Consider the following 40,929-nt stretch of genomic DNA (forward strand, 5'->3'; position numbering starts at 1 on the left):
GCATTGGCATTCCACCTGGCATCATTGGAAATCGCCTCCATCAGGTGCTAGAATAAAAGAATGTTGAGTGTAAAAAGCCCAATTCGAATAATAGTCAAAGCTCATTGTATCATTCTCCCTTTTTCTTTATTATGGAATAAAATCAAATTGTTTTTATTCTGCAATCAGTTTCATTATATTAGTCATACTATATAAAGCATGGGCTTTAATCTCGTATAAGTAAAACCCCCACAATTTATTCAGCTAAGATATATGACTATACCGTTATGCAAATCAATTTTTCTACTTAACAATCGTAGCTTCTCCATAATTATTACGATCGTGACCTGCACATTTTAATTCTAGATTTTTTAATAAAATTTCCATCTTCAATTTCTTCTAATCTCATAGTGATTATAAAATGAACACCTTTATCAGTTTAATCACATTATTCTTTACTGAAATTTTATTAATATTTTTTAACTCTATTGGTTTTAAGAAAGCTTCTCTAATTATTTGCTTTATCATTGAACGCTCATTGTCATAGTATTTGTCATAATGAACTTATCTACGAAACTATTGATTTCAATAATAAATGAATATAATAAATCAACTTACATTACTCAATGGAGTGTTGAAATAAAAAGGAGTATAAAAATCATGAAAAAATTTTTAAAAATATTCAAGTGGATGGTAATTATAATGACAGCAAGCATAGCATTGTTTATTACCGTTAACCATTTTAATCCGGCCCCACTTTTAAAAGTGACAGGAAGTTTTCTAGGAGCTGAATACAGTTACGATAAGCGTGTTGAACAAACAGAAGAGGTATTAAGTGACAATACAAAAATATATAGAAATGTTGCCTATGCAAGTAATTACCCTAATAATTATTTGGATATTTTTGTACCAGAAGGAGATACAACAACTACAAGACCAGTGCTTTTTAATATACATGGTGGCGGATATGCATGGGGGGATAAAGTAGATAATGAAGAATTTGTTCAACACTTTGTTGATGAGGGTTACATTGTAGTCTCAATGAATTATGCTTTATCTCCTGATTATTTATATCCTGTTCCAATTATTCAAGCAACAGAAGCTCTAGGGTATGTTGCTGAAAATGCAGAAAAATATGGTATCGATAATAATAACTTTGTGATTTCTGGTGAATCGGCTGGTGGACAATTAGCAGGCCAATTAACAATTATTCAAACTAATAATGAATATGCAGAAAAATATGGGTTTAAGGTAACAAAGGATATAACAATAAAAGGAGTTATTTTAAATTGTGCCTTAATAGATATAAAACGTGTCGATAATACAGGTTTTGCATTTACAAACTGGCTTTTCAACGGTATGATTAGAGCTTATTTTGATTCAAATGAATTTCAAAGTCTATCCGAGGTAGCGGAAGCAAATGTTATTGAAAATGTAAATGTGGATTTTCCAAGTACTTATTTAACTGAGGGAACATTTGCAACCTTCACGGATCAAGCATTAGATTTCGAAGAAAAGTTATCATCCTTAGGAATAGATGTTACATTATATATAACTCCTGAAGAATCGAATTTAGCACATAGTTATAATGGTGATTTTTCAACAGAGGAAGCACAATACAATATTGCTCAAGAGCTAGATTTTATGAAGAAGGTTACTCAGTAATGAAAACTTCCCAACCATACAGATTTAGTGTTATGCAATTATCTACCATTCTGTAGGAAATAATATTCCAATTGCAAGGCAAAATAAAATCTCATCATGAAATACCAATGGAAGTAATTATACATAGACTATTAACCACATTATAAAATTCCCTTTTAGCCATCCCTTTGAAAAGTGATGGCTTTTTAATTAATAACAATTGAATCACCAAGCCACTAATAAAGAAGATTTTTGTTCTCTTCATTTTATTTATTTAACTTTCCAATAAGTGTTTAGTCCATTACTTTTTAAAGTGGCGTTTTTCGGTACTTGGGTAATTAGAAAAAGATTAAGTAGATCGAGTGATGACCCTAATGAGTTGAGTATGATTAAAAATTTTAATGTAGTCGTTAATAGCCCGAATACGCTTAAAATTAGTGGGAAAATCATTGAAATAATAACAAAAGGAGCAATTGAAATGATAATAAATCTTGACTTTGAAATCTCTTCTTCTGTTAGCACAAATGCCCCAAACCAGGTAAACCCTATATATGTTTTATTGGATTTAACAAAATTCGGAATGAAAATTAAATGAATTAATTCATGAATTACTAACAGTAACACTAACAAAAAAATACTACTTAAATTAATAGTAATTGATAATTTATCAGGTTTTATTCCAAAATCGTTCAAAGAAATAGTGTTAAAGATTTTTATTATCCCAATAGAAATGAATGTAGCGACTATCATTAAGGGAGTAGATAACAAAATTGCACTTAATACATTCCTAGGCTCTTTTATTAAATTCCAATTATTTCCCAACAATTCTACATGTACATTTGGATTACTTTTAGGCAATTTGTTTATTATTTTCACCAAATCAACCCCATTCATATTTCTTTTTATTAAAGCTTTCAAAACCCCAAATAATACCATTTTTTCAGTATGAATATCCAATACTCTTGCTATATCCTGCATGATAGTTTAATAATACCACGAATCAAATTAATTTGGATATTTATTTCCATTTTTAATACCAATCAGGTTTCTAACAGTTGCTTACCTTAAACTTTGGAGGCTGTCAAGTTAAGTTAACCAGTTAAAAAGATACTGGCTTCTAAATAAGCTGTTAAGCTAAACTTATATTTAAAATTGACACAAAAAACGCTATATGTAAATGATATACTAAATTTATAAGTACAATTAACTTGAAAGAGGGATTTTATATGTCCGAAAACAAGGGATTTATTAGGGATGGTTCTGAAAAGGATGTAAAATTTTCTGTGATAATACCCGCTCATAACGAAGAAAAGTATATAGGGGAATGCCTAGAATCGATTGCTAAGGCTGCACAACCTTATAAAAATCAAGTTGAAGTGATTGTTGTATTAAATCGTTGTACAGATAGAACAGAGGAAATTGCTAAATCATACAATTGTGTGACTTTGGAAAATAACGATAAAAATTTATCCAAAATTAGAAATGCAGGAGCTGCACTAGCAAAAGGTGAAATCCTGGTTACCATTGATGCTGATACTCGAATGACAGAACACTTGTTAACAGAAGTTGAAAAGAACCTGACTTCAAATCAATATATTGGTGGAGGCGTGAACGGAAATTTTGAAAGAGTTTCCCTAGGGATAATTGTTTCGACCATGCTATTGATTGTTCCCATATTGTTTAAATATGGATTTATTTCTGTAGGAATTTTTTGGTGCTATAAAAAAGACTTTCAGGCAATTAAAGGTTTTAATGAGAACATGCTTATGGCAGAAGATGCTGACTTTGCAAAGCGATTAAAACAATGGGGTAAGACAAATGGGAAAAAATACGGGACAGTTAAGAATGGAATGATTACTTCTTGCAGACGATTTGACCATTATGGGGACTGGGTTTTACTTAAACGACCTGGTATGATTTTAGCTTATCTAAAGGGCAATAATGATAAGGCTGCTAATGAAGCCTATTATGACGATCAAGCAAGATGATAATGTAGTAAACTTCATTGTTTATATTAAAGATATTATAACAGATAACTAATATTAGTTGTCTGTCTTTTTATATTAAGAGTCGATTAGTGGTAAATATAACGAACTACCTAAAAGTTAAAATACTGGATATTGCTAGAACTAAAAAAACAGGTTTCTGTATTAGTTTTTTGATCATTTTGGTTTCTGTTGACTAAATTTTTATATACAACACACGATCATAAAATGTTAAATAACAGGTTAAAAAAGGAGTGTATAGATGAAAGATTGCCCGAAATGTTTAGCACCTAATGCTTATAAAAAAATACATAAGGATAGTTATATTTCATATATTTGTGAATACTGTGGGTCCGCTATGGAAGATACTATGATTTTCGAAGAAGGAGAAGTTACTTCAATCACAGAAGATAATGTTACGGAAAATAGGTCACCTTCAACAACAATAATTAAAATCGATAATGAGTCAAAAAGTAATAAGCCATTTATCCTATTACTAGTTCTACTACTCATTTTTTGTTCCTTACCATTTATAAGTAGTCGTTCTTTCCTTGACGATCTCAAAGAAATATTTAAGATTGAAAATAATGAAGCAGAGGATTTTAATACGGAATATAGCATGAAAACATTTAATCCTAACTAGAAGATAAAATTTATGTGGAAATAAAACGAAACAGGAATTGGTAATTTTATTTCCCAAGAATTATATGAAAAATGACTAAGGTAACCCTTATGAATTGCTCTTTTGTCAAGTAGAAGAGAAATAGTATAAATATGTTAAGCGGCTTGAATCCTGAATTCAAAAGAGTTCAAGCCATTTAACCGTTTATTAAAATGATTATAAAAACGAATAATGTCACCCATTACCGTTTCTATGTTCTGCTGTAATTCTTTCAATCCATTTGTATCCCATGAGGAAATTTCGAAGCTTAGGTGCCACCATAGCTCCATTTGACGCACAATATTAATTCAATTTCCGAGGATTTTTTAAATAAATGAACCACCTTAAAATTGTTTCTACTGGTCCGAGTGAAAAGCGCTTTAAATAGTGTTGACTTGCTTTGAGCTGAATGCCATAAATAATGACCGATAAAAGGATTCCAACAAATATACCCAATTTCCCAAACAACCCAAAACCATACCCATAAAAAATTATTGTACAAATGATTGATTGCATTAAATAGTTTGTGAGCGATAATTTCCCAATGGGAGCAAAATAATAACTTATTGTCTTTTGATAGCGACTAAAAAGCCATGCGAATAAGGCAATATAACCTATCGCTAACACATATGTCCCTGTAGAATATATAAATAAGCTGTATGGTGTGTCAAAAATAATGAACCCCTTCAGCAATAGCCCGACTGGTACGAGCAGCGCCACTTTTTTATAGGTTCTACTATTATTTTCTAGCTGCAAAAATGCGCCCCTTTTCGCCATCCCCATTCCAAACAATACAAATGGGCCGACTGCAAGAAAGCTTACACCAACAAAGAAAAGCCAGCCAATTGGTAGGATGAAAAATAGTGAAAGTCCACCCTCTACAATGAATTCACCTAATCGTTGTGTTAATATTTCTGCATATGTACCGTTTTGATAAATCATGATTTCCGTATCTGTTAAAGGCTTTATAAGCTGTATGAAGCTGTTGCCAAGAAAAGCTCCTACACTAAGGATTGATGTTAAAATGAACCCCCATACAAAATATGTTTTCACATTGCGCTTTAAAAAGAATAATAATAAAATGAAAAGTGTCGAGCCATACATTAATAAAACATCGCCTTCCCACAAAAGTGCAATATGCATCGCCCCTAATACAGATAGGCCTACTGCTCGTCGAAATACAATATTTTTGTACTTTACCCCTGAAGCCTCTCGTGATTCAATCATTTTTATCAAAACATAACCAAATACAAAACCAAAAATCGGATAAAATGAACCTTCTACAAAAATTTTCACAAAATAATAGCTTACTTTATTAAGTCCACTCGCCGATTCAATAATTTCCACTCCTGAAGAACCAAATTGGAAGGAAAGCATATTAGCTATTAAAATTCCGATTAGGGAAAAACCTCTTAATGCATCCATCATTTCCACACGTTCTACTTTCAATCTCTCACCTTCTTTTTTATCATTAATTACTATACGAATGTAGAGAAGAATAGTTTCGTAATTATTGTAAAAAACTATTTTATATACCAAAAAGTAACTCTCTATCTTTTACTTAAGACTAATTTCTCCCTAATAAGTTATTAACTCCAATTTTTTAATTTCTGCAAATAAAAAAACCACATCTTTTTAAATATGTAGCAGTGTAGTGTTACGTAACATTGAAAACCACAAACATTCCTTTTAGGGAAATCACAATTAAACAAGGGTATGTCTCTTAAAAGATTTGTGTAATTAATGGTTTGTCTGGGGAGATTTTAACCTAAGAGTAAGAACAAAAAATTTTCAATGTTACGATGAAGAACAGAATAAGACCGTATACCAATGTTGATTGAAAGTGGACAACCTATAAAAACGGTTAGGTGACACTTTAGGAGTTATGTTGCATTTTAAAGATAAAAAATCTATCTCTTTTGGATAGCTTTTCAGACTATTAAATTCCAATAACTAAACTATTGCGTGCTGCTTCATCAACCCTTTCCTAATTAAAGGTAAGTGTGTTCAGAAAAGGACGAGTTTTGGAACAAACGATAACTTCTTTAAATTAAAATAAGCGATAATAAAATTGAGTAAGTATTTTTGTTCCACAATGGAGCCATTAAGGAATAGGAAAATAAAAAGGTCTAGCCAAAGTATCCAGGAGAAAATAAGTTTAAGGGGTTACTTGAATAGTAACCCCTTAGCACTATTTATTAAACAATTTATAGCTATTAAAAAGAGATAAGAATTGTTCAAAGTTAATGTCGTTTATATCATTGATTTTTGCATGTTTTAAGGCTTTATTAAATTGATTTTTTGTGAATATTTTCATGTACTCTTTGTTAACCCATTTTATCACAAAATATTTATATTTCTGCCTATCTTCATGCGAAATTTTTGATTGTTTTCTTTTTACTTTGATTAATGAGCTATTAACTTTCGGTCTCGGATGAAAATATTCTCTAGGAACCATACTTAATATGGAAATATCAACTTCTGCCATTAAAAGTAACGCCAATGAACGATTTGTATTTAATAGCCTTTTCGCAAATCCATACTCCACTACTAAATAACTAACGGTGGCTTTACTTTCAAAAACAATTTTTCGTATTATATCTGTACTTATGTTGTAAGGTATATTTCCAAATATTTTATATAACTTGTTCTCAGGAAACTTAAACTGCAATATATCCTCGTTTATAACATGAAAGTTATTGAAATTCGCAAGTTTTTTTAGCGTAGTCTTACATAATTTAGGGTCTATTTCAATAGCTGTCACATAATGGCACCTTTGAGCCAATTCAAGCGTGAAATGACCTTTACCTGAGCCAAGTTCAAAGATATTATCATTTATATTTATACTTATATTACTCAATATTTTATTTATATGATGTTTTGAAGTAATAAAATTTTGACTGTCTTTTATATTTATTTTGTTCATTATAACCCTCTCCAAGTGGTTATAATGAATTTTTTATATTAATAATTCATTATAACCATTTATTTTTCGTTTGGTTGATAATGAACTGTGTTAATTACAAAAATGCTAAAAATACCCATATGTTAATTCTCCTTCAATGATGATATTTAAATTTCAAACTCATACACAATTGGGATTGTCAATCACAAATACACAACAATTATTCATTAGAAAAAACCCTTTCTTGTAAAATTATAATAATTATAGCAGAACCATTGATCAATTACGCCCTAGTGTAATTGCGTCCGGATTTTTTTCGAGCTCGCTCGAAAAGCTCCTCTTCATATTCCGGGACATCGCCAGGGGCTTTAGGCCAGCATGATGTTGGTCACTCAGTCGTTGCCACAGACGTAGCGTTCATAGACTGAGTTCTGCTATTTCAGCGGGTATTCTTTAGAGGTGGGAGTATTCTGCTGAATCAATATAAAACGCCCCATTTCAAACACAATCCTTATTCAGCAGCTGTTGCAGATGGTGAATTACGTATATCTTGACATTAACNNGTTAATGTCAAGATATACGTAAGGTGATTTTAAAAAAATGAGGTGATTAGTTTTGTATACAATTTCTGAAGTTAGCAAGAGATTTAATATTTCGAAGCGAACGCTGAGATATTACCATGAAATCAACTTGCTTGTACCCAATGTTAATCCAGAGACAAACTACAGATATTATGGCAATACACATTTAATTGATTTACAAATCATTATAAACTTGAAAAAGCTTGGCATAACACTCAATCAGATTAAAAATATGTTAGTAGAGATTAATGCTAAGGATACAAATAGACATTTGAAAAATGCAATAGATCTGGAAATATCATTCATAGAGGAAGAAATTGATAAATTAATGAATAGAAAAAATAAACTACTAAGACTAAAAAATGGAGTAGAAATAAACCCTAAAATGGAGCATTTTAATATTCAAAGGCTTCTTGAATATATAACGGAGTATGATGCAGGTAAGCGTAATACTTTCTCGTCACAAGACTTTACTGTGAAAGAAATTGAAGTATTAAAAAACCTTCCTAATTTAGATAATCCCACTGCAATTGATTCAGATTTGAGAGAACTCTTACAAATGATTAGCGGTGGTTTGGAAAAATCAGACGATTTGCTAGAACAACAGATATACACAAAATACATTCAGGTTATTCCACCTTTATTTAACTATGATAGTAATCTGGAAAAAAAGTATTTCGATGTATTAGAGGAAAGTTTGTTAACAGAGCCAAAAGTTATCCCTTTTGATCAGGCATTTTTCAACTATATCAATAGGATATTATTGAAGTTTGACGATGGGAGGAAGTAAAATGCCTATACTAACTTTAATTATTATTTGTGAAATCTTATTCTGGGTATTTGCAATTCTTGGCGTCTTTTTTAGATCGATTATTAAAAACAACAAACTAGGTAGATTTTTCCTTATACTTATTCCTATAGACGATGTGCTACTAATTATTTTTAATATCGTCTCACTATTGATTGGTGAACCTTTTTCTTATAGTCATAGTTTGTCTGGTCTTTATTTAGGTATAACAATAGCATTTGGTGAAACCATCATTAAATGGTTGGACAATAAAATTAATAAAGTCAAAACGATCAAGAAAAAAGGTTACGACTATGAAATGTTTCATTTTAAAAAATGGCTACTTGCTGTATTAATTTATCTTATAGTTATGGGCGTATTTTATATTATACTTATTATAATTGGAAAAACATATAACACGTTTGAAGCATTGCCCGGATTCGCCATTGTTACACTTATTTGGTATGTAACAGGACCCCTTTGGGTAAAAGAAAAAAGTTAGAGTTCTAGGTTTTGTTTCGACAAAGATTGTTTTATCACTGTATACCATTAAATAATGTAGTTATAACAAGGACTAGTTGGAATCCATCAATTTTTATTGAAGGATCGGGCGAAGTTGTGGCACAAGCAATTAAAGAGATGGCGGAGGTAGTGATCCTTAAAGTTAGATTTTTAACTCTAACCTTAGGAATGCAGGACCCGATCGCCATCTCTTTTTATTTGGCATGTGCAAATTAACTCAGTGACTGCCGATATTTTTGATTTCATCCAAAAGATTTATCAATTAGTGGTAAGTCGGTGGCAATCTCCATCTAGTTGATATAACCCTATGAACGCTGTTATATCAACATTACTTCGAATCATCCATCTTCAGCACAGCCATAAACGCCTCTTGAGGAACTTCGACTGAGCCTACTTGTTTCATACGTTTTTTACCTTCTTTTTGTTTATCAAGAAGTTTACGTTTTCGAGAAATATCGCCACCGTAACATTTTGCTAAAACGTTTTTACGAATGGCTTTAATCGTTGAACGCGCTACAATTTTTTGTCCAATTGCAGCTTGAATTGGTACTTCAAATTGTTGACGCGGGATTAATTCTTTTAATTTTTCAACGATGACTTTACCACGTTCATATGCAAAGTCACGGTGTACGATAAAGCTTAGTGCATCGACTTGTTCCGCGTTTAATAAAATATCCATCTTCACAAGTTTGGAAGGTTGGTAGCCGATAAGTTCATAGTCGAACGAAGCGTAGCCCTTCGTATTCGATTTTAAATAGTCGAAGAAATCATAAACAATTTCTGATAATGGCATTTCATATATAATACTCACACGTGATGTATCGATATAATCCATTGTCATGAAATTACCACGCTTCAATTGACATAGCTCCATAACAGCTCCTACATAATCGTTTGGTACCATAATTGTTGCTTTTACATATGGCTCTTCCACGCGATCAATTTTTTGAGGATCTGGCATAAATGAAGGATTATCAACGTTTATTGATGTACCGTCCGTCATATGCACATGATAAATAACGGAAGGTGCTGTTGTAATTAAGTCAATATTAAATTCACGCTCAATACGCTCTTGAATAATTTCCATATGGAGAAGCCCTAAGAAGCCACAACGGAAACCGAAGCCAAGTGCTTGAGATGTTTCTGGTTCATATTGTAATGCAGAGTCATTCAGCTCTAGTTTTTCTAATGCTTCACGTAAATCATTATATTTAGCTGTATCAATCGGGTATAAACCACAATAAACCATTGGATTTAAACGACGATAACCGGCTAACGGTTCACCTGCTGGACGATTGGCAAATGTAACAGTATCCCCCACACGAGTATCGCCCACATTTTTAATGGATGCTGTTAAATATCCTACATCACCAACTGTTAATTCAGTCTGTGGTACAACCTTTGGTGTATGTACCCCAACTTCAACTACTTCAAATTCTGCTCCTGTCGCCATCATACGAATCTTATCACCAGCTTTGACAGTGCCGTTGACAACTCGAATAGAAATAATAACACCTTTGTATGCATCATAAACGGAGTCAAATATAAGAGCTTGTAGGGGTGCTTCTGGATCACCTGTTGGTGCAGGTACCTTTTCTACAATCTGCTCTAAAATATCCTCAATACCGATTCCTGCTTTGGCAGAAGCTAATACCGCTTCAGATGCATCTAAACCGATTACATCTTCCACTTCTTGACGTACGCGTTCTGGATCTGCTGCTGGTAAATCGATTTTATTAATTACTGGTAATATTTCCAAATCGTTATCAAGCGCTAAATAAACATTTGCTAATGTTTGTGCTTCAATACCTTGCGCTGCGTCCACAACTAAAATGGCACCCTCGCAAGCAGCTAAACTTCGTGATACCTCATATGTGAAATCGACATGTCCTGGTGTGTCGATTAAATGGAATGTATACACTTCGCCATCTTTTGCTTCGTACTTTAATTGAACTGCATTTAATTTAATGGTAATGCCTCGCTCACGCTCTAAATCCATTGAGTCGAGTAGCTGTGCTTTCATTTCACGAGATGTTAAAGATTTCGTTTGCTCTAAAATACGGTCAGCAAGCGTTGATTTCCCGTGGTCAATATGTGCAATAATAGAGAAATTTCGTATATTCTCTTGTCGTTTTAAACGTGCTTCTCGGTTCATCTTTTCCACTCCTAATTAAACTATAATGAATTATACTATGAAAGATACGCAAAGTACAACAGCAACAAGACTAGAAAGCCTATAATATCAATACTTTTAAGTGTTTTTGCCGTTTTTATATTTTGCAAGATAAGGCGCATAAAAGCATGGATTTGGGGCTAAAGGGGTCTAGATTGGGGCCAATAAAATACGGCGAGCGTGTGTGCAGGAATCAGTGAGTGAGATAGATTGATGCTAATATTTTTCAATCTTTTTTATTTTAGTTAGTTCATTTAATAGATGTTATATGCACACCCTTAATATAGAAATAAAAATTAAATTTATCTATTTTAAACAGAAAAATTCGAAATACATATCCAATGATACCCATATTTATAAAGAAAATAATTTAGGTAGTCAGATAGCAATTATACACTAGTACCTAGGATATATCTCGTAATCCAAAATAAATAAAAAGAAGTAGCGAAAATAAAAAAGACCAGGCTCAAATTAATTGAATACCTGGTAAATAATAAGAAATTCTTCTAAAATATCTTATTAGCATTTTATTGGTATATAAATAATTCACCTTCATTAACTATGTGTCAGTGACATCAATAAAAAATTTAATAATCATTATATATTTTGGAACTTAGTGTGTAAAAAAATTGATCATTCATTAAGATTTTTTCTCTTTGAATATTTACCATCTTCAGAGTTGAATATATACACATGTTCTCTTGTGTATATATAGTACATTCCTAATTGTCCCTTTATTTCATTTTCTTTAGACATATCAATCTCTTCAGATGTTTCCTTAATTATTATTTCTTTAGCTTCTAAATAGGTAAAATTAGGTAGATTATAAAAAATAATAATGCTTATTAAGACTAGCCCTATAGGATAAATCATTAGTAAAAGATTTGATATTTTTTTAATAACTTTATCCTTACTAATTATAAAAACTACTAGAAGTAATAGACTAACAAATAAATTGGGTAACCAAGTGTTTGTATATTCACCAGTAAATTCATATTTATTTCCGATAATAAAAATTGTTATTGATATACAAACATGGATTGCCGCTAGTGCTATCAGTATTATTTTCTTCATTATAGGACCTTACACCATTTAAATGTTACTTGGGAAAAATATTTTACCAAGCTTCTTGTCTTGATGGTTCATGTTCTCTTAGATAGGCAATATATCTATATTGTTTGATAGCCTATTCCAACTACTATGAATTCCATGTTGAAAGATCCTAAGTGTTATTGTAAAATCCCATATTTATTTTTTATTCGATCTAGTTTTTCTCTAATCGGTTTGGCAAGTAAGAGTAGAAAAATCACATTAGAAATTGCATAAATGATCATAAAGGGGACGGCGGAGGTCAGTGCCAGTGCATAAGCCTTCCAGCTGAAAACACCATACATGGATATTGTTCCCCAAATGTCCATACCAAACGAAAAGAAGATCCCTGCAAAAATACCAAAGACAATAAGGGGAATTTTTTTATGCATCATACCCGTTTTTCCTAATAAACCAGCGATAAAACCTATCATTCCCCACATAAACATTTGAAACGGTGTCCAAGGACCTTGTCCAAAAAACATATTTGAAACTAATGCAGACATTGCCCCTGTTAAAAATCCTGCTTCTGCACCAAGTGAAAACCCTGTAATAGCTGTAATAGCTGCCACAGGCTTAAAGCCAGGTGTCACAACAAATAAGGCACGACCTGCTACTGAAATAGCTGACATCACAGCTATTACTAAAATTTCGCGTGGCTGTGGATTCCTACGTTCAAATGAAAGAAGGAATGGGATACACGCTAAAATCATAATTACAATTGAAATAAAATAATATTTTCGATCAGCAAATATTGTCATACCCATATATAAAGTAAGTGGAATTAAGACTAGGATGATAATAAGTGACATAATTAATCGGATGATTCTTTGCATAAAGTTACTACATCCTCACATGTAATGGCATTGCTTAATAGATCTCTTGATATTCGATGTGCAGCAGTTGTATAAAAATTGTTTCCACTATAAAATGCTCGCGGCTCTCCCTCAGATACGATACTACCATCGAAAAACAGGGCACATCTATTACTGTATTGTGCAGAAAATTCAATATCATGTGTCACCATAATGATTGTCATACCTTTAGCTTGTAAATCTTTTAAAATTCCTGCGAGTTCTTCCTTTGCATGTGCATCAAGACCCTTTGTCGGTTCATCTAACAGCAAAATTTTAGGTTCTATTAATAAAAGCTTTGCGAGTGCTAGCTTTTGCTGCTCACCACCACTTAAATCATACGGATGACGATTTAATAAATGAGTTAAATTGAACAATTGAATAGTTTCTTGAATTTTTGCTTCTGACACTTTATGTAAATGAGCCAACTCATTTAGCTCCTGACGCACCGTTTTTTGTACAAATAATGTTTTCGGATTCTGTGGTAATAATGTTAAATATTGTTGATACAATTGTTTATTACTGTAGCTTTTTAATGCCTTTCTGAATAAAAATACTTTGCCATGATAAGGTTTTTGTAGCCCAGATAAGATTGCAAGAACTGTGGATTTTCCAGTGCCATTCCCACCGATTATCGTTACAAATTCCTGTTTCTTCACCTGCAGATTAAAATGATGGACTATATCCAAGCCGTTTTTTTCATAACGAAAAGCAATATCCTTTGCCTCTAATATAATATCTGTATCAATTTTGGATGTTCTAGGTAGTGTGTTTGATGATGTAAAGTTATATTGCTGATTACTAAGCCAGCGTTGTCCCTCACGAATAGTAAGAGGAATAGGCCCATTACCGTTCAGTAGGTGAAAAATCTTTGTAGCTGTTGGTAGTGCTGTAATCATGGCATGATTTGCTGGTAAAGCCTTTAATATTTCCTTAGGCAGACCATCATATAAAATACTGCCCTCATCCATAATTAGTACACGATCTGCGAGGGTAAGCACTTCCTCAAGACGATGTTCAATTAAAATAATTGTAATACCTAATTCTTTATTTAAACGATGCAGTGTTTGAATAAACTCCAATGCTGCTATTGGATCTAATTGCGATGTTGGCTCATCTAGCAACAATAATTTGGGTTGCATCACCATAATAGATGCTAAGTTTAATAATTGCTTTTGTCCGCCAGACAGCTCGGTTGTTTTATGATGAAACCATTTTTGAATGCCGAAGAAATTGGCCATTTCGGCTACTCTACGTCGAATTGTTGGTGCATCTATTCCTAAGCTTTCTAATCCAAAAGCAAGTTCATGCCATACTTTATCTGTAACAATTTGGTTATCTGGATTTTGAAATACATAACCAATATCTGCTGCAGCAACTTCAGCATCTAGTTGCTCCAAGTCACAGTCTTTGTAGAAAATAGTACCTGTCATCGTTCCATGTGGGCGCAATTCTCGTTTGAAATGGCGCAGCAATGTACTTTTCCCACAGCCCGATTGCCCTATTAGAACAATAAATTCGCCTTGATGAATAGTAAGATTCATATTTTTTAATACTGGATTTGTTTCATTAGGATAAGTAAAGCTTACATTGTTGATTTTAACGATCGCCATTTTAATGCCCCCCTAATTTCGATTGCTAATGGAATAGAGAGTAGAATGAAATAACTACTATAAAATAAAATGCTTACGATATCCCATTTAATCGCTCCGAAAGTTGGATAAAAATAAAATGTAGTTGTGCCAATAAAACTTGCAGCTAAATTGCTAAGAAAAAGCAATATAATGATTGCCAAAACGTAGCCGTCCCGACGCTCAAAAATAAAGAGTGAAAAGGCAGTTCGCTTTTTGACACCGTAGCCACGAGCTTTCATAGAATCAGCTGTATCAATGGCATTATCTAATGCCCAAGTAATCAAAATTGATAAAATACGCACTATACATTTGATACGATGCCATAATGAGCCAGCTGTATAATCCATGCCGATTCCCTTTTGTGCTTGAACGATTTGCGCTAGCTGATGCTTAAAGCGCGGAACTAAACGTAATGAAATCGACAATGTTAGCGATAAAGCTGGCGACACTTTTCCAAACAAATAAATAAATTTATCTGATGTCATCACGACATTATAGCAGCTAAACCATAGCATAATAGCTACAATCATTGTGGCTATTGCGATTCCATACATAATTGCCTCTACAGTAAGCGCATTACCATTTATATAAAGCAATACAAGCTGCCCATTATGACTAATCATTGGATTAATAATCGCCATTAAGAAAAACAGAGGTACATATAGCTTCCAGTCTTTAAAAAAAGGCTGTCTTCGTAAAGCTGTATTTAAGCTTATCGCTGAAAAAATGGTAATAGCTAAATAGATTGGATGCATAAAAAACATGGATAAGCCGATAGCAGCGACAAAAAAAGAAAAAAGTACAATAGGATGATACGTTTCAAATGCCTTCATTAGTTACCTTCCCAATCATGTCCTAAGTCGCGACCTAAATCTACAGTATAGTTCCATTCAATGATATCGCCATCTTTTAATACATATTGGCTACATCCATAATTTGGATAAATTCCATTTACTTTATACATCCAACCACTTAATTCACCAGCACTAAATTCATACAAATGATTAATACCCTCTACATAAACACTGTTATAAATATTTTCGTTGGCTCCTTGATATTCCATTTGAATTTTATGCTCCTTCGTTGCACGCTGTAGCACATCCCAAACTGTATCTTTCTCTGACAACAGCTCGTATTTTGTTGGCTTTAGAATAATCCCGTTCTTTGGTACATATTTCTCGCTTTGTAAGGAAGGGTCTAACTTATTCCAATGCTTTAGTAATGTATCAACACGTATCGCTATTGTTACAGTACGTTTTTGCGGTGCTGGCTGTTGCTGCTTTTCTGTTTTAGAAGTAACTGTATTCGTTTTTTGTTTATCATTAGCTGGTTTTGAACTAGGTGATTTTGTGTCTTGCTTCTTCTCATCTTCTTGTTTTGGTTTTTGCTTTACTTCATTTGTTTCTTGCTGTGCTTTTTGCTCTTCTATTGTTTGTTGGAGCTCTTTGTCATTTCCCTTGAATAGTGTGTTGTCATCTACCTCAGGCTCCTGTAATTTCTGCTTTTCCTCGGCAGATTCACTTTCTACTGATGGATTTTGTTCTTGTTCAGAAGTAGGATGGGGGTTAACGCTTCGTTCCTGCTCCTGCATCTGCTCGAATTTTTCAACTGTTTGAATATTACATGCTATTAAAAATATTGCTAGCAGTGATATTAGTAAGAAGTGTAAACCTTTTCTCATATTATTCTTCAATTACCTTTAAGAAGTTGACATACATTTTAGCTGCATGTGCGCGTGTAATAAAATTAGTAGGATTAAACAAACCATTTGAGCCCTGCGCAATATTAAAATCATATAAGAAAGTGATTGCTTGCTGAGAATTCTTTGTTAGCCTTGCAATATCATTCAGGGGTGCAATATTTTTTGGTATATAAGGCTTACCTGTTTTATGTGTAAAGGCATTAGCTAGCATAACAGCTAGTTCCTCACGTGAAATTGATGAGGAGGGTGAAAATTCATTGGACTTTTCTACTAATATATTGGCATCGTAAGCAGCAGCAATTTCTTGTTTTGTTTCCTCTTTATATGAGTCAATGTCCGTAAAAGGTGCATTTCCTGAACTTGTTAAATGAAGAGCGCGCACTAAAATCGATACAGCCTGTACACGAGTTAAATTGTTATTTGGCTTAAAAGTATTGTCCTCATAGCCCTTTAGTAATCCTTTAGCTACTGCGGCTTCGATATCAGCCTTTGCCCAATGAGATTGTGTATCCTTAAAGCTCACTTTAGCAGGAGAAACTGTAGGTTGATTTGGCTGAGCTGGTGTTGATGGATTATTATTTGGCTTTTTATCAGATGTATCATATAGCTTTGTTTTGCCTGCAAGCAGTCTGTTATACGCTACTAATGTATAAGAAGCCTGCTCTGTTGCCATGCCGTTAGCTACAGATTCAGTTAATACATGCTTGAAGCCACCATCTTTTGCATTATAGAAGGTGAAAAAGCTTTCAAATAACTTATTAAAACGCTGATCTTTGTTGGCATCAATATTCAAGCTAGCAAGTGCTGTAATAATTTGAGCAACACTTTCTAAGTTTGTTGTTCCCCAGCTCTGATAGCTACCATTAGCTCCTTGCAAGTTTTCTAATGTATCAAGTGCTTTATTAATAGATGCCTTAACATCCGCTCTATCTTTATAAGTTGAAAGAGCTTGAATAGCCATTGCTGTCATATCTGGATCGGCTTTCGCTCCCGTTAAATTCCATCCACCGTCAGGCAATTGCTTTGCTAGTATGTGCTGAATAAGCTTTTCGCGTGTCGTTGTGGCAGTTTTAGGAAGCTCAAAGCCCCATGTATCTAAAGCAATTAATGCAAAATAAGCACCATTCGGCCCTTGCCATACTACATTGTCAAAGTCACTTAATTTTTCAACTATATTGTAGCCACCTACATTTGTAGGGTCTTTTCCGATAGCAGTAAGTGCAATAATTAAACGGGAATATTCAGTATATTTACGTTTGTGTAATTCACCTTTTACTGATTGTACATGCTTTACGACATTATCATAATATTTATCGTAATAGTCTTTCGAAACATTATATTCACCACGTGCAAGGGCAATAATAAACCACTCATCACCAAAAGAAGGGTTTGGTGCTTTATTTACGATAAACTGCCCTGTTGTCTGATACGCCTCTGCCGTTGATACCTGCTGTGCAGAAACTGGAACCGCAATAAGCAACAGCGCAAGTAGCATGATCAGCAATGATAATCTTTGTTTCATTTGAACAACCTCCATTCTATAAAAAGGGACTAACCCAAAAGCGTAAGCGTTTAGGTTAGTACGGATGATTACATAATGTCTGCGATATTTAACGTACGTTTTAGAATCTTCGCTGTTTGCCCTCGTGTTAACGAAGCACCTGGATCAAATGAGCCATCCGGTTTTCCTGTCATAATATCCAGACTATTTAATAGCTTGATATAAGGTAAGTACTCAGCACTAATTTTGCTAGAATCATTGTAATGAACCTCTCCCTTTGCTTTCACATCGGCATTTAGATATTCTAAGATTCGTGCCATAAATGCTGCGCCTTGCTGACGTGTAATTGGTGCCTCCGGATTAAATGTTGAAGCCGTTGTACCCTTCGTAATACCTGCTTCGTACAGAGCTTGGATATCCGTTGCATACCATTTGCCGTCAGTATCACTAAATGGATTTTCTCCTGTTGCTTGTAATCCAAGTGCACGGCTAATTAATACTGCAAATTGTGCACGAGTAATTGGTTTATTTGGCTCAAATGTTTCTGGAGTTGTGCCTTGAATGACAGAACGACTCGCTAAAAACTCGATTTCTTCTTTGTTTGCTAAATGTGCAATATCATTAAATGTGACTGTTCTTTCAGTTACTATAAATGTGCCACTTCCTTTTAAGAACAGAACTATTTTGCCGTTCACAATTTTATGTGGTACTGGCTTGTATTCACCACCAACAAGCTGTAGAACAACAGTGTTAGATTTTACTTCGAAAGCAGCTAAAGTAACCTTTAAGTAATCTTGCTTTATTGAAAGTGGTTTTAATCTACCGTTAGTAGCTTCTATGGCAAAGCTAACAGTAAATTGGTTGCCTTCTGCATTTGTTGTCATAGAGGCAATAATTTTTTCATTTTTTGCAAGTTCAATGTCTGATAGAGCAGATATTGAAATGTCTATTTGGTTGCCTTTTTCATCTTGAACCACAATTGTTTTACTTTGATTTTTAAGATGTTTTTGAATATCATCAAGTGTCAATGCTATCTCTGCTTTTTCATTTTTAGAATTTACTTTGTTTTCTTCGATCACTTTACTGTCTTTATTTTCTTCCTTGTCCGTTTTTTCTTTTTCTTCTTCCTTATTTTTTTCATCTAAGATGTCTTTGCCCTTTTCAGGTGTTTTCTCTACATCTTCAACATAACCGCCAATATCTTTTCCTAAGTCAAGCGTGTAAATCCATTCAACGGTGTCGTTTGGAGACAATGTGTAATTCGCCGCTGAAAATGAAGGGAATACGCCATTTACACGGTACATCCAACCGCTTAAAGGGCCACGATCAAATTCATAAACACCTGCAATTCCGTCAATATATGTTCCGTATTCTGTTTGACGATAGCTTAATGCTACACCATTTTCAGCAGCTACTCTTTGCAAAACGTCAAAAACGGTTTCACCAGTAAATAATTTTGTTGTTGTTGTTTTTAATGGTACTTCAGAAGATGAAATTTGAATGGAAAATGTTGTATAGCCAATTTCCTCTTTTTCAGCAGGAACGGATGGCTGATTACCATTGTTACCAGGAGAGGAAGGCTCATCATCATCACTACCATCCTCGCCACCAGGCTTAGTCGGCTTGTTTTTCGTGTCTGACATATTATAGAGCGGTGTTTGTCCGCTTAAAAGACGGTTGTAAGCTGCTAGAGTATAGCCAACTTGAACTGTCGCCATACCATCTGCTTTTGTTTGGCTTTGAACATGTTTAAAGCCACCGTCACCAGAGCTAAATGTCATAATATTAGCAATCACTTTATCGAATCGTTTATCTTTATTTGCATCAATGCCTAAGCTAGCAAGTGCTGTTATAACTTGGGCAGCGCTTTCAGCAGCTTCCGGGCTGCCCGCTGTCGAAATATAGCCACCTTTACCGGTTTGGATAGCTACTAATTGAGCGATTGAGCGATCAGTTACAGCCTTTACTTGTGGATTACTTTGATATGGTGCTAATGCTTGAAGTACCATCCCTATCATATCAGGATCAGGATCAGTACCGCTCCATGCAAATCCGCCACCATTTTTTATTTCCTTTGATAAAATATTTTGAATTAGTTTATCACGTGTTGTTGTCGCAGTTTTAGGTAATTCAAATCCCCAAGTATCCAGTGCAATTAATGAAAAGATAGACGAGTTGACACCAGGGCTTGTAGCAAAACTCAAATCTGATAACTTTTCAACTAGATTATAGCCAGCTACATCTCTCGGATCTTTCCCAATTGCTGTGAGAGCAATTATAACTCGAGCCCAGTCTGTTGCTTGAGTGCCTATTTCCCCATTTGTTGCTTTTACATGATTAACGAGATTGCGATAATATTTATCATAATAAGTTGCATATTTTGCAGTATGATCACCACGAGCTAATGTTAAAATAGTCCATTCCGAGCCATAAACGGGCTCATATGAACCTGACGTCAAGTAGTTCGCAACAGCATTGTATATTTCAACTGTTGTCGGTTGTAGTTCAACTAAGCGCTTTTGTAAAGCTTCTAGTTGGGTATAATTTGTTACTCTGCTTTGATGTGCAGGTAATAGCTTATCATAAGCTTGCTGTGCTTCAAGAACTTTTAATTGGTCTGCCCAAGTAAGTGCCTCTACAGTAGGAAGTGCATCGATTTTTTCGATAACTTGTTTAATATCATCCTCTGCATTAATCATTTTCTCCTTTTCAAGGAGGTCGTTATAGTTTGATACTCCTTTGGAGGCACCAGGTATATTGTTTGGATTAGCTAACTTTTTCAAAGCATCTTTTGCAGTTTTTAATTGTTCTTCTGCTAATGGGCTATTTATATCAATAGCATCAATTAACAGTTCAACATATCGAACTTCTTTTGCAAAAAGGTCTTCCTTATTGGCTACTTTTTTTTGTTCTGCTGTTGGTATAGCAGCATATTTTTTTCTTGCATGATCGAGTTGCTCTTTTATTGCTGAATCAATTGTTAAATTTTCTATTTTAGGAAGCGCATCGATAACAAGAAATACATATTTAACTTGTCTTGCTGCAAGTTCTTGATTAAATACTAGTATATCTGCTGGATCTGTTATTTTTTTTAGATCTCGATAACCAGATGTTTTAATCAGGGAATTATATCTTTCACGAACTGCATCTAACTTCTTATCCAATTCATCACTTAAAAAGTTTATATCTTCAGGTGCAGGTAAAGCGTTGCTAGGGTCTTGCATATAATATCTAAAATAGGCAATTTCTTTTTCTAGTAACTGAAAAAAATAAGGTAGTTTATTATCGGAGATTAAAAGAGTACGAGCCGGAGCTTTTACTTTACTATCTAGTACTCGTGCTTGCTGTAATAGCTGATAGGTTGCTTCATCGGCTCTTTCGATTGTAGGTAGGGCGATAATAAAATCTATTGTCTCCCGTGCTTCGGGTGAAATAACATATACAATAACTGTTTTAGATCCACCATCTAATTGGGCGGTAATGACTGTCTCTCCGATTGCCTGAGCAATTACGCTCCCATTTGTGTCAACTGTTGCAATTCCAGAGTTGCTTGAAGACCATGTAACTGTGGCACTATCATCTGTTGTTGCGTTAGTGGCAGTAAGTTGAAATGTTTCTCCTACTAATAATAGTAAAGGTTCCTCAGTGTTTAGCTGAATATCGCTAATTGCAATGGGCGCATTTTCTACTAATGGAGCTAGTTCCGCTGCATCTTCTAATGGTATAAGATCATCTAATTCAGCTTCTTCATCTGTATGCGGTGCTTTTTCCTGTTCTGTTAAATCCTCTACATCTATTTCATTCTTAGACTCTGTAGCATTATCCTGCTCTTCTGAATCATCGGGTTCAATATCATTGATGTTTGGAGTAGGATCGAGTAAATCCCCTTCAAAATGCTGTGCCTTAATTGCAGTGACTGGAGAAAATAGCGATACGATTAAAATAAAAATAACTGCTATATGTAGCTGCTTTTTCCATATAGTCATATAAACACTCACTTCCTTTATAAATAATTAAATACTGACAAGCTGAATTAATTCATCTTGTCAGTATCCATTTATCTAGCTATTGTACTTTTACTTCAAGTGGCTCACTTGCTGAACTACCGAATAAAGCATTAGCAGAGGCTGTAATGGTAATAGTACCTGCTTGTGCTTGACCTGCAAATGTAATAACAGCTTGTTGGTTTGCATTTATAGTAACTGACTGAGCTGTTAATGCTGTTGTCCCTGTGTTAATTGTCCAGTTTGCTAAATTAGAGCCGTTTGGTGTCGTAAATAAATCACCAGTTAAATTTACCGTAACGGATGGATTGTTATCATTTACTGCAATTACACTTGCTGTTTCTAATTTAGCCCATGTAGTGTAATAAATATGAACGACATCATCAGCCTGTAATTCATACTCAGCTAATCCAAAATTGGGGCTATATCCATTTACAGTGTAGACCCAGCCATCCCAACCATTTAAACTGCCTGCCGCAAGTCCATCAATTGATTGAAGATATGGACCATATTGAGTAGAAACTACTACATAAGGAATACCCTCGGCATCTAATACTTGCTCTACAAGCTCTAGCGCAGTTGTCCCTTCTTGAACATTTACTGTTGTTCCTTCTAAAATTTCATGGCATGAACCAGTACCGCATAAACCTTTTACTGATAACTGAACATCAAAATCTGCTGATTGTGCTTCTTGACTTACAGGCTGTAATACTGCTGCACTGGCTGATGGTGTTACGAGCGAAAATGCTAAAAGTAGGACTAACGCTAAATGCCACCATTTTTTGAAACGAACCATTTGTAAAACCTCCTATTTTTATTATTTCGTGAATGTTTTTGCAATTAACTCGAAAATAAAAAGATGCTTCTCCAAAATGGGGAAGCATCTAATGGAAAACAGAAAAAAGGCGCAAAAACGTAGTTTGCCTGTCCGTCTATTTGCCGTAAGTTCTCCTAGCTTCCGAAGAGAGTTAATACGATGGAATAAAGGCAGGTCTCCTGGCTCGTGTATCCTATTCAGAACCTTCCCATCTACTGAAGGCATTTTTCCTTGTTCGACAGTGGTATTTTCTGTAGTCATCTACACTTACAGTTGCGGAAACAGCTTCGGCTTTAAACCGAATTCCCTATTAAGCTCTTAAAAGAGCACCTTTATACTGCAATTCTTATTCACTTAATGTTAAGTCTAGCATATATTTCTATTTTTCAAAATAGTTTAACAAAAAGAATTATGCTTTATAGAAGTAGTAAGCTTTAAAAGAGGAAGTAAACATCTAGTATCAATATTACTATTCCTATTAAAAAGCAAAATGATAACACAATTAGATTATAATAGAGAGTGAGCGGGCAAATCATATCCAAAAAGGGTTTATCCATTTAAATATTAAGCAAAACAAAAAGCTGCACAGTCAAATGCAGCTTTTGTTTCATCTGTTTTCAGCAACGTATACGGTGATTGTGATAAATAATAAACGGTGAGCCCCGCATATAGCTGTGTCTTTCACTTAATCTATCCATCTTAGCTTTATAAATTTTTTCTTTTGTCTTCTTAGTACTCTGCAGCAATTGCTTGATAGGCTGAAGTATAGAAGTCTTCAGGCTTTTTGCTGTTTGTTTCTTTTTATAAGGTTTGCTACCGTACTTGAATGGTTGTCATTGCAGATGCTTTAATCGTCTGATGCTGTGGGGGCGCTTTTGGTTCAATCAGTAATGTTGAGTAGTATGCATCAGCAATCGTAATTAAGTACATGACAAAAAGTAATTGTTTTGTTCAATAGTTCAAAAATGTTTTTCTCCTTTTTAAGTGCAATTCATTAAAAATGTATTCTAGTAATACGGGCAACCATTAAAAAGGTTTCAACCATACTTAAATATTTGTAAAAAATGTTTGCGGGCTATTTATGATTTTTATACGAATCAATGAATCGCATCTATAGCTTGTTGAATTAGATTTGTTAAAGAAGCAATCCCCTTTTGCTCTAAATGTACGCCGTCTGGAGCGAAAAACTCAGGATGGTTAATTGCAGTTGCATGCCAATCAATTAAAGTAATATTTTCATATTCCTGTGCTTTCTGTTGCAATGCTTGATTTACTTTCCCCTCCCAAGAACGAGGTACACGCGTATTTACTAAATAAATATCAGCATTGGAAAAAGCCTTTAAAAGAGTATCAATTTGTGTATTGGTAAAATACCCGTTTGTTCCAAGCTGAATGATGACTGCTTTATCTGGTTGATTAAAGCTTGCATAATAAGGAGCTAATTTAACCGCTTGTGAAACTTGGCGACCAATCTTTGCATCTATCGTAATGCTGGGGTAGATATTATGTAAGCTCGGAGCAATATCTATCATTACAGAATCGCCAATAGCTAATATTCCACTATACGATTCATGAACTTCTGTCTCATTTTCCCCCTGCTCAGGCTCTACTGCATTTTGATCCGTATTTGAATCAACACCCTCTTCTTCATCACTTAACGAACCTGGCTGAGATGTTTCCTGCTCCTTTTCAGCATCATGATGGGTTGAATGCTGCTCTGTTCCACCATCTATTTTAATAGTCGTTGGCCGTGATTCAATCGATTCTATTTTTTCTTCGCCCACAACCCCTGTCATTCCTGTAAAAAATACTAGGAGGAAAAGTGGAATGAGCGTGGTTGAAATTTTCCTGGCAAGCGTGAAGCTTCCCCATTTGTGTTTATTGAATACAAAGTACTGTCTAAAGTAACAGCGGAACCCATCCTTACGAATCGGCATTTCGATAAAACGATAGGATAGTTCTGCAATTGTAAAGATAATCAGCAGTTGTAAAGTAACTCGCCAATAGGCTGGGTTACCTATTTCTCGCACTGGAGTACCTAGCACAATAATCGGATAATGCCATAGATAAATCCCGTACGATCTTGACCCAATCCAACGCAAAGGCTTCCAAGAAAGGATTTTTCCTAAAAAGCTAACTGGGTGACAGACGCAACCAATTAAGATGGCTGCATTTAAGCAAAATACGAACATCCCTCCTCGATATAGGAAAGATTGATATTCATCCACAAACAAAATACTGACAATGAAAATACTAAAAGCTACTAAGCTTACACTATTTAGTTGGTAGACATGATCCGTAGAGATTTTTTGTGATGAAAGTCTTTTCATCGGCCAGATAAGAGCTAACCAGCAACCTATTAGCAATTCAAAGGAACGCGTATCTGTTCCATAATATACACGACTGGGATCAGCACCTGGTTGATATAGTATAGCCATTAGCATTGCAGAACCGAGTGCGCCCAAAAAAACGAAAATGGCGAGCTTATTTTTCTTTTTGACCACAAGAAGCCCTAGCATTAAAAGGATTGGCCATAATAAATAAAATTGTTCCTCAATGGCTAACGACCATAAATTCTTCAATGGTGAAGGGGAACCAAAACTATCAAAATAGGAGAGTTTGTGAAAAATAAACCACCAATTACTTGAATAAAAAATTGAGGAAATTGCATCACCACGTAGTGTATGAAGTAGCTCCTTATGAAATAGAGTCGCCCATGCAAATGTTACAATAATCATGACATAGGCAGCTGGTAGTAAGCGTCGAAATCGCCCTATCCAAAACTTTTTTAATCCAACAGTTAACTTATTTCCTTTTAAAGGTAAAATAGTTGAGGTAATTAAATACCCCGATAAAACAAAAAAGATATCGACTCCTAAAAATCCACCACTGGCCCATTTGAAATTAAAATGGTAAGCAATAACAGCTAGTACTGCTAATGCTCTAATCCCGTCGAGTCCAGGGATATAACGATGATTGAATGACTTGCCTGACATAATATTCCTTCTCCCAATAATTTATAAACCTTTTTCCGTATATTAAATCCAAACATCGTCTCCTTTTGTATGTTCACTTATATAATGACGAATAAGGCACTTTAAAAGTTGATAAGAAGTGCACTATTCGCAAAATTTTTATTCGTCTAAAATACCATATCGTACATCTATATGTATATTCATTCCAAAAAAGCATCCCCATAAATGGTAGATGCTTCAAAAGCGTATTTGCCTAATGCATATGCCTTAATCGTAAGAGCTAACTCGAAAATTATAAGGCATGAAATAAACAATTTAAAGGCTTTTCCCTATAAAAATTTTTGGTAATTTTTTTATAATGAGACACTTTGTCCAAGAAACGATTTCGCCTTCTTGAACATTAGTAAAAAGAAGGCGAATCATTCTGCTAAATCTCTTTTATAATTCCTGCTTTTCTGTAATAAAGGATTTCGCAATGGCTTTCCCAATTATAGCGATTGTACGATTCAATTCTTCTTCTGTATTATCTATTCCACCTAGTTCAATTAAAATCATTTCTTTTGTCAAATCCTGGTTATAGCGTCCATCCACATTATCACCGCTTTTAGAGATTACACCTCTAGAAATTTTCGGCACAATTTCATTCATAGCAGCTGATAAGCTTTCTGCATAAGCAGTATTCCATCTATAATTTTTATGCTCTGCTCCTACAACGATGGCAATACGAGCATAGGACTCATTGTTGTGTGTGATCGTTGTAGCATTTTTCTTGGCAGAATCTCGATGCAAATCAATAACTAAATCATAGGTTTGCTCTTGCAAACGTTTAGATAAATAAGGACGCACCGTATTATAAGCATCTGGAAAAGTTTTTCCCTCAAGCTTCATTACCTTCATAACGTCAACATCTAAAACATCTGTTTGAATACCATTCATACTAAAGTGCTTAGAAATAGTACCTTGTAAATTAAAAATATTTGTTTTCTCATCATAAACTTCTGCTTTCCCGCTGACAGCTTTCACTATAGGTTGATAGGATTCCTGAGAATGCGTAAACAATAATAATACTTTAAAAGGATTCGTTTCTTTTGTCTGCTCTAGTGCACTTTGTTCAGCTAGATTCGTAGCGGCAAACACGACTTGCTTATCCTCGGGTTGTTTAATCGGAGTCGATGCTTGCTTGTTGAACGGAAGTTGCCCAGCAATGACAGGTAATACGAAGAAGAACAATAATAAACCAAATGACCACTGTAGTTTTTTTAGCAAAGTCACACCCTCCTCCCCTTATCGTATGGAGGGTGTGTACCTTTTAGAACGAAAAAAATTAGAGTTTATTTGCCCATTTCATCAGCATAGATGAAACAAGTTTCGCATAGTTATCTATCCAATAATCTGCTTCCTTTGGCGTCACCATCAGCTGTGTATGTGAGCCTGCGAACGTCTCTTCAAACAATTGTTGACGCTCCTCCTTTGACCAAGTAGCCCACTCACCAAAGATTGGTTTGACTACAGACATATCTAATTCTTTATTGATATCTGGCTGCCATGATGACAACGATAATTTGGATGACGGCTTACTCCGTTCTGCAACCCGTGCAGCTATCGATCGCATCATAAGCTCTACAGCATCTGCTATTAATACGGGTGCATCCACAACTGTTGGGATACCAATAGCTGTTACGGGAATCCCTAGCATCTCATAGGAAATCTCCTTACGCTGATTCCCTACGCCAGAACCTGGATGTATACCAGTATTTGTTAATTGAATAGTTTTACATAATCGATTGCTAGCTCTTGTCGCCAGAGCATCGACAACAATAATTAATTTAGGCTTTAGCCGCTCTGCTATTGCAGCAACAAATTCTCCTGTTTCATAGCCTGTTTGTCCTGTTACACCTGGCGCATACATGACAAATTTTTCATCAATTACATCAAGGCTATGCAAATGATCAATAAGATATGGTCCTATTGCATCAGGTGTAATAGTACGGTTACCTAAACCAATAATTAAAATTTTGTCATCTTTATTCCAAGAGATTGCTTCATGCATTTTCTTAAAATTTACAAGCAGCTCATTCTCAAGCTGCTCAAATCCGTCGTGATCATCTAGTGTCAAGGTTGGTACTGAGAGAGTAATATATTGACCTTTCTTTTTACCTATTTGCTTTTCACCTTCTGAGTCCACTAATACATCTGTAATCTTTACTCGTCCAGCAGTCCGATCTTCAATTTGAATCCCGCTCGATTGTTCAAGAGTATCTTTTTGCTCTTTCGTTTGATGTAAAACAACCTCTTCAGATTCATCGATTAAATCCGTACGTTGCCAATTTAAATTTTGCATACAGTTCACCTCAATCTATAGTTTGTTCAAACTGTCAAGTAAATATTCTTTGCATAAATCTATTGCAATTTGGCCAAGCGTTTGTTAAAATGATTTTTGTTGTATTGACACAAGAAATCAATGAGAAGATATCATCTCGTACCTAATTTAGGAGGTGAAAGATATGCCAAACATTAAATCTGCAATTAAACGCGTAAAAGTTAACGCTAAAGCTAACGCTGCTAACTCTCAAGCTAAATCTGCAATGCGTACTACAGTGAAAAAAGCTGAAAACGCTGTTGCTGCTAATGCTGAAAACGCACAAGAACTTTTACAAGCAGCTTACAAATCTTTAGATAAAGCAGCTTCAAAAGGACTTATCCACAAAAACGCGGCGGCTCGTAAAAAGTCTCGCCTTGCTAAAAAAGCGTAATTGTTTAAAGGATCAGTATACTCTATTAAGAGTAGCTGGTCTTTTTATTTATAGGGATAAAGAAGAGCTGTCCATTTTAACACTGGACAGCTCTTCAATTACTGATTAAAGTTGACGCAATAAAAAAAGCTCTAAATAACGCTCACGATTTCCCCCAGTGGACTTTAACTGTAAATCGACTTTTGCTAATTGATACAATGCTTTCAGCAGACTCTCCTCTGATGGACGATTACGCTGCTCCACCATTAACTTCACACGATATGGATGTATCTTTAAATTTTTTGCAATTTGCTGTGGATGATAGCCTTTTTTCAATAAATAAAATACATTGGACATCGTTCGTACATTGGATGCAAGCAATCCAACAAGCATGATTGGCTCTTGCTTTTGACGCAATAAATCATGGTAAATTGTCAAAGCCCCGACAGAGTCGTTTGCAAAATAAGCATTTAACATTTTAAAGGCATCCTGCTCTAATGTTTTAGCGACTAAATCCTCGACTAACGAAGTTGTAATTTCTCCTCCATCACCTAAATAAAGACTTAGCTTCTCAATTTCCATTTGTAGCTGTAGCATATTAGGTCCAACCATCGCTACAAGCTGCTCAATAGCATTTTGTGTAATACTATTGCCCTCTGCTTTTACAACACTTTGAACCCATACGGCTAAATCCTGTTCTTTTGGCGTTTCAGCCTGTACTAATAGCGCATGTTCCTTCATCATTTTTGTTACTTTCTTACGTTCATCTAATTTTTCATAGGGTGCGATAAATATAGTTATCGAAAAATCAGAGGGATTCGCCAGCCATGCCTCCAATCGCTTAATGTCATGGTCGATTTTTTCCTTTCCCTTTTCAGTCGCTTTTAAAAAAGAGGCATTTTTGGCTATAATTAGCTTACGCTCAGAGAAAAAAGGAATGGTATCTGCTTCATCCATCACAGCATCGACAGGTACTTCCTCTAAATCAAATGTAGACAATTCTAGCTCTTCTTCTGGCCCCATTGCCTCTTTTATACGTTTCACCGTTTCATCTATAAAATAGTTTTCTTCACCAACGAGTAAATAAACTGGTGAGAGCTGTGCTTTTTTGATATTGTTCCAAACCGTTGAAATCATACTTTTCCCTCCATCTAGCAATACTATTAGTATACATCATTTATTTTCCCTATGTGACTTTGACTGAATTGTGTCGATTCCTTGCCACAGCATGAATTCTCCTTTTCGATATAGCTTTTATGAAAATGATGTCTTATAATAAATAACAGAATTGGAGGGATAACAATGAATCCATTTGAAGGAAAAAACATACAATGTCGCCGTAATGATGCAATCGATTCTGGCGTTGGTTTCGGTGTATCATTTGGAGTGTTTACACTTATGTTTATCATCGCAACTATAGTAGAATTCGTATCTAAATAATCGAACAAAATGTACGAAGGAAAAAGACCCTCCTTATTGGACAAGGTCTTTTTCCTTTTGCACTGACCATATATTTTCGTGAACGCGCACTTCAATCGTACCATCTATACCCGTAATCAATGTAGGAAGATTGCGACTGAAGAAACGCTGCATTACTTCTTCGTGTGGATGTCCATATCGATTCCGAAGCCCTGCGCTAAAAATAGTTAGTTCAGGTCGCAGCAGCTCCACAAACTGTTCTGTACTGGAAGTTTTACTACCATGATGTCCTGCCTTCAGTAACGTTATATTCGCTAATTGACTTTTATATAGCTTGATTAGCTGATGTTCACCAGGCTCCTCCAAATCACCTGTTAATAATGCACGAAAGCTTCCCTGCTGCACAAACAGAACAATTGAATCATTATTTCCCTCATAGTGAGTATCTCGCGGCCACAAATAATGGAAGCTAATATTTCCCATTTGCCAGGCAGTCCCTTGCATCTTTTCTTTCACTGGAATTCTTCGCTTTTTGGCTTCGATTAATAAATTTTGCATCACGGGCTTATCAAGTGAACCAGGAGTAACATGAATTTCCTGCATATTAATTTCCTGCAAAACCTCCTCAGCCCCCTCTACATGATCTGCATCTGCATGGGTAACGATAAAAATATCTATATCACGAATTCCTTTACCCTTTAAAAATGGTACAACTATCTGCCTCCCAACTTCATATGGACTTTCTGCTGTCTTCCATGATTCCTGCTCGAAGCGCAGTATACCTCCTGAATCAATGACATAGACAGCCCTTCTAAACGGTAATTCAATCACCGTACAGTCTCCTTGCCCTACGTTTAAAAATGTAAGCTTAGTTTCTTTAAACAGTATTGGAGACACATGAATAACAAATGCAGGTAACAGAATCACAGCTACAAATTTACCATAATGCTTCTTTTCTAAATAATATAAGCCCACTAATACACTACCCATTGCTATACAAATTAGCCAAAAGGATGGCTTCCCTGGTGTCCATAATTGAAATGGCCACTGTTGAATATAAAGGATAAACTCTGTAAGCCAAACTCGTAGTGGCTCGTAGATAGCAAACCAAATTTTTGCGATAGGTAAGGATATAAACGTTAGTGCTAGCAGTACAATATTAATGGGTAAAATAATAAAGGAAAATAGTGGAACAAAAATAATGTTTGCCATAAAGGAAGAAATAGAAATTTCATAAAAATGATGCAGTAATAATGGATAAACCAGCAGCTGACAAACAAGCGTAATGAAAAAGGAACGACTCAACGTAGTCGTCGTTTGCTTAAAGATAACACCTGAATAAATAAGACTGCTAGTAGCTAAATAGGATAATTGAAAGCCAATTTGAAAAATAACACCCGGCTCAAGGAGGACAAAGCCTATAAAACTAATAGCAAGCGCATCATCGATTGGAAGTTGCCACTTAACATGGCGCATTAGTAGCATTAATTCCACGACAGATACTGCACGCCAAACTGAGGGAGCCCCACCTGCTAATACCCCATATATGGGTAAAATAATAACAAGCACTATAGTCGCTATTTCCCTCCGTATTCCTATCCGTAAGAGACCTTCAAAAAATAACCATGACACAAGAGCCACATGTAGTCCTGAAATCGCAAAAAGATGTGTAATACCAAGCTTTTGATAGGCTCGTTGAAGCTCGTTATCTACTTGATCCTGTAAACCAATTAGAAGTGCTTGTGCCTCTGCAACGAGCGATTGTGGAAACGTTCTCTCAATATGTTTTTTTATTGTGTGTCTCTGCTTTGCAAGAAAAGACTGAATCGATTTGTTCTCTTCTACAAATATCCAGTCTGAAATCTCAACTATTCCAACTGCACCTTTGCTTAGTAAGTATTTCTCCATCGAAAATGCATATGGATGGGCTGGTGGAATAGGTGCACTTAATTCGCCCTTTACAAGGTAGGTGAAGCCTGTTAATGAGTTATTTTCATAATCGTTTTTCTCCTGCTCAGAAGAAAATGTATACACTATATATAGTTTGTCACCTGTCTTAGTTTTTGCAAAGCCTCTAAGGTTTTGACCATTTATTTTATATTCACTTGTCCAAGTAATTTGAAATGTCGACGGCAGCGGGGAAGGTTCCGTCAGTTGAAATGTAACAAGGTAGAGATAGCTAAGCAATCCGGTGCCGATTACTAGACCTGAGATGAAATGGGGTTCATTCTTCAAGTATAGCCAAACGACAATAAGGAGGAGAATAGACAGTAGCCAAGCTGACTTATATGCCGCTATCGAGGCTACAAGTACAGCTAATGCTACGTAAACCCATTTATGCTTTAAAGATTTTTGCCAAATAATGCACTCACCTTCTGTTCATATGGGCGCAATTTTTCAGCAGACATACCACTCTCACGAAGCTCGTTTAGTATGTCTATGTACAAGGCTAATTTTTCATCGCTTAAAAAGTCGATTTTACGTTCATCAAATGGTACGTGAACAACCTCCACACCTGCTTTTTCAAATAATTCCTGTGCATACGGGTTATTCTTATAATCTGTCGCATAGTACACACGCTCAATACCCGCTTGAATTATGGACTTTGTGCATGGGAGACATGGAAAATGAGTCACATATAGATCTGCACCCTTTGTAGGTGTACCATATTTAGCACATTGCAGAAGTGCATTCATCTCAGCATGTACTGTCCGTACACAATGATTGTCTACAACGTAGCATCCCTTTTCAATACAATGTTCATCACCTGTAATTGAGCCATTATAGCCACCAGCAATAATTCGTTTATCCCGTACAACAGTTGCGCCAACAGCTAGTCTTGTACATGTACTACGCAATGCAAGAAGATGGCTTTGTGCCATAAAAAATTGATCCCAAGTAATTCGCTCCATATGACTACCTCCATAATAATTTACTATCAATCACTTAAAAATCTAACATTTTGTCATATCACTTTTCTACTATAGTGTAGCCCTTTTTAAAAAGAGTCGTCAATATGACAAAGTTTGTAGCTATTACTTTACTGTAATAGAATCCTTCAGCTTCTCAAACGTTTTTTCACCAATTCCACTTACTTTTTTTAAATCCTCAATCGTTGTGAAGCGCCCATTCTCCTCACGATAGGAGATAATACTTTGTGCCTTAGACGGGCCAATCCCAGATAAAGTTGACAAGGTTGCTTCATCTGCTTGATTTAAATTGACCTTTTGATCTTTTTGAGACCCTTCATTGGTTGATATCCCACTAGTAGACATCGCTAGAATGGAAGCCATGATCTCGTCTAGCTTTTCACCCTTAACAGGGATATAAATTACCATTTCATCCTGAACTTTTTGGGCATGATTAATGAGTTGGGGATCAGCTTCCTGTGTATAGCCACCTGCTAGCTGCACTACATCCACAATACGTTGGTCGGCTTGAAGCTCATAAACACCTGGATACATAACAGCACCCTTAATATCCACTGATACCTGCTGAATGACCGCCTCTTTTGCAGGTTCATCTTGTTCAATTTGTTCAATTGGTTGGATGGTTTCGATGAGCTCTTCCTGGGGGGATGAAGAGTCGGAACTCGAAAAAAAGAAGTAACAAAGTCCACTGATTACAAGTATGGCGGGGAGCAACATACTCTTTTTATACTTTTGCCATAAAGATTGGAGCATTCTCTACATCCTTTCTTTTGCAAAAGGTAATCATATGGAGTCTATTTCATCTTACAATATTATCCTTGTATTGAAAAGATAGTTCGACAATCAATTTTACCTTGACGTAATTGTAGCTGCTGCTGCCGCTACGCTTTCGCGCAAAAAACATCTGCCGTTTTGTTTTCGATATAAAAAACATTTGCTGAATATAGAGATAAAATAATATAACTACTTTTTGATTCACAAAACATTAGACTCTGACAGTATTAGGCAAAATTGTGTTATGCTTTGAAAGAGACACAGCAAACCTTTGCGTACAGAAATGGAGGATGACAATGCAGCTAACGATACGAGCAAAGGGAGAAAATGTGAAAGCTATCTCCTATTTACTTTCAAAAAATCCTAATAATCTTTATGAACGAAGAGTCAGGGAGCATTTAGTTCGACTTGTCTATCATGAGTTCACTGAAACAAATCTAGCGGTAACCATTTTTGTTACACCAGATTCACTTGCCCTTGTTCAAAATGACCATGCACTTGATATAACACACTATATTAATGATCGTGAATTCGCTGCCAGCAGTATTTTTTTATCTCTTATTCGCTCAGCTTTAGGCACAGCATTAAATGGTAAGCCAAAAGAGGCGTATTCGGAATGGGTCTTACATTCATTTGCATTTGAATTTGAAGTGGGACCCATCGCATCCACAATGACAAATGAAGAGATAAGTGACCTATTTGAGCCTCTAGGGTATACTGTCAGCACTGAGGCTATACATCACCAGCACCGTGCACGTTTTCTAACATTATCAGCGGACATCACTCTTCAACAAGCATTGCAACATCTTTTTGTGCTCATCCCAGTGTTAGATGATTACAAGCACTATTTTATCGATCAATTAGAGGTAGATAAGCTTAATCGCTATGGAGAGGGCTGGTTAGCTACACATCCAATGAAAGAGGTTATTTATAAAAAAGCACTTCGCTTCTCCCATCTATACGCTAAGAGTACAATAGCAAAACCTTCTCCTAATTCTCTAAATACATTACGCTATGAAAAAATAGTGGAAACGATTAAACAGCTACCACGAAAATCGTCTATTGTGGATTTAGGCTCTGGTGAGGGCAAGCTTTCAAGTTTACTTGCCTATATAGAAGATGTTGAAGAGCTGCTTGCTGTTGAGCCAAGTGAAATAGCTATGAAAAAAGCGCTTAAGCGTTTTGAAGCGCTAGAGGGAGTATCTGTATCCCCTACACCTACATGGGGTTCTTTATTCTATTATGATGCACGTTTACAGCATAAGGATGTCATTGTATTATGTGAGGTTATTGAACATATTGATGAGGAGCGTCTTCCCAAGATTATGTCATTATTGCTAACTCAATACAGTCCCCAAACATTAATCCTTACAACACCAAATGCTGAATATAATAAGGTTTATGAATTGAATACTATGCGTCATAATGATCACCGATTTGAATGGACTCGAGAACAATTTCAAGAATGGTGTTCTACGATGAATACTCATGAACAATATGAGCTTTCATTTACAGGCATTGGTGATCGGCACGAGCTATATGGACAACCTACTCAAATGTGTATTTTCAGGAAAAAAAGGAGATGATTTTATGAACATTACCATACCAAGCACTGGGATTGTTCTGCTAATTGGTCCATCCAATAGTGGGAAATCTACACTTTTACAACACTGGGTAAATACAGGCATCCTTTCTCCTTCAGAAATCATTAGTTCAGATACATATCGGACACTTGTTTCAGATTCGAATTATATAAATTTTCAAGGGCATTCACAGGAAGAAGCAGAACTTTTATATGAACAATATTTCGCAATCTCAACGCAAGCATTTGCCGTTATGGAGCGGGTTTTAGAAGCAAGATGTACGTTAAATAAATGCACCTTTGTCGATGCAACTCACCTAAAATCGGAAGAACGTCAACAATACATTTTACTTGGTAAAAAACTACATGTTCCTGTTTGTGCAATTGTATTAGATGTTCCCCTAGAAGAATTACTACGACGTGATACGATGCGTAATGACCCAAGAGGAAATAAACGTATTAAACAACAGGCACGATTATTGAAATCAGAAAAACGATTGATAAAAAAAGAGTCGTTTTTGAAAACATATTTTGTAAAAGAAATAGAGGCACTAACGCTAACTAGACAAGAGTCCCCTTTATATCTAAATGTAGATGCAGGGCTTGATATTATTGGCGATATTCACGGTTGTTATGACGAATTACTTGAATTACTTGAAAAGCTAGAATACGAAGTAAATAAGGAAGGTTACTATATTCACCCACAAGGCCGGCGCTTTGTTTCAGTGGGCGATATTATGAGTAGAGGGCCAAAATCAATCAAAACCATGGACTTTTTTGAACGTCATATTGAACGCGGGCTTGCCTTTATGACCGATAGTAATCATGGCTGGAAAATTGCTCGTTGGTTAGATGGACATAATGTATCATTGCATCATGGGGATGAGCTGGTAGAAGCAGAATTTATGAACTATGAAAATACCTATGGAGGAACGCAAACAGCAGCCTTAAAAGCTCGACTAGCAAAATGTTTATTATCCGCACCCTCCCATTATGTGCTGATGAATAAAGGCCTTGCATCCGCTGTTGTCACGCATGCAGGAATCCGTGACCGTTATATAGGCAAGCAATCAGCTCGAATTTCTGATTTCTGTCGCTATGGAGATGTACAAGAGCTAGATATTTCTGGCAAGCCTATACGTAATGATTGGTATACTGAGCATCAAACATCCCAGTTAATTATTTGGGGGCATGACCCAAAAATCAATCCTCTTAGACAGAATCATACTTTGAATATCGATCAGGGTGTTGTCTTTGGTGGTCAATTAACCGCATTTCGATATCCTGAACAAACAATTATGTCTGTAAATGCCTATAAAAACTATGCTGGTACGCAAAATAATCCCTTACTCGAAGCAAAAGCAAAACGATTCGAGCCACCGAACATTGCGGCATTTTTAACGGGATTTGCTGTTGAAACCTCGTACTTGGGCGCGATTCAAATTGGTGGTGCGCAGGCAAAAGCGGCTATCGACAGCGTTTCTCACTATACAGTACCCTTAGAACAACTTATTTATATACCACCAACTATGAGTCCCACTCCGCAAACTTCTGCTCTTGACAATACTTTAGAGCATCCTGCTGAAGCATTTGCATATTATAAAAAACATGGCGTGCAAACAATGATTGCCGAAAAGAAGCATATGGGGAGTCGTGCAGTAGTCTTATTATTTAAGGATGAACATATTGCGAAAGAATATATAGATATGGAAATACTTGGTATTCTGACTACTAGAACAGGCAGACGCTTTTTTGATAAAGAGATGGAATATAAAATTGTTCAACAGCTCCATTCTGAACTGCATGGGAAAAACTACTTTGAACAATTTAATACAAATTTTGTTTTGCTTGATGCCGAAATTCTACCTTGGAACTTAAAAGCACAGCAGCTAATTGATCAGCAATATGCACATGTCGCTGAACAAGCACTGATGGACCGTTCAAAGCTTGTAGAGAAATTACAAAATACAACACAAATCAATGTATCAGAATGGCTTCAAGACTATCAATATTTACTTAACAATGCACAACAATTTTCAACGATTTATCAAAACTACTGCTGGGAGGTTCAAGACACGTCAGGGATTCTAATAGCTCCCTTCCATGTATTAGCACATAGCGCTGAAACGTATTTCCACAAACCACATACATGGCATATGGAAATGAATCGACTATTTGCCAAAAACTCCGAAATCTTTATTGAAACAGACTATAAAATTATTCATGATGAAGCCTCTGAGCAGGAGGTTATAGCATGGTGGGAGGAAATGACTGCTGCTGGTCATGAAGGGATTGTGATTAAACCTGAACTATTTGTAACAACATATAAAGGCAAATTAATACAACCAGCAATTAAAGTACGTGGGCGCGAGTATTTGCGCATCATCTATGGCATGGATTATTTACAGACTTCAAATTTAATAAAACNNAAACTTAAAGAACGCAACCCAAGTAAAAAAATGAGGAATGCATTACGTGAATTCGCACTTGGATTAGAAGGGATTGAGCGTTTTGTCAGAGGCGAATCAACCGCCCGCATACATGAATGTGTACTAGGCACATTAGCACTTGAAAGCGACCCTGTCGACCCAAGACTTTAAAAGGGACAACTGTTGCTGAACTATATCCATCATTTTGACTATTCTATCCACTGATTTGTGGATTCTATCCGTCACTTTTTTCTTTTAGGCCTTAAAAAACAAAACAGCTTGCTGGATATATACCAACAAGCTGTTTTTCTATTTCACCGCACGAATAAAAATGCGTTCACTTTCGTATTCAGGGGCATCATCTGTAAAATCCGCGGTTACCTCCACATGATTGAAACCAATTGTACGAAGCCATGTCATATATTGCTCAATCGGGAATGTACGTTGAATATGCTCCTCGTCGAAGCGTTCATACAAATCACTTACAGCATCTCTAACAAAAAAAGTCATTTGATGAATAACAGAGTGTTCGAAATCACCGGGCTCCGTATGCCATACATAGCTAATATCACCGTCGTCATACGTAAATGGACTATCTAAAAAAATATCATTCATTTTATAAAGTGAATGCACATCAAAAAATAGTTGACCGCCATCCTTTAGAGCAACATATATTCGCTCTAACGTAGCATAAACTGCTTTTTCCTGTACGACGTAATTTAATGAGTCAATAGCTATTGTTACAACGTCAAGCGCCTCAAAGCCCTCTAATTCATCCATTGACATACAAAATAGGGGGACATGTAATCCTACATCAGCAAATCGCTTTGCGGCAATTGAGAGCATATTTTCAGATAGATCAATTCCACTCACACTATAACCAGCCCTTGCTAATAACAGAATAAGTACACCTGTACCACAGCCGATGTCTAAGAGATTAGGGAATTGATTACACGGTGCATGCTGCAAAATCCATTCTACATATTTATCGTAGGGGATATCGACTTGCAGCTCATCATACACATGGGCAAAACGTTCGTAGCTACTCACTTAAGCCTCGGGGATGTCTAGTTGCGGTGCATCGCCCCATAGACGCTCTAAATTATAATAAGCGCGCTCATCCTTATGGAATACGTGTGCCACTACATCTCCTAAGTCTACTAGAACCCAGCGAGCTGCATCGAAACCTTCAACACGACGAATTTCATAGCCCTCTTTTTCAGCTACGTCCTGTAACTCACGCGCAATAGCTTGCACTTGGCGATCAGAGTTACCATGAGCAATGATAAAATAATCCGCTAAAAGTGAAATACCTTGCATATTTAAAACGACAATGTCCTCCCCATGTTTGTCGTCAATTGCTTTGTAAGCTGCTTGTAATAAAGTTGAAGTCATCCTTCACTGTCCTCTCTTTTCATCATATCGTTATAACATTCTATTGATAATGGATAAATTGGCTGTTTTGTGTCAATTAGAAAAGCCAATGTATGGCGCACACAGGCACTCATCGCTTTATCCAAACCTTTTTCCGCCTTTTTACGCAGACGATCTACACCATCAAATTTACGATTAGGCTCAATCATATCCGCTACAAAAATTATTTTTTCTAAACGGCTCATACCAGCACGCCCTGTTGTATGAAAACGAATCGCATTAAGCATATCCTCATCTGTTAATGCAAATTCACTTTCAGCGATATATGCACCTACTGGACCATGCAACAGTTCACTACCCCAGCCAAGCAGACGAGCATCTAATTTTTCAGCACGAACAATATTCTCCATCCATTCAATTTCAGCATATTTTGCAATATCATGAAGGATTGCTGCTGTTTCTGCTTTTTTCTCTTCTTCGCCATACTTTTTGGCTAGTTCTATAGCTGTTTCCATTACCCCAATGGTATGAATATAGCGCTTTTCAGGCATTCGAGTCTTAATCGCCGCTAAATACTGTTCGCGTTCCATAAAGACCTTCCTCTCGTATATATGCCTCTACCGCTTCAGGCAATAAAAAGGTAACTGTTCCTCCCGTGGCAAGACGTTCTCGAATTAGTGTGGACGATAAATCGATTTGAGGAACTTCCACCATTAAAATAGGGTACTCTGAATTAGCCTCAGTCCTTGGACGCTTTACCCCTACAAATTGTACAAGGTTCACCAGCTCATCAATACAGTACCATGAATGAAGGGAATCAATCATATCGCCTCCAATGATAAAGTAAAATTTTACATTTGGCTCTCTTATGCACAATGCAGAAAGTGTCTTATATGAATAGGATACGCCACCCTTCTCTACCTCATACGACTCCACAGAAAAATGTGGATAAGGACTTATAGCACGCTTAACCATTTCTAGCCTCTCCATATCACTGGCATCATGACGTGCAAACTTATGGGGTGGCAGCGCATTAGGCATAAAGCGTACTTCATCTAAATTCAATGCATGAAGTACCTCATTTGCCATCATTAAATGGCCATTATGCGGTGGATTGAACGTTCCTCCCAATAAACCGATTCGTTTCATCATCTCACCTTATTTCGTTGCTTTCGGTAGTACAATCTTTTTTTGATTGCGAGATTCTTTATATAAAACAACTGTTAATCCAATTAATTGCACAAGCTCTGCATGGGCACCCTTTGCTAGTGCTTCTGCAACTTCATGCTTGTCCTCCTCACAGTTATCTAAAATACGTACTTTAATGAGTTCTCGTACTTCTAATGCCTCACGAATTTGCTTCGTCATTTCGTCATTAACGCCGCCTTTTCCTACTTGAAAAATTGGTGTTAAGTGATGTGCCTCTGCACGTAAAAAACGTTTTTGTTTACCTGTTAACATAAAAATTAGTATCCTCCTAATTGCACCTTTAATTGCGCAATCATTGAATTTGTATTTGGGGATTGCCCTAGCCAATACTCAAAGGCAATGGCCCCTTGATGAACAAACATTCCAAGTCCTGTGACAATGGTTGCTCCCTTTTCTTCAGCCGCTTGTAGAAAAGGTGTCATTAATGGATTATACACAATATCCGCAACAATTGCGCCCTTTGTAAGACGATCAAGTGAAAATGGCATTGAAAAATTGCCCGTAGCAAGTCCAGCCGATGTCATTTGCACCAAAATGCAGAAATCAGCTAAGGTTGCTTCAGCCTCTGTTAAGGATATAGCCTGACCTGTACCCATTTCATCGACAATCGCCTGTGCATTGGCTACTGTACGATTGGCAATGGTTAAATTTTTATAGCCCTGCTGCT

Annotated in this window: 35 protein-coding genes and 1 riboswitch; of the genes, 9 read left to right on the forward strand and 26 right to left on the reverse strand. The window is 35.8% G+C overall.

Annotated elements, in window-relative coordinates; translation table 11 throughout:
- Positions 1 to 639: 639 nt before the first annotated feature.
- Positions 640 to 1,644, forward strand: coding sequence for an alpha/beta hydrolase (locus tag B2R82_RS23690; RefSeq protein WP_286927408.1), 1,005 nt, complete (start codon positions 640 to 642; stop codon positions 1,642 to 1,644).
- A 249-nt stretch (positions 1,645 to 1,893) separates the two neighbouring features.
- Here the strand turns inward: B2R82_RS23690 and B2R82_RS23695 are convergent, their stop codons facing one another.
- Complete coding sequence (locus tag B2R82_RS23695) at positions 1,894 to 2,601, reverse strand: DUF3267 domain-containing protein (protein WP_313372974.1); 708 nt, start codon at positions 2,599 to 2,601, stop codon at positions 1,894 to 1,896.
- 248 nt (positions 2,602 to 2,849) lie between these two features.
- Here B2R82_RS23695 and B2R82_RS23700 point away from each other — a divergent pair, with 248 nt between their 5' ends.
- Together B2R82_RS23700 and B2R82_RS23705 are read left to right on the forward strand one after the other, a co-directional pair.
- Positions 2,850 to 3,611 carry a glycosyltransferase gene (locus tag B2R82_RS23700; RefSeq protein WP_286927409.1) on the forward strand — a complete coding sequence of 254 codons (762 nt, stop codon included), beginning with the start codon at positions 2,850 to 2,852 and terminating at the stop codon, positions 3,609 to 3,611.
- Positions 3,612 to 3,870: 259 nt separating this feature from the next.
- On the forward strand, positions 3,871 to 4,251 hold the full coding sequence (locus B2R82_RS23705; RefSeq protein ID WP_286927410.1) for a hypothetical protein: 381 nt from the start codon (positions 3,871 to 3,873) through the stop codon (positions 4,249 to 4,251).
- Between the two features lie 321 nt (positions 4,252 to 4,572).
- On the opposite strand, the gene B2R82_RS23710 is transcribed toward B2R82_RS23705, so the two are convergent.
- The 3 genes from B2R82_RS23710 to ermCL all read right to left on the reverse strand — a co-directional run bounded on the left by B2R82_RS23710 (position 4,573) and on the right by ermCL (position 7,314).
- Positions 4,573 to 5,718, reverse strand: coding sequence for a DUF418 domain-containing protein (locus tag B2R82_RS23710; protein WP_286927411.1), 1,146 nt, complete (start codon positions 5,716 to 5,718; stop codon positions 4,573 to 4,575).
- 742 nt (positions 5,719 to 6,460) lie between these two features.
- Positions 6,461 to 7,195: a 23S ribosomal RNA methyltransferase Erm gene (gene erm / locus B2R82_RS23715; RefSeq protein WP_286927412.1), complete on the reverse strand. Its 735-nt coding sequence runs from the start codon at positions 7,193 to 7,195 to the stop codon at positions 6,461 to 6,463.
- A gap of 59 nt (positions 7,196 to 7,254) precedes the next feature.
- Positions 7,255 to 7,314 (reverse strand): 23S rRNA methylase leader peptide ErmCL, encoded by a 60-nt coding sequence (gene ermCL / locus B2R82_RS23720; RefSeq protein ID WP_123317386.1) that lies wholly within the window; start codon positions 7,312 to 7,314, stop codon positions 7,255 to 7,257.
- 475 nt (positions 7,315 to 7,789) lie between these two features.
- Between ermCL and B2R82_RS23725 the strand changes: the two genes are divergently transcribed.
- Positions 7,790 to 8,545, forward strand: a complete 756-nt coding sequence (locus B2R82_RS23725) for a MerR family transcriptional regulator (RefSeq protein ID WP_286927413.1) — start codon at positions 7,790 to 7,792, stop codon at positions 8,543 to 8,545.
- 1 nt (position 8,546) lies between these two features.
- Positions 8,547 to 9,044, forward strand: a complete 498-nt coding sequence (locus B2R82_RS23730) for a hypothetical protein (protein WP_286927414.1) — start codon at positions 8,547 to 8,549, stop codon at positions 9,042 to 9,044.
- A gap of 348 nt (positions 9,045 to 9,392) precedes the next feature.
- On the opposite strand, the gene lepA is transcribed toward B2R82_RS23730, so the two are convergent.
- From lepA to gpr, 12 genes are all read right to left on the reverse strand, one after another.
- Entirely contained in the window at positions 9,393 to 11,219 is a 1,827-nt protein-coding gene (gene lepA / locus B2R82_RS23735; RefSeq protein WP_286927415.1) for a translation elongation factor 4, read from the reverse strand.
- A 651-nt stretch (positions 11,220 to 11,870) separates the two neighbouring features.
- Positions 11,871 to 12,311, reverse strand: coding sequence for a hypothetical protein (locus tag B2R82_RS23740; RefSeq protein ID WP_286927416.1), 441 nt, complete (start codon positions 12,309 to 12,311; stop codon positions 11,871 to 11,873).
- A gap of 155 nt (positions 12,312 to 12,466) precedes the next feature.
- Entirely contained in the window at positions 12,467 to 13,162 is a 696-nt protein-coding gene (locus B2R82_RS23745; RefSeq protein ID WP_286927417.1) for an ECF transporter S component, read from the reverse strand.
- Positions 13,141 to 14,793 carry an ABC transporter ATP-binding protein gene (locus tag B2R82_RS23750; protein ID WP_286927418.1) on the reverse strand — a complete coding sequence of 551 codons (1,653 nt, stop codon included), beginning with the start codon at positions 14,791 to 14,793 and terminating at the stop codon, positions 13,141 to 13,143. Before B2R82_RS23750 ends, B2R82_RS23745 begins: the two co-directional genes overlap by 22 nt.
- Entirely contained in the window at positions 14,766 to 15,647 is an 882-nt protein-coding gene (locus B2R82_RS23755) for an energy-coupling factor transporter transmembrane component T (RefSeq protein ID WP_286927419.1), read from the reverse strand. The genes B2R82_RS23750 and B2R82_RS23755 overlap by 28 nt, the downstream gene beginning before the upstream one ends.
- Entirely contained in the window at positions 15,647 to 16,495 is an 849-nt protein-coding gene (locus B2R82_RS23760) for a DUF4430 domain-containing protein (RefSeq protein WP_286927420.1), read from the reverse strand. The genes B2R82_RS23755 and B2R82_RS23760 overlap by 1 nt, the downstream gene beginning before the upstream one ends.
- Before the next feature lies 1 nt (position 16,496).
- Entirely contained in the window at positions 16,497 to 18,038 is a 1,542-nt protein-coding gene (locus tag B2R82_RS23765) for an S-layer homology domain-containing protein (protein ID WP_286927421.1), read from the reverse strand.
- Positions 18,039 to 18,106: 68 nt separating this feature from the next.
- Entirely contained in the window at positions 18,107 to 22,003 is a 3,897-nt protein-coding gene (locus B2R82_RS23770) for an S-layer homology domain-containing protein (RefSeq protein WP_286927422.1), read from the reverse strand.
- A gap of 79 nt (positions 22,004 to 22,082) precedes the next feature.
- A complete protein-coding gene (locus B2R82_RS23775; protein WP_286927423.1) occupies positions 22,083 to 22,817 on the reverse strand; it encodes a DUF4430 domain-containing protein in 735 nt (244 codons plus the stop codon).
- 173 nt (positions 22,818 to 22,990) lie between these two features.
- Positions 22,991 to 23,187, reverse strand: a riboswitch (cobalamin riboswitch).
- A 748-nt stretch (positions 23,188 to 23,935) separates the two neighbouring features.
- Positions 23,936 to 25,834, reverse strand: coding sequence for an acyltransferase family protein (locus tag B2R82_RS23780; RefSeq protein WP_286927424.1), 1,899 nt, complete (start codon positions 25,832 to 25,834; stop codon positions 23,936 to 23,938).
- Positions 25,835 to 26,251: 417 nt separating this feature from the next.
- Positions 26,252 to 27,085, reverse strand: coding sequence for a stage II sporulation protein P (gene spoIIP / locus B2R82_RS23785; protein ID WP_286927425.1), 834 nt, complete (start codon positions 27,083 to 27,085; stop codon positions 26,252 to 26,254).
- A gap of 52 nt (positions 27,086 to 27,137) precedes the next feature.
- Positions 27,138 to 28,154 (reverse strand): GPR endopeptidase, encoded by a 1,017-nt coding sequence (gpr, locus tag B2R82_RS23790; protein WP_286927426.1) that lies wholly within the window; start codon positions 28,152 to 28,154, stop codon positions 27,138 to 27,140.
- A 163-nt stretch (positions 28,155 to 28,317) separates the two neighbouring features.
- Here gpr and rpsT point away from each other — a divergent pair, with 163 nt between their 5' ends.
- Positions 28,318 to 28,566, forward strand: coding sequence for a 30S ribosomal protein S20 (gene rpsT, locus B2R82_RS23795; RefSeq protein ID WP_283868823.1), 249 nt, complete (start codon positions 28,318 to 28,320; stop codon positions 28,564 to 28,566).
- A 105-nt stretch (positions 28,567 to 28,671) separates the two neighbouring features.
- On the opposite strand, the gene holA is transcribed toward rpsT, so the two are convergent.
- Positions 28,672 to 29,682: a DNA polymerase III subunit delta gene (gene holA, locus B2R82_RS23800; protein WP_286927427.1), complete on the reverse strand. Its 1,011-nt coding sequence runs from the start codon at positions 29,680 to 29,682 to the stop codon at positions 28,672 to 28,674.
- Positions 29,683 to 29,847: 165 nt separating this feature from the next.
- Here holA and B2R82_RS23805 point away from each other — a divergent pair, with 165 nt between their 5' ends.
- Positions 29,848 to 29,985, forward strand: a complete 138-nt coding sequence (locus tag B2R82_RS23805; RefSeq protein WP_082389351.1) for a YqzM family protein — start codon at positions 29,848 to 29,850, stop codon at positions 29,983 to 29,985.
- Positions 29,986 to 30,018: 33 nt separating this feature from the next.
- On the opposite strand, the gene B2R82_RS23810 is transcribed toward B2R82_RS23805, so the two are convergent.
- From B2R82_RS23810 to B2R82_RS23820, 3 genes are all read right to left on the reverse strand, one after another.
- On the reverse strand, positions 30,019 to 32,199 hold the full coding sequence (locus tag B2R82_RS23810) for a DNA internalization-related competence protein ComEC/Rec2 (RefSeq protein WP_286927428.1): 2,181 nt from the start codon (positions 32,197 to 32,199) through the stop codon (positions 30,019 to 30,021).
- Positions 32,200 to 32,306: 107 nt separating this feature from the next.
- The gene (locus tag B2R82_RS23815; RefSeq protein ID WP_286927429.1) at positions 32,307 to 32,876 is read right to left on the reverse strand and encodes a ComE operon protein 2; all 570 of its coding nucleotides are present in this window, start codon (positions 32,874 to 32,876) and stop codon (positions 32,307 to 32,309) included.
- 123 nt (positions 32,877 to 32,999) lie between these two features.
- Positions 33,000 to 33,647, reverse strand: coding sequence for a helix-hairpin-helix domain-containing protein (locus tag B2R82_RS23820; RefSeq protein WP_286927430.1), 648 nt, complete (start codon positions 33,645 to 33,647; stop codon positions 33,000 to 33,002).
- A gap of 317 nt (positions 33,648 to 33,964) precedes the next feature.
- Between B2R82_RS23820 and B2R82_RS23825 the strand changes: the two genes are divergently transcribed.
- Both B2R82_RS23825 and B2R82_RS23830 read left to right on the forward strand, forming a co-directional pair.
- Complete coding sequence (locus B2R82_RS23825; protein WP_286927431.1) at positions 33,965 to 35,254, forward strand: methyltransferase domain-containing protein; 1,290 nt, start codon at positions 33,965 to 33,967, stop codon at positions 35,252 to 35,254.
- A gap of 4 nt (positions 35,255 to 35,258) precedes the next feature.
- Complete coding sequence (locus tag B2R82_RS23830) at positions 35,259 to 37,850, forward strand: polynucleotide kinase-phosphatase (RefSeq protein ID WP_286927432.1); 2,592 nt, start codon at positions 35,259 to 35,261, stop codon at positions 37,848 to 37,850.
- A 138-nt stretch (positions 37,851 to 37,988) separates the two neighbouring features.
- On the opposite strand, the gene B2R82_RS23835 is transcribed toward B2R82_RS23830, so the two are convergent.
- From B2R82_RS23835 to B2R82_RS23860, 6 genes are all read right to left on the reverse strand, one after another.
- Entirely contained in the window at positions 37,989 to 38,729 is a 741-nt protein-coding gene (locus tag B2R82_RS23835) for a class I SAM-dependent DNA methyltransferase (RefSeq protein ID WP_286927433.1), read from the reverse strand.
- A complete protein-coding gene (gene rsfS / locus B2R82_RS23840) occupies positions 38,730 to 39,074 on the reverse strand; it encodes a ribosome silencing factor (protein ID WP_054771089.1) in 345 nt (114 codons plus the stop codon).
- Complete coding sequence (gene yqeK / locus B2R82_RS23845) at positions 39,071 to 39,643, reverse strand: bis(5'-nucleosyl)-tetraphosphatase (symmetrical) YqeK (protein ID WP_286927434.1); 573 nt, start codon at positions 39,641 to 39,643, stop codon at positions 39,071 to 39,073. Before yqeK ends, rsfS begins: the two co-directional genes overlap by 4 nt.
- Positions 39,612 to 40,202 carry a nicotinate-nucleotide adenylyltransferase gene (locus B2R82_RS23850; protein ID WP_286927465.1) on the reverse strand — a complete coding sequence of 197 codons (591 nt, stop codon included), beginning with the start codon at positions 40,200 to 40,202 and terminating at the stop codon, positions 39,612 to 39,614. Before B2R82_RS23850 ends, yqeK begins: the two co-directional genes overlap by 32 nt.
- 9 nt (positions 40,203 to 40,211) lie before the next feature.
- The gene (yhbY, locus tag B2R82_RS23855; protein WP_283868833.1) at positions 40,212 to 40,514 is read right to left on the reverse strand and encodes a ribosome assembly RNA-binding protein YhbY; all 303 of its coding nucleotides are present in this window, start codon (positions 40,512 to 40,514) and stop codon (positions 40,212 to 40,214) included.
- A gap of 5 nt (positions 40,515 to 40,519) precedes the next feature.
- The coding region (locus tag B2R82_RS23860) for a shikimate dehydrogenase family protein (RefSeq protein ID WP_414674133.1) at positions 40,520 to 40,929 on the reverse strand (410 nt) is incomplete at its 5' end.

Origin of the sequence: Lysinibacillus sp. UBA6686 (genome assembly GCF_002455205.1) — a bacterium.
Classification (GTDB): Bacteria; Bacillota; Bacilli; order Bacillales_A; family Planococcaceae; genus Lysinibacillus; species Lysinibacillus pakistanensis.

Coding starts and splice junctions, on each gene's coding strand:
- B2R82_RS23690 (WP_286927408.1), top strand. CDS start 640: ATGAAAAAATTTTTAAAAATATTCAAGTGGATGGTAATTATAATGACA.
- B2R82_RS23695 (WP_313372974.1), bottom strand. CDS start 2,601: ATGCAGGATATAGCAAGAGTATTGGATATTCATACTGAAAAAATGGTA.
- B2R82_RS23700 (WP_286927409.1), top strand. CDS start 2,850: ATGTCCGAAAACAAGGGATTTATTAGGGATGGTTCTGAAAAGGATGTA.
- B2R82_RS23705 (WP_286927410.1), top strand. CDS start 3,871: ATGAAAGATTGCCCGAAATGTTTAGCACCTAATGCTTATAAAAAAATA.
- erm (WP_286927412.1), bottom strand. CDS start 7,195: ATGAACAAAATAAATATAAAAGACAGTCAAAATTTTATTACTTCAAAA.
- B2R82_RS23730 (WP_286927414.1), top strand. CDS start 8,547: ATGCCTATACTAACTTTAATTATTATTTGTGAAATCTTATTCTGGGTA.
- lepA (WP_286927415.1), bottom strand. CDS start 11,219: ATGAACCGAGAAGCACGTTTAAAACGACAAGAGAATATACGAAATTTC.
- B2R82_RS23740 (WP_286927416.1), bottom strand. CDS start 12,311: ATGAAGAAAATAATACTGATAGCACTAGCGGCAATCCATGTTTGTATA.
- B2R82_RS23745 (WP_286927417.1), bottom strand. CDS start 13,162: ATGCAAAGAATCATCCGATTAATTATGTCACTTATTATCATCCTAGTC.
- B2R82_RS23750 (WP_286927418.1), bottom strand. CDS start 14,793: ATGGCGATCGTTAAAATCAACAATGTAAGCTTTACTTATCCTAATGAA.
- B2R82_RS23755 (WP_286927419.1), bottom strand. CDS start 15,647: ATGAAGGCATTTGAAACGTATCATCCTATTGTACTTTTTTCTTTTTTT.
- B2R82_RS23760 (WP_286927420.1), bottom strand. CDS start 16,495: ATGAGAAAAGGTTTACACTTCTTACTAATATCACTGCTAGCAATATTT.
- B2R82_RS23765 (WP_286927421.1), bottom strand. CDS start 18,038: ATGAAACAAAGATTATCATTGCTGATCATGCTACTTGCGCTGTTGCTT.
- B2R82_RS23770 (WP_286927422.1), bottom strand. CDS start 22,003: ATGACTATATGGAAAAAGCAGCTACATATAGCAGTTATTTTTATTTTA.
- B2R82_RS23775 (WP_286927423.1), bottom strand. CDS start 22,817: ATGGTTCGTTTCAAAAAATGGTGGCATTTAGCGTTAGTCCTACTTTTA.
- B2R82_RS23780 (WP_286927424.1), bottom strand. CDS start 25,834: ATGTCAGGCAAGTCATTCAATCATCGTTATATCCCTGGACTCGACGGG.
- gpr (WP_286927426.1), bottom strand. CDS start 28,154: ATGCAAAATTTAAATTGGCAACGTACGGATTTAATCGATGAATCTGAA.
- rpsT (WP_283868823.1), top strand. CDS start 28,318: ATGCCAAACATTAAATCTGCAATTAAACGCGTAAAAGTTAACGCTAAA.
- holA (WP_286927427.1), bottom strand. CDS start 29,682: ATGATTTCAACGGTTTGGAACAATATCAAAAAAGCACAGCTCTCACCA.
- B2R82_RS23805 (WP_082389351.1), top strand. CDS start 29,848: ATGAATCCATTTGAAGGAAAAAACATACAATGTCGCCGTAATGATGCA.
- B2R82_RS23815 (WP_286927429.1), bottom strand. CDS start 32,876: ATGGAGCGAATTACTTGGGATCAATTTTTTATGGCACAAAGCCATCTT.
- B2R82_RS23820 (WP_286927430.1), bottom strand. CDS start 33,647: ATGCTCCAATCTTTATGGCAAAAGTATAAAAAGAGTATGTTGCTCCCC.
- B2R82_RS23825 (WP_286927431.1), top strand. CDS start 33,965: ATGCAGCTAACGATACGAGCAAAGGGAGAAAATGTGAAAGCTATCTCC.
- rsfS (WP_054771089.1), bottom strand. CDS start 39,074: ATGACTTCAACTTTATTACAAGCAGCTTACAAAGCAATTGACGACAAA.
- yqeK (WP_286927434.1), bottom strand. CDS start 39,643: ATGGAACGCGAACAGTATTTAGCGGCGATTAAGACTCGAATGCCTGAA.
- B2R82_RS23850 (WP_286927465.1), bottom strand. CDS start 40,202: ATGAAACGAATCGGTTTATTGGGAGGAACGTTCAATCCACCGCATAAT.
- yhbY (WP_283868833.1), bottom strand. CDS start 40,514: ATGTTAACAGGTAAACAAAAACGTTTTTTACGTGCAGAGGCACATCAC.